This is a genomic window from Vibrio splendidus (genome assembly GCF_001557875.1).
GTDB classification, from domain to species: Bacteria; Pseudomonadota; Gammaproteobacteria; order Enterobacterales; family Vibrionaceae; genus Vibrio; species Vibrio splendidus_F.
Map to the genome: position 1 here is coordinate 115,344 of NZ_LNRF01000011.1, position 43,933 is coordinate 159,276.

Below are 43,933 nucleotides of genomic sequence, written 5' to 3' on the forward strand. Positions count from 1 at the left end.
ATGCGACTTCCAACTCATGAGTTGGTTGCTGACAGCAAAGAAAATCACTACCATTAAGCCAGTGTGCCTGCTTGTATAGCGGGCGTTTATTATTTCAGCAACCAGAGTTATGACTCTCGTTGCAATGAATACCAATCGTACCTTTCCTTAATTCCGAACGTTGATGTTTGATTCGTTAACGAGAGTTTGGAAAGCGGCCTAATGAAGTGCATAAGATTATGAACACAGAAAAAATCTCTCTGATCAAAGCAAGCATCAAAAGCATTCCTGATTACCCTAAAGCGGGTATTTTGTTCCGTGACGTAACAAGCTTGATGGAAGATCCAGTAGCTTACAAAGCGACTATCGACCTGCTAACGGAAACATACAAGGACATGGGCTTTACTAAGATCGTTGGTACTGAAGCTCGTGGTTTCCTATTTGGTGCGCCTCTTGCACTTGAGTTAGGTGTTGGCTTCATTCCTGTTCGTAAGCCGGGCAAGCTGCCTCGTCAAACTGTGGCACAATCTTATGAGCTTGAGTACGGCACTGATACACTAGAAATCCATACCGATGCTATCGTTGAAGGCGATAAAGTGCTTATGGTGGATGATTTACTAGCAACGGGCGGTACGATTGAAGCAACAACAAAGTTGATTCGTCAGCTTGGTGGTGTGGTAGAGCACGCCGCATTTGTTATTAACCTTCCAGAAATCGGTGGTGACAAGCGCTTACAAGGCTTAGGTCTAGAAGTGTTTAGCATCTGCGAATTCGACGGTCACTAATCCTTTTCGGAATTATTCATGAGCTATCTTGCGTTAGCGCGAAAATGGCGACCAACCAAATTTAAAGAAGTGGTTGGTCAAGCCCATGTTTTAACAGCATTAGAGAATGCCCTTAGCCAGAATAGATTGCACCATGCATACCTGTTCAGTGGTACACGAGGTGTTGGTAAAACAACCATCGGCCGTTTGTTTGCTAAGGGACTCAACTGTGAAACAGGCATTACCTCAACTCCTTGTGGTGAATGTGCAACCTGTAAAGAGATCGATGAAGGTCGCTTTGTTGACCTACTTGAGATTGATGCGGCCTCACGTACCAAGGTAGAAGATACCCGCGAGCTTCTGGACAATGTTCAGTACAAGCCTGCACGTGGTCGCTTCAAGGTTTACCTAATCGATGAAGTACACATGCTTTCTAGGCACAGCTTTAATGCGCTTCTAAAGACCTTAGAAGAGCCGCCTGAGTATGTGAAATTCTTGCTCGCAACAACGGATCCACAGAAGCTTCCAGTGACTATCTTGTCGCGTTGTTTGCAGTTCCACCTTAAGCCGATCAGCGTTGATAATATTCATGAGCAGCTCGATCATATTCTTGAACAAGAAAATGTGACGTCTGAATCTCGTGCGCTTGGCATGATTGCTCATGCTGCTGATGGCAGTATGCGTGATGCGCTAAGTCTTACTGACCAAGCTATCGCATTAGGTAACGGCAATGTCGTGACTGATACGGTTGCGCACATGCTTGGTACATTGGATACAGATCAAGCTATCCATTTACTTGAAGCGATTAGCAGTAAGCAGCCGCAACAAGCAATGGCGTGTATTCAAAGTCTTGCTGAGAATGGCGTAGAGTGGGATGGTTTGCTGAATCAGCTTGCGGCCCAACTTCATCGTCTTGCGATGTTCCAAGCTTTGCCATCTACATTAGATAAGGCACAGCCTGACGCAGAGAAGCTTGAACTACTGAGCAAAGCGCTTAGCCCACAAGACATTCAACTCTACTACCAGATCGTGTTGAAAGGTCGTGAAGACTTACCATTGTCGCCAACCGCTCGCGTTGGTATTGAGATGGTGGTTCTGCGTATGTTGGCATTTAGACCTGCTGAACAAGCGGTTGCAACGGCAATCTCGACTCAGTCGACAAGCCCAGCGCCAGCAGATCAAGCTCAGAGCGTTGCTCAGTCAGTGAGTCAACCTGCGCCAATGGCAGTTCCGAGACAGCCTCAGATGCAACAACAGGCGCCTCAACAGCAAGCTATGCAGCAGCAACCCGTGCAACAGGCTCCGCAGCAGAATCCAGCACAGTATTCAGACTCGCAAGGTTACGCTGATCACGCAGGCAACCAAGGTTATCCAGAACAGGATTACCCGCATAGCCAGTATGATGCACCACCTGCTTATGATGAGCGTCCAAGCTACGGTGCAGAGCAGCCTCAGCAGCAACAAACGAATTATCAGAGCCAGAGTCCGGTTCAACAGCCAAGCGCTGCACCGTCTGCTCCTCCTGTTTCGCAAGAGCAGCCAGTGCGTGCAACTTCGCCTGTGAGTGGTTTACGCCACCAATTACGTTCTCAACGCAGAGGCAGCGCGACAACAGAAAACAAAGGCTCGGCGCCAAAAAAGGCTAAAGCGACACCAGCTAAAACATCAGTTCTTGATCGAGTTGCTCAGCAACACGGTGGTTCTGAGCGGGTGTCGCCAGCTTCTTTATCAGCCTCTTCGACAGAAAATGTGACCAATGATAATGAACCTTATCGCTGGAAACCGTCTAAACCTGTAGTGAAAGAGGTGAGTAAAGAGCTTACACCTACTCAGATCAAGCGTGCGTTAGAGCATATTAAGACACCAGAAATGGTCGATAAATTGCTTCAAGAGTCGATTGCTCAAGATGAATGGTCCGCCACGATTCAAAAGCTAGAGACAGCCAAGCTTGTTGAACAGTTAGCATTAAACTCAGTGTTTGCTAAAAACGACACATCAATCACTTTAACGTTAAGAGCGAGCCAAGCTCACTTGAATACGGATCGAGCGCAGAGCGAGCTATTGCAGTCTCTCAATACTGTGCTTGGAGAAGAGTGTCATTTGAGTGTTGAAATCGGTGATGGTGGAGAAACGCCGCTAGAACTGCGAGAAAGATTGTATCAAGGTAAGTTGAAAGACGCGTTTACCGCTTTAGAAAACGATGCCAACGTACAGTTTATCGAAAGACGTTTTGCTGCAGAACTCGACAGAGACAGCGTTCGTCCTATCTAGAACATTTTCTCGTTTAGTGACTTGCATATCATCCCAGATAAGCAAATCTGAGAACTGAACATCGAGGGGTTGAATCGCACTGGCTTAACCCCCATTTAAGCACGTATAGCTTAATTAATTTTAATAAACCAATTAGACCAGAGAGTATTAACATGTTTGGTAAAGGCGGTATGGGCAACATGATGAAGCAAGCCCAGCAAATGCAAGAGCGCATGCAAAAGCTTCAAGAAGAAATCGCAAATATGGAAGTTACAGGTGAGTCAGGTGCTGGCCTTGTAAAAGTAACGATCACTGGTAGCCACAGCGTTCGCCGTGTTGATATCGATGAAAGCCTAATGGAAGACGATAAAGAGATGCTTGAAGATCTTATCGCTGCTGCTTTCAACGATGCGGCTCGTCGCGTTGAAGAAACTCAAAAAGAGAAAATGGCTAGCGTAACTGGTGGAATGCAACTTCCACCAGGTATGAAGATGCCTTTCTAAGTAACTTATTCTTAAAGGTTAATTCAAGTGGCGGCTTATGTTGAATAGGTTGTCACTTGGAAATTAGAACGGTTAACTATGCGTACCAGTCACATGCTGGAGCATTTGATGGAGGCCTTACGTTGTCTACCTGGGGTTGGCCCCAAGTCGGCGCAGCGTATGGCCTTTCATTTGTTACAGCGCGATAGAAAAGGCGGCCTACAATTGGCTGAAGCTCTTAGCCAAGCAATGACCGAAATTGGTCACTGTAATGAGTGCCGTACTTTTACTGAAGAAGATACTTGCCACATTTGTACCAATCCTAAACGTCAGGAAAATGGTCAAATCTGTGTAGTAGAGAGCCCTGCAGACATTGCAGCAATAGAAGCGACAGGCCAATATTCAGGTCGTTACTTTGTATTGATGGGTCACCTTTCACCACTGGATGGTATTGGTCCAAGTGACATCGGTCTCGATGTTTTGGACTACCGCCTGCGTCGTGGTGATATCTCTGAAGTAATCCTAGCGACTAACCCAACAGTTGAAGGGGAAGCGACAGCGCATTACATTGCTGAGCTATGTAATGCCCATGAAGTGAACGCTAGCCGTATCGCCCATGGTGTTCCCGTTGGTGGTGAGCTAGAGCTGGTGGATGGCACCACGCTTTCGCACTCCTTACTCGGTCGTCATAAGATCTAAAAAAGCCGCTTGGTGAATCATCACTAAGCGGCTTTTTCTTTATCAAGGCAGTTTGAATATCTTCCCTATATTCACTTCAACTGATTATTACTACTCCAGTTAGAATCGGTAGTCGACAGATACGGTAAATTCGCTGTTGTTTGGCACAGAGAGTTCAATGAAGTTGCCTTCAGAATAAGATTCGAACATATGGCGGTATTGGAAATCAGCAGAAACGTTTTTCATGATCTTGTATTGAACACCTGCTTGAAGGCCGAAAACGAAGTCTGTTTCGCTGCCTTTGTCTTCGCCATATATAGTGTTATCTAATGTTGCTTTGTTTGTGACAAAGCCTGTTGATGCACCACCGAAAACTGAGAAGTCATTGTTCAATGCGTGAACGTAATCGTACGAGATCAGGAATTCAGTTTGACGTAGATCTAGAGTAGTAACATCGCCTTCTGCAAATTCGTAGTCAATTAGTTCATTGTCACCAGTAAAGTTAATCGTACCAGTAATACGATGGTTTTCTTGAATGTAAGCACCGCCACGAATATGAAAAGCAGCGCCTTTGGCTGTTTTACTTTCTTTAAAGCCAGGTCCAGAGATTTGAGCTTTAGCAGAGTGGTAGCCTAAACCACCACCTACAAAAAACTCGGTTTTAATTGGTTCTGGCATTAATTCAGGAGTTGGTGCTGATTCACTAGCGAAAACTGTTGTTGCCGTTACAGAAGAGATTGCTAGTACAAGTAATGTTTTTTTCATTGTTATGTCCATCGGTATAGGGAATTGGGTGCATTATGCGTAGCCCTGACCCCTGCGGCTAATGAATCAATGGAATAGTCTTGTTAACCAAAAGTTATCAAGCTAGAGGCGACAGATATGATAGGAAGATACAGATAGAGCTTTATAAGTAACTAAACGACATAAAACACAAAGCCGCTAATTTAGCGGCTTTGTGTTTATTTAATGTGGGCTTTCGTTGAGTTAGAGAACTTAATCTGATCCCCTCACTGCTTTGTATATCATCGCGCCAATCACAGCACCAACAATCGGTGCAACCCAGAATAGCCATAATTGCGATACAGCCCAATCACCGACAAACACAGCTACGCCAGTACTTCGAGCGGGATTCACTGAGGTGTTGGTTACAGGGATACTGATAAGGTGAATTAGGGTCAAACAAAGACCGATAGCGATAGGTGCGAACCCCGCTGGTGCTTTAGAGTCGGTTGCGCCCATGATCACGAACAGGAACACCATGGTCATGACGACCTCACAGACCAATGCAGCGGTAAGTGAATAACCACCAGGAGAATGTTCACCATAACCATTTGAAGCAAAGCCTGATGAGACAGCATCAAAACCTGCTTGGCCGGAAGCTATAACAAATAGCACGCCACCCGCGATAATACCGCCAATCACTTGGGCAATAATATAAGGTGCAACATCTTTGCCATCAAAGCGACCACCACTCCATAGACCTATGGTGACAGCTGGGTTGAGGTGACAACCTGATATATGCCCAATAGCAAAGGCCATGGTGAGTACGGTTAAACCAAAGGCGAGGGAAACTCCGAGTAGACCAATTCCCACATCGGGGAAAGCGGCGGCCAAGACTGCACTACCACAACCACCTAACACCAACCAAAATGTACCGAACATTTCTGCGATATACTTATTCATAACTATCCTTATTAATCTTTACCAGTATCAATAAGATAGTTTAAATTTATCAAAGTTGTGAAATCTTGGGCATATATAAAAAGAAAAGTATTCTTAGGTTATTGCTTCGAGCTCAATAAGGTTATCAAGTGCTTCTTGATCTGTTTTTCCACAGATGACAGGACAAGCTTTAAATTGGTGGCACACCTTAGGGCGTGAAGACAGACCAAATAGCTTACAGAGGTTTTGCTCATTTAATTGAATGCAACGCACGCCAGCAGGCTTACCATTCGGCATTCCAGGAATAGCAGATGTAATACTTGGAGCGACACAGCATGCTCCACAACCTAGGCGACATTCCATCAAATCAAACTCACTAAATAACAGGGTGCGCGATAGTAGCAAAAAATGATGAGAGTGACAGCTGTTGATTGAATCAAAGAATGAACAATTATTATCCTTGAACTTTTTATGGGCTAGCGGTATAACACGCACCCCAGTAAAAGAGTAAGAAGTAATCCTATGACGAATCCATTTTGGCAAGAAAAGACACTAGAACAGATGACCGAGAATGAGTGGGAATCTCTGTGTGACGGTTGTGGTAAGTGTTGCCTACATAAGCTTATGGATGAAGATAGCGATGAAGTTTACTACACCAATGTGGCGTGTAGCTGGCTGAACGACAAAACATGTTCGTGTAAAGATTACCCGAACCGCTTCACATCAGGTGAAGAGTGTTTGAAGCTGACTCGTGACAAGATTCATGAATTCCATTGGCTACCAGACACTTGTGCTTATCGCCTTTTATCCGAATCTAAGCCGATTCCTGAATGGCACCCATTGATTACGGGCTCTAAATCAGAGATGCATGCTGCTGGTGAAAGCGTTCGTAACAAAGTGGTATACGAAATCGATGTTGTCGATTGGGAAGATCACATTTTGAACCACCCGAATCGCTAGTTGACGATTACTAGTCAATTACCCGAATAAAAAAAGGCTCACATTTCTGTGAGCCTTTGTCGTATTTAGGAGGGTCCAAATCAATGGACTGTGTCATGGCTAATGTCAAGCAAGCGGTAAGTCTGCAACCACCTGGTTGAACGTGATACGAGCATTCTGAGCTTGCTCAGATAACTCGATCTTTTTCGCTTGTGCGGCACTAAGATTACTCTCGGCCTGCTCAAGTGCTTGTTGTAGGTTCTCTGGTAACTCGTGAGTTTCCATTTGTGAACCTTGCTCTAACACATAAGCGCGAATTTCTTTCTTCACTGCGGCAAGTTCTGTGTAAGCAACACGCTCAAGTTCTGCAGCTTCTTGCGCAGCATCTTTTTCTTTCTCAAATTGAGCCAGTGCCATACCTTCAGCAGACCAAGGGTCCATGTCTGGCAGTTCTTCGATGTTGATCGTTGGCTCGATGTACGCATCTTGATGACGTAGGTCGAGGTTAGTCGCACGAACCGCTGAAATCATCAACATTACAGAGATAGCCAGCAGCGGTAAGCCACCAACAATCGCCGCTGTTTGTAGAGTGCTTAGACCGCCCAAGAACATCAGAATCGTTGGTAAGAACGATAGAGTAAATGCCCAGAACATACGGTTCCAACGCATTGGCTCTTCGGTCACATTGTTTTGAACCACAGACGCAAGAATGTATGAGATAGAGTCAAAGGTTGTTGCTGTAAAGATGATACAAAGCAAAGTGAATACTGCGATAACTAGAGTACTCATTGGCAACTGCGCTAGCATCGAGAAGATAGCCTTAGTTGCGCCTTCTGCATTCAAAATAGCAACCACATCTAGCTCACCAGAAAGCTGCAGTGATAAGCCGTAGTTACCTAGAATCATGAAGAATAAGAAACAACCTAGAGAACCGAAGAAGATAGAACCTGACACCATTTGTTTGATGGTTCTGCCGCGAGAGATACGCGCAACAAACAGACCCATACTCGGTGCAAATACTAGCCACCATGCCCAGTAGAAAATCGTCCAGTCTTGTGGGAAGTGAGTGTTTTCGAATGTACCGTAGCCACCAAATGGTTCAGCCCACGTTGCCATCACGAAGAAGTTAGACAGTAGACGACCAATTGAGTCTAACCCCGTTTCTAACATGAAGATTGTTGGACCTGCAATCAGAACGAAAGCCAGTAGGCCCATCGCACCCCAGAAGTTGATGTTACTTAGGATCTTGATGCCTTTTTCCAATCCAGCATAAGATGAGTAAGCAAAAATCGCAGTACACACTAAAAGCACCATCACTTGCGTTAGGTTATTTTTAGGTAGACCAAATAGGTGATTCAGACCTTCAGTGATTAGAGGTGCAGCTAAACCTAGCGTTGTTGCAGCGCCGCCTAATAGACCGAAAATGAAAAGGATATCGACGATTTTTCCAGGTACGCCTTTACTGCGGTGTTCACCAAGAACAGGCATTAACGCACTAGAGATCTTTAGAACTGGCTGTTTACGTACATAGAAGAAGTAAGCGATAGGAATCGCAGGGATCAGGTAGATAGACCACGCGATTGGTCCCCAGTGGAACAAACCATAAGTTGCAGCCCAACGAACCGCTTCTTCGCTGCCTGGTTCTAGTTGGAAAGGCGGTGATTGGTAGTAGTAAGCCCACTCAATACAGCCCCAGTACAAAATACTTGCACCGATACCGCCACAAAATAGCATTGCAGCCCATGATGCTGTTTTGAATTCAGGCTCTTCATCAGCTTCGCCCAGTTTAATTTGTCCCATATCACTGAACACAACGTAAACCATAAATGCACAGGCAGCGAGACCTAGCGCAAGATATAGAAATCCTAGTTGATCCGTCATGAATGTTTTCGCAACCGCAATCCAGTCTGCGCCCTGAGCTGGGAACAAAATGAGCGGGAAAACTATCGTGAGTAGGAGTGCAATCGCACCAAAGAAGGTAGGCTTATCAATAAGCTCAAAAGTGTTTTTCACGAGTATTATTCCATTAAAATGAGAGCGGAATTATGGAATGAACTCGTTTTTTAGACCTAATCGGGTCTGTTGTCGTGACGACAAATCGCTTTAATGCAGAGAGGAAGGTGCAGTAACAGAGGGGAAAGTTAGATTAAGGCAAGTAGAATGCCACCAACGGTTGCCGCTGCGGATAAGTATTGCCCAGCTGAATAAGAACCATCGTCCTCTTCTTCAATCTTATCTGGGTGATCCATACCTAAAGCGCCATGAGCAAATGACTCAACCTTATCGGTAACGGTCGCGTTTTCAGCTTCGATTTTCTTGGCTTCTTTATCTATTTCTTTAAGAGCAGATAATAAGGCTTTACCCTCATCAGAGAGCTTAACGGTATTTTGCTCAACCTTAAGAGGGGCGGGCTTTTCAGCTTCTGCACTCTTGGTTTGTGTGTTCATTTGCGAAGGTGAATACAGCTGAGTATTACTCGTTCCTACTGGCGTCATATCGCTCTCCTTACTTATCCTTAAATATAGTATCGGCAGAGGTGTGAAAAACTTGTGCAATTAATCATCGATAGTGATGTTTTTTATTCGCACATTATATTTTCATCTGCTTTGTTAAATCGCCTATTTACTAAGCAAGTCTTGTGCCGATAAGAATGTTTAATTTTAGATAGAGTTAGGATGAATGATGGGAACGTGAGCAAGTTGTGACGATGGACCAATTATCTAGGATTAGCCCATCGACTCTTTAGGTTAAAAGGATGGTTTAGTCACACTCTAGGCTAGCGCTACGTTTTGATAGGTGTTGGTATGCTTTCATTTGATTCTCTTTTTTTACAAAGCGAGCCGGTGGCGAAAGCACTTCAAGTTGATAATCACTGCTATCCGATGAGATCTCTTTAACTGGGCTGATGATGGCAATTTTCAAATCAGGGTTACGACGTAGAATCGATGCCGCCGTTCCTAATCCTCCCTCTGTGTGGAATTTACCTGCTACATGAATCACTTGTTTACCTGGGTTTGATGCTAGGTAATTCACAATCGACTCTGCCATGGTTTCGTCCCAGGTGATCTGAGCGGCAAACTGCTTTTCTGTTTGCTCTGGCGTACCATGATGCATAGAAGCCATGAACTTTTCTTTGTATGGGCTATCGCCAGTATCCACTTCTGCAGCAATCCATAGGCGTTGCTCGGTCGATAATTGGTCTAGGTAAGGCAATCCTTTACGGCCAATACACTGCACAAATGGCTTTGGTGCATTTGCTGCAAGAACATCGACGTCGTTAGCTTTTGCGAACTCAACTAACGCACGGTAATCACTTTCGTAATTTGGCCACGCCGCCGCTTGAGACATGAGAATTTGTTCACCAATTTCACCGTTTAAGTATTGGTCGAGTGTGGTTTGGTGCTCTCGAGTGAACTGTTCCATTGAAAGTGTAATGTTTGATGTTGAATTGCGGCGCGCTTTTAAGAAATCGGTTTGGAAGCGGTGAATAGCAGAGTGAGTGTGCCATTCCCCAATAAGAATCACATCAGCATCAATCAGTTGCTTGGGTAAAGCATTGAGATCAAGTGCTTTACCTTGTGGAGAAGCGAACTGGTAGTCATAGAATGTGGAAACGGATTCCGCTTGAGCCACTGTTTGAGAAGTGTCTTTTGAAGGTTGGCTAGCACAAGCTGTGAGAAGAGTGGCTAATCCGATAAGAATAATACGTTGCATGAAGTGCCTCCTTGAAGAATACGCATACTAAAGGAGGCAAGATAATAACTCAATGCAAACGATAATCAATATCAATTAAATTTGTTTGCGGTACACTCGCAGCATAAAGTCAGCCTCACAGTTAAATTGCTCTGCCTCGGTGAGTTGTTGTTTAAACTCTTCACTCGCTTTCCAAGCAAACGGCGTCATCTGTAGCAGGTCGAATGCATCTGACCCCGATAGTTCCATCATATAGTTTAATTGCTCTTGATGTTCAAGCGTAAAACCTTCGATCACTTCTGGATCTTCATCATGCAAGCGAACGCCATCATAAATTGCATCACGCAGTTGATACAGGTGTCGGCTAGCTGGCGTCACGGTGATCACCACGCCATTATCTTTGATGGTGCGCTGTAACTCTTCAGCCTTGCAAGGCGCGTAAATGCGTAAAATGCCGTCTAAGCTGTTTTCAGCAAAGGGTAGACGATGGCTTGATGCAACTGAGAAGTCGACAGCAGGGTAGCGTTTAGCGGCATATTTGATAGCGATCTTAGAAATGTCTAGGCCAAAAATCGCGCCGTTTTTGTTTTGAAAATTCAATGCGATTTCGTTGGTGTAATACCCTTCGCCACAGCCAATATCCAACAGGCTAGGAGTAGTGTCTGGCAGGTAGTTTGAGCATAAGCCGACTACCGCTTGGCGCATTGGATCGTAGTGCTTGCCTTCAAGGAAGCGACGACGTGCCTGCATCATCTCTTTATTGTCACCTGGATCTTTTGAGCGTTTGTGGTGCGCAGGCATCAAATTGACATAGCCTTCTTTCGCTAGGTCGAACTGATGGTTCTTTTCACACTTAAACGTACGATCGTTTTGAGATAAAGGTTGGTGACACAAAGGGCATTGGTAAGTCATTGCGAACTCGAGATAGAAATTTCAAGCCCAAAATTTTAACAGGAAGCATAGTGGGGCGCTAGAATAAACGCAGCTGTGTTGGTTAACGGCAATCCGTAGATAGATAGAGCCAACGCATGGTTGGCTCTATTGGTTATGTGCAAATCACTGATAAAACAGTGAGTTCAGCTTCTAGCTAAAGAAGTTAACTTGATTCTTCAACGATTCCGCTTGTCTTTGAAGTTCATCAGCACTGTGAGAGGTCTTAGCGCTGGTTTCACGGCTCTGCTGGTTCAAATCACTGATCGCATGCGCGTTAGCTGCTATCTCTTGAGAAACCTGAGCTTGCTCTTCGGATGTTGCCGCAATGGTTTCAGCTTGAGAAGCAATAGATTCAACTTGAGAGGCAATCGACTCTAGCGCGGTGCCCGCTTCTTGCGCTTTATCGAGTACTTGGTTGGCATTCGATTGGCTTTGCGTCATCAGGTTTACGGCATTGTGGGTCGACGATTTCAGCTTCTCGATGATGCTTACTACGTCTTGGACTGATGTTTGAGTTCGATGAGCCAATGTTCTTACTTCGTCGGCTACCACTGCAAAGCCACGGCCTTGCTCACCCGCACGTGCCGCTTCTATTGCAGCGTTCAACGCAAGTAAGTTGGTTTGCTCTGCGATATCATCAATCATCTTAGTAACAGTTTGAATACTTTCGCTATCAGAGCTTACTTGCTCTATGGCCGATGCGGATTTGTCTAATTGATCGTTCAGTTGGGCAACATCAATACACACACCTTCAACGACTTCTAAACCTTTCTGGCTGTCTTCATTGGCAAGGCGAACATTTTCAGCAATGCTGTTTACTTGCTGTGCCACTGATTCAGCAGAGGTGGCCATCTCTTCTATGGCTGTAACGACTTGCTCAACCTGTGCTTGCTGGCGGTCAGATTGGCTTAAGTTGTGGCTTGCATCTTGCGACACACTACTCGAGCTATTCTGGACTTGATCACTGGTCGCACGAATCTCGCCCACGAGTGTATTCAACTGTGCTGCCATGTTGGCAACGCCGGTATTTAGGTTGCTGATTTCGTTCTTAGTCTGCTGACCATTGTTTGGAATATGTAGGCTTACTTCGCCTTTTCCTAAACGCAGCATGTACTCGTTTAACGTGGTTAGTGGTGTCAGTGTGCGGTTTAACACGAAGGTTAACGCGACGATGGTAGCCGCAGCTATTAGGGTGGCAATAATGGCGATGAGCTTCAGCAAATCGTCACTGCCTTTGGTCACTTCTTTAATGAATGTACCGCCAAGCAGCTTCCAATCCCAACCTGGAACTTCGGTGTATACCAGGTACTTCTCACCAACCGTTTCTTGATACTGATATGGGTATAGAATCAGCCCCGATGGCTGTTCAAAGATTTGATAGAAAGGTTTGTTACCGTCGTAGTCAGCAACATCAACAATCGATTTACCACCACCAACGTTCGTGGGGTGCAGTAAGTACTGACCCTGATGCTCTTTCTCGTTATCGACAATAATGGTATAGCCCGTATCACCCCAAGAAACCGAGCGTAAAGATTCAAACAGACTTTGAGTCGCGTCTTCTACTGGCAAACCAATGAAAGAAACACCGTTTACTTTGCCTTGAGTATTGATCAAAGGCGCATAGTAGGTAATGTAACGTTGGCCGAAGAGTTTAACTTGAGAGTAATAAGGTTGGCCACTTTTGAGCTTGTTATAGCCCGGATGGTCTTTCCCTAGTGTAGTCGCAACAACTCGTTCACCTGAAGGTTTCTTGAGAGAAGTCGACACACGAATAAAATCATCGCCAAATGGGGCAAATAGGGTCGCTACGGCGCCGGTATCGCGGGTAAAGCTATCGACTAGTTTAGTATCGTTGATTAGGCTCTCACCATATTGAGTTATGTTGGGAATTGAATGGCCGTTGAATTCAACGTCATAATTTTCAACATAAACACCTGCTAGGTAACCGTTACGAAAAGTGGATTCTAAAACTTTGGCGGTGTGCAGGTAGGCGTCGAATTGACCAGAGATGGTTTTGGCCATCGCTTCGACTTTTGATTGGTGCTCCCTTAACGTGTTGTCTAATAATACCTGTGAGGCATTACGGTACACGAGTGTTGCAATGGAACTAAAGGCGATAAGCAAGCACAGCAAAATGACCAACTTAAGTTGGAAGCCAACACTTTGATTTTTGTATTTCTCGAGCATGAATTCACTATCCTGTCTTCATTGAGGTGTTGTTAAGTAGTTTTCATTAAGTTTGTTATTGAGCGTTCTATCATAGGAACTTATTTATCAGCAGTAATTGATAATAATTAATGAATTGACGGTTATATTTATAAATTGGAGTAATGAGAATAAATGTGGCGTGGATTTAAACGGAGAGGAAATAGGTTTGTATTAGGTCGTTGCTCACTGGATGAGGTGAGTGAGGCTAAAGCCAATAAAAAATGCAGCTCAATGAGCTGCATTTTCTTAAATTAAATTTGCGATAGGCTTAGTGTGAAGAGATCACTGTAATAAGCTGGTGGCTTTCGCCAGGCTGCAATGTTTTGCCTGCTTCTAGGCTTGGTGCGTGCAGTGTTGATTCAACACATAGCATGGTTAGGTAACCGTCGTCTTGCATGTCGCCCATACCAGCAGCACCTTCGGCCCACGGGTTCCACAGTACTGCAGAGTTATGACCGTGGTTTTCAACTGTTAGCTTGCGATCCAGCTTCTTGTCAGCAACAAAAATTTGCGCTTCTGGTTGAGTGTAAACACGGTCAATCGTGTCGGTTAGCACAAGCTCAGCACCGCCTTGGCAGATCTTGCCACCTTGTAGGCTATCGATGTACTCAGCCCCCATACCAGTGGTCGTTGTGCTGTGGATATCGCCAACGTTTAGGTAAGTGTGCAGCGCGCCAGAGAAAGTCCATGGTTGCGAATCTGTGTTCTTCACATCTAAGGTCACTTTCAGCTCATCGCCAATCTCAACATTCAAACGTGCATCGAACTGATGGGGCCATACTGCTAGCGTCTCTTCACTTGGCTTCAGGCCTAAGCTTACAATCACGCCAGCTTCGCTTTCACGGTGCTCAACCAATTGCCATTCACTTGAACGTGCAAAACCATGCGCAGGTGCTGCGATGCGACCAAACCAAGGCCAACATACTGGAATACCACCACGCAGAGCTGTTTTGCCATCAAACTTAGCTTGTTGGCTCATCCAAATTAGGTCTTCTTGGCCTTGCGGTTGGAATGACACGACATGGCCGCCAAACAGTGAAATCGCTGCGTTTGCTTTATCGTGGATAACACGAACCAGTTTCACACCTTCGTGCTCAACGATAGTCACGTTATCAGAAAGTACAGTCAGTGCAGGTAGAGTAGATAAATCCATTACATGATCCTTCTAAGGAAATTGAATTCGAATGCTGACTAGAGTGGTGCTTGTGCTTTCACGAGTAACAAGCAGAGTCAGTATTGGAATTAAATTTTGCGTTACCTTGATCAACTGAGATAGACGCGGTTTAAAAGATAGCAGGTATTAAAAAGGCGACACTAAGGTCGCCTTTTTCAAAGTCTGCTCAAAACAGTCTTCGCTAATGCTTATCTAAAGCTATTTCTAAAAAGAAATTACTTAGAGATGTGAGCGATTAGGTCTAGAACTTTGTTTGAGTAACCGATTTCGTTGTCGTACCAAGATACAACTTTAACGAATTTGTCAGTTAGAGCAACACCAGCTTTAGCATCGAATACTGAAGTTTGAACTTCACCGATGAAATCTTGTGATACTACTTGGTCTTCAGTGTAACCAAGAACGCCAGCCATTTCGCCTTCAGAAGCTTCTTTCATTGCAGCACAAATTTCTTCGTAAGATGCAGCTTCTTTTAGGTTAACTGTTAGGTCAACTACAGATACGTTAGCAGTTGGTACACGGAAAGCCATACCAGTTAGAAGGCCGTTTAGTTCTGGAAGAACAACGCCTACAGCTTTAGCAGCACCAGTTGAAGATGGGATGATGTTTTGAGAAGCACCACGGCCACCGCGCCAGTCTTTAGCAGAAGGGCCATCTACAGTTTTTTGAGTTGCTGTAGTAGCGTGAACTGTAGTCATAAGACCAGACTCAATGCCCCACTTATCGTTAAGTACTTTAGCGATAGGTGCAAGACAGTTAGTAGTACAAGAAGCGTTAGAAACGATGTCTTGACCAGCGTAAGATGCTTGGTTAACGCCCATTACGAACATTGGAGTTGCATCTTTAGAAGGACCTGTAAGAACAACTTTCTTAGCACCAGCAGTGATGTGCTTACGTGCAGTCTCGTCAGTTAGGAAAAGACCAGTTGCTTCAGCAACTACGTCTACTTCGATAGCATCCCACTTAAGGTCTTCTGGGTTACGCTCAGCTGTAACACGTACAGTTTTACCGTTAACGATTAGGTTACCGCCTTCAACTTCAACAGTACCGTTGAAACGGCCGTGAGTTGAGTCGTACTTAAGCATGTATGCCATGTACTCTACGTCGATTAGATCGTTAATACCTACTACTTCGATGTCTGCACGCTCTTGAGCTGCGCGGAATACGAAACGGCCGATACGGCCAAAACCGTTAATACCTACTTTGATAGTCATTGTAGTTGCTCCACAACTTAATTTCTGATTAAAGATAACTGGTAGTAAAATTACAGAATCCAGTATACATCTGCAATAGATAATCCGACTTAACTTGTTTAATGTCAAAAAAAAGCGACGCTTTTCTTAACAATTGGGTGTAAGTGGTTGAAAATTGACCATTGCAAGTGGCTCTGTACCCTTCCAGTTGGGTAAAATACCCCTAAATGATGATTCACTTATGAGTGTATATGTACAATGTTTCCTGGTGAGAAAGTATGTGCTACAAAACGACTCATATGCAAGCCTTTATAGAAAAAAGTAAATATAATAACTGAGAATGTGGAGAGATATTAACGTGATTCAAAAGGGAGGAAATATGATAAAGCCTGATGAATACTGGCGTGAGCGCCTAACGGACGACGAATTTGCAGTGTGTCGTGAGCGTGGTACTGAAGCCCCATATAGCGGCAAGTTACTGCACAACCATAAGACTGGCGTCTATAGCTGCACATGCTGTGAAAGCCCTTTGTTTCTGTCGGATAACAAATATGACTCTGGGTGTGGTTGGCCAAGCTTTGATGCCCCAGTGAATGATGAAGCAGTACGCTATATAGAAGATCTAAGTCACGGAATGAAGCGTGTAGAGATCCGTTGTACCGCCTGTGATAGCCATTTAGGTCACGTTTTTCCTGATGGTCCGAAGACCACAGGTGAACGATTCTGTGTTAATTCGGTGTCGTTAATTTTCAACAAAAATGACGAAAGTGCGAAATAACTTGTAACTATTGTCTAATCCTTACAGGTCGCATTTGTCGATTTAGGAATACTGAACGCCCCAAGATTTCAGAATTAACTCTAGTACAAATAAAAACAGCTACCAGAAAGGTAGCTGTTTTTTTTTGAAAGCGGATGAATGAACCGGAAGCTTAGGTTAGAACACACTAAATGGTGCGATCAGTAACTCGGGACGATTGAAGGGCTGTAAATTCCATCCTCAATAGCGTCAACGATGTTGTCTGCGTCTTTATTTAGCTTCTTATAGGTTGCCTTGTCGAAACGGTACAACACAGTGAGCTCTGCTTCAGAAGCAATCGGCACGTCAAAGTCTTTGGCAACCATTGCCCACACGTACGCTTTTTCCATATGACCAAGGCTGTGGTTGATACTGGCCATGGACTTGAAGATTTCAGTATTGGCGACTGAGCCATTAGAAAGCGTTAACGCATTATTGAGTAGTTTAAGTGTCTTTGCATGATCGCGGGTGGTGTAGAAAGTAGCCAAGGCATATTGCATTTCTGCTGTATTTAATGCTTCTTTTCCTTCTAGCTGTAGGAAACTGCGTCTGGCGTTGGTGTCCCCAGTTTGCGACCACAGGAAGTAAAGCGTTTCTGGAGTATCGGATTTCGATAGCTCATCAACAATACGCTCAGACTCTTCGATGCTGTGCATTAAAGAAGTAAAGCGGCGCTCTTGCAGTTTAGATTGATCAATAGTCTCAATTTGTGCTGCAAGCTCTAAGCACTTTTTGTAAGCAGTGACTAATTCGAACTCTTTAATCTTATTGATTTCGGAGGGGTGTTTCTGAACTTCAAATCGATGCCAGATAAGATCGGTACGTGCGACACGACATTGCCCATCGTTCATGTTCAATTGTTCACACTGAAGGCCCGGGTTGCTTTGGCACAGTTGATCGGTATTTTTGTTCCCTTCAAGACACCCAACCAGAGTGAAAGGCAATAGGCTAATCGCCAACCATTTCATAATTTTCATATTCCTTCACTTGTGATCAAATGCACTTATTATCGGTCAGGTTCTTGACTCAATTCTGTTACGGGTTATTTTCTGGTGAAAATTGTTAAAACTAAGGCTTTACCATGGATGCAGAACAACTTCTTAGCGCAATGACACCCGAGGTCTACGAACGTTTAACTTACGCAGTTGAAACGGGTAAATGGCCAGAAGGTACGGCGCTCTCAAAAGAGCAGCGCGACTCGTGTATGCAAGCGGTTATGTTATATCAATCTAAACATAACTCTGAAGCTCAACATATGACAATTGCAGCTGGTGGTGAGATTAGCTTTAAATCTAAGTCTGAACTAAAGAAACAGTTTAAATCAGATCAAGAAGATATTGTTAGGGTTAACCCGAATCATTAAGCTTAAATTACAACAAAGGGGTGGCAATGTGCCACCCCTTTTACTTTAAGCCGTTTATTTATAAGCAATAAAACGATTTAGTTCACGTTAATTGGCTAACAGGCTTATAAGCTCATCTCGCCACGCAACACTTGCTGCATTTGAGTTTTCACTTCTTCGTAGCTTAGATTTTGGCTTAATAGGTAGTGAAGTTTCGCTAGCGCGGCTTCTGGTGTCATATCGTAACCACTGACTACCCCTGCTTCTGCTAGTGCACACCCTGTCGCGTAGCCACCCATGTTCACCTTGCCGGCCAAACATTGAGTTAGGTTCACTACGATAACACCACGCTCTGATGCGTCTTTTAGGTGCTGAAGTAGTTCAGGGTTTTGTGGTGCGTTACCCACACCAAAAGTAAGTAGAATCATTGCGTTAACAGGCTGCAATAGTGTGTTGCGGATCACTTCGTGTGATATGCCAGGGTACATAGTGATTACGCCGATAGGTTGCGGAGTAATATTATGAACCTTGAAAGCACCTTCAGGCTGTTCGTTTACCTTTACGTTATTGCTGATTTGGATATTGATACCCGCTTCTAGCAATGGGTTCAGATTTGGAGAAGTAAACGCATTGAAGCCATCAGCGTGTGATTTTGTGCTGCGGTTACCACGCATCAACTTGTTGTTAAAGAACAGCGTCACTTCGTTTATTGGGTAGTTTGCAGCAATGTGTAGCGCATTCAGTAGGTTTGCTTGTCCGTCTGAACGAAGCTCTGCTAATGGGATCTGAGAGCCCGTTACAATCACAGGTTTGCCGAGGTTTTCAAGCATGAAAGACAGTGCAGAGGCGGTGTATGCCATAGTGTCTGTACCATGCAGGATAACGAAACCATCGTACTTATCGTAGTTCGCGCGGATGTCATCAGCGATAGTCTGCCAATCAAGTGGCGTCATATCTGAAGAGTCCATTAATGGAGAGTATTCGTGAATGGTGTACTCAGGCATCTCTGGGCGATGGAATTCAGGCATGCCAGCTAGCTGCTTATCCATGAAACCTGCGACTGGAACATAGCCGTGGTCAATAGACTTCTGCATGCCAATTGTGCCGCCGGTGTACGCGATATAGATGTGTTTTCTTTCCATGGCGAATAATACTTAGTGTGATATAGGGAACAGGGGGGCGATTATAGCGAATTATCATGCAATAAAAAGAGGCACCTAACACAGAGGCGCCTCTTGATAATAAAGCGTTGAACTTATCTTATTGAACTTGGCAATTTAAGCAGAAAGCGTAGCGGCCTTGTGGGTCGTTAAAGTTGCCTAACAGCTGGCTATCTTGAGCTAACTGTTGAGTAACAGGCTGTAAACTGCTTGGTATCATCGATTGAATATCAAGGCCTATCGACATCTGAACTTGGTTCATAAATTCTTGAATAAATTGTTCAGTGGCCGAAAGAGGTTCCTCTACCCAGTAGATGTTGTAGGTTTCAAGTTCTGCAAGCGAAGCCGCAGCTGCAACTGCATCATCAAAATCACCAATCTCATCGACTAAGCCTTTCTGGATTGCATCTTGACCTGTCCATACTCGGCCTTGAGCGATCTTGTCTACAGCATCGACTTCCATGTCGCGATTTTCTCCAACTAGGCTGATGAATCGGCGGTAACCGTTTTCAATGCCCATTTGAAAAGCGTCTTTCGCGCCATCGCTAAGTCCTGTCGTAATACCGATACCAGAGAAAGGTGACGTACCAACGCCGTCAGTGTAAACACCAATATCGTTTAATCCTTTTTCGAAGGTTGTGATAACACTGAAGATACCAATCGAACCGGTGAGCGTAGTTGGCTGCGCTAGGATCTTATCCGCACCCATCGAGATCCAGTAACCACCTGAAGCAGCAAGGCTCGACATCGACACAACAACCGGTTTACCTGCTTGCTTGATCGCTTCTATTTCATTGCGGATCACTTCTGAAGCAAATGCGCTACCACCTGGGCTATCTACACGAAGTACAACGGCTTTCACTTTATCGTCGTTACGCGCTTGGCGAAGTAGGGCTGCAGTAGTATCACCACCAACCGTACCACGCGGCTGTTTACCATCCATAATTGCGCCGCTAGCAACAATCACGGCGACATCGTGTGACTCACTGGTCATGTCTGGAAGCATGGTTGCACGGTATTCGTAGTAACCAAACGCGTTGTAGCTGTCTTGACCGTCACTGCCGAAAACATCAGCAAGCTCTAGTCGAACTTGTTGGCGTGTCGCTAACTCATCCACTAAACCAAGTTTTTCAGCCAGTTTTGCAATGTCACCGTCCACAGACTCAAGTTCTTTCAAGAACGTGTCCATGCTTGGGTTCAGTGTTTTAGCATCGATCTGACGGTTGTTGCTGACATCATCAACGTACGCACCCCACAGTTGGCTTAACCAACGAGAAGCAGACTCTTTCGCTGCATCTGACATGTCGTCACGAATGAAAGGCTCGATAGCTGATTTATAGGTACCAACACGAAATACGTGCGTATTGACGTCTAGCTTCTCTAATAAGGTTTTGTAGTAAAGCGAATAGGCGCTGTAACCTTTGAGAAGCACACCACCGTCAGGGGACATGTACACCTTAGTGGCGTAACTTGCCAGGTAGTATTGGCTCTGGTTGTAGAAGTCACCTACCGCATAAATAGGCTTACCCGACGCTTTAAATTCATTTAAGGCTTTAGCAATGTAACGCAGTTTAGTTAGATTGGTCTCTGGCAGCTCTTTAAGTGCTAAAACAATACCCGTTACATTATCGTCGTCTTTGGCGTAGCGAATTGTTTCAACGATATCAAACAGGATGTTTTCTTTTGGAAGGTCTTTGCCCAGCAGCGAACCCGTGACCGAATCCATCGGGTTAATATAGCGGCTTTGCTCTACGATAGGGCCAGACAGGTTAAGTACTAACGCTGATTCTTGTGGAACAGTCGGCTGGGCCGTATCTGAATGGAAGTACACAAAGTAGATGATGGCGATACTGAGTAAAAAGAAAAGGTTTACCAGCGCAAGACGCACAAACGTGATGAGCTTCCAAATCCCTTTAAAGATCATGCCTATAAATTTGAATATTTTTTTCATTCTGTCTCCGCAGTGAGATCACGTCGCTTTAACAAGCCGTAGTACCATTAATCTCAATAATATGAACTGCTTAGTATCCTACGATAATTCCCAAGCTCAAACTACACCAAGAATTGTTAATCGATATATATTCTCATTAAGTGTAGTCAAATTAAGGGGTTCTGAACGATTAATACCTTCAGCATTATGATCGGTGTTACAAAAATGTAAACGGTTGTTTGAACTTTTGGTGATTGAACTATACTGTGGTCAGACCACAAGGATAAAATAATAGAAGTGATGTCTGCCATGTACCCACATTTACTTGAACCACTCGATCTTGGATTTACTCAGTTACGTAACCGTGTATTGATGGGATCAATGCACACAGGTTTAGAAGAAAATAAAGAAGGCCTACACAAACTTGCCGCGTTTTATGAAGAGCGAGCAAAAGGAGGCGTTGGTCTTATTGTTACCGGTGGTTTCTCTCCTAATTTACGTGGCAGATTAACCCCATTTAGTGCTGAATTCAGTAAAGTAAAGCACGCCAAAGCGCACCAAGTTGTTACCGAAGCCGTCCACAAGCACGGCGGTAAAATTGCGCTTCAACTATTGCATGCCGGTCGTTATGCGATGCACCCATTCGCGCAAAGTGCTTCTGGCATTAAAGCGCCAATCGCTAAGTTCGCACCCAGTGAGATGAGCCCTCGTCAGATAAAAAAGACCATCGGTGCCTTTGCCAATAGTGCAGAGCTCGCTCAGGTTGCTGGTTATGACGGCATTGAGATCATGGGCTCGGAAGGTTACTTGATTAACCAATTCATTTGTAAGCGTACCAACATGCGTTACGACGAGTGGGGCGGTTCTTACGAGAAGCGTATGCGTTTCCCGCTAGAGATCGTCAAATCGATTCGCGAAGCGGTGGGTAAAGATTTCATTATTATTTTCCGACTGTCGATGCTGGATTTGGTTGAGCAAGGCAGCACCTTTGAAGATGTTGTTCTTTTGGCTCAGAAGCTAGAAGAAGCGGGTGTGACTATCATCAATACCGGTATTGGTTGGCATGAAGCTCGTGTTCCGACTATCGCGACGCAAGTACCACGAGGCGCATTCTCTTGGGTAACCGAGAAAGTGAAACCATACGTGTCGATCCCAGTGGTGACTTGTAACCGAATCAACACACCAGAAGAGGCCGAACGTATCCTCAGTTCAGGACAGGCCGACATGGTATCAATGGCGCGTCCATTCTTGGCAGATCCGGACTTTGTTAATAAAGCCGCTCAAGACCAAGCGCAGTTCATCAATACCTGTATCGGCTGTAACCAAGCTTGTCTTGATAACGTGTTTAAGGGTAAGCGAGCGAGCTGTTTGGTGAACCCACGAGCGTGTTACGAGACTGAAATTGTTGTTCAGCCAGCGCAAGCGACTAAGACCATTGCGGTTGTCGGCGCAGGCCCAGCCGGTTTAGCCTGTGCAACGACTTTAGCGCAGCGTGGACACAAGGTTGACTTGATTGAGAAAAATGACCGTATCGGCGGCCAGTTTAGATTAGCAATGCAGATACCGGGCAAAGAAGAGTTCAGAGAAACGATTCGTTATTTTGCTAACCAAATCGATGCATCCGGCGTGAATCTGAAACTGGATACCGAAGCAACGTTTGAGATGTTGTTGAAGTACGATGAAGTGGTGATGGCTGCTGGCGTAGAGCCAAGAAAGCTCGATATTGAGGGCATTGACCAAGAAAACGTGGTCGATTACCAAACCTTGATTCGCGAAAAGACACCAGTAGGCGAAAAGGTCGCGATTGTTGGTGCTGGTGGTATCGGTGTCGATGTGGCAACCATGCTGACAGAGCCGACTTCACACAGCTTAGACGATTGGCTGCATGAGTGGGGTATTGATAAGAACATGGAACACCCAGGTGGTTTGTATCCTTACCCGGATTCATTCAGCGACAAAACGGTTTGGGTGATGCAGCGTAAAGCGGGGCGCGTTGGTAAAGGTCCGGGCAAAACTACAGGCTGGATTCACAAACGCACGCTAGAGAAACGAGGTGTGAATCTACTGGGCGGTGTAAGCTACAACAAGATTGATGACCAAGGTCTGCATATCAGTATTGGCAAGAAAGAACAGGTCCTCGATGCCGATTCCGTTATCGTGTGTGCAGGTCAGGTGTCAGTTCGTCCATTTGAAGATATGTGGCAAGAGTTTGGTGGCAAACTGCACGTGATAGGCGGTGCCGATTATGCCGGTGAGCTGGATGCAGTACGTGCTATCCGTCAAGGTGTTGAACTGGCTATTAAGTTATAGAATCAGCCATCAAACTGTAATCTTACCGGTAGATATTGTTACTTAATTTGCTGAGCTAGATTTTTAACAAGGCTCCTAAGTCATAGATTTAGGAGCCTTTATTGTTTCTAATTTAGGCCAAATGGCTAGTCGTTGAGATTTATTATCGTTTGTATTCTGTGCTAAAGTTCAAGTATACAAATAATAAAGAAATAGTAAGGACTTCAAATGGATGCTTTGGATCTATTGCTCAACAGACGCTCAATCGCAAAACTCTCTGATCCAGCACCTGAAGGTGTGGCGTTAGAAAACATCATTAAAGCAGGGCTGCGCGCTCCAGACCACGGTGCACTAACACCTTGGCGCTTTGTTATCGCGCAAGGTTCTGGTCTACAAAAGCTTTCAGACATCTTGGTGCGTGCCGCTGAAGCGGATGAAAGCGAAGAAGCGGTTATCGAGAAAGTAAAAAAAGCGCCGTTCCGAGCTCCGATGGTGATCACCGTGATTGCTAAAGTAACCGAGCATGAAAAAGTACCAGCGATTGAACAACATCTTTCTGCAGGTTGCGCTGCTCAAGCGATGCAAATGGCTGCAGTCGCACAAGGTTTCCAAGGCTTTTGGCGCTCAGGTAAATGGATGTTCCACCCAGAAGTACACCAAGCATTTGGCCTAGAAGGCGACGACGAAATTGTTGGCTTCCTATACCTAGGTACTCCGGGCTGTACACCAATGAAAGTACCAGAGCGCGACTTCTCTAAGTTTGTTGAGTTCTTATAAAGAGCACTACGTTGAAAATGACTTAGATCTGTGGGGAATTGTGAACTTGTTGGTTATGAATTCTATTGAATTGAATATTCAGTGCAGCACATCATTTTTAGAAAGAACCTTGCTAGACAGGACTTCATGAAAGCAAGCAGTGATACAGCCCACTAGGGGCTGATTCGATCACTAGACTGTTAGCGTACTTGTTAAGTCCAACATGGTAAGTGGTATAAGCACAAGATAGTAGATTGTTCTTACCACGTTGAGTAAAACAGTTGTTAACTCAATCAACTTCATAAACACCGCCTTCGTTATACGATTGTCGAATGTTGTCTTTAGCGTGAACTTTGATATGATTATTAATGTAATACGTCATCGTACTCTCAGTTCAGAAGACTGCAATCTTCTTGCTAAAAACGTGTATGTGACTGATAAATCAGCCCGCCTTTGTGTGGGCTTTTTTATTGCTTAGACTCTTGCATCTTACCTCCCGTAATTCGATTTGTCCTTAGTACAACATGTTGTGTTCGTTTGGTTTTTTTGTCCTTTATTTTGTGTTACTTATCTGCTTTCTTGTGTCGTATTTAACGAGAACCACCAACTTTTAGTTTTGATTCAGATCAATAAAAAGAGAACGCTGAATAAGATCAATTCAATATTATTACGCTAGTTCTCGCTTTAGAAAAAATAAATAAAACCAATAATATAGTGTAAAAATCGTTGCTTTTTCTAGAGTCATTGCAGGCTGTGGCCGCATAGTTATTGGTAGATTCAAAACAAGGCAGTTGGTTACTAAAGTTTGTATAAGGCATGTTTTAATTAGTGAATATTTAGTAGTCAGTAGTTTTTTGAATGCTAACTGTATAAACAACCAGTTTTTCTTGATTTATTAGGGTCACATTAGATAATGTGGCCCTAATTGTTTGTAGCATCTGGAAAAACATGTCTCGCCTTATTATTGCTGAAAAACCAAGCCTCGGCCGCGCGATTGCCGCCGCACTACCTAATCCACAGAAGAAAGACCAAGGGTTTATCAAATGTGGTAATGGAGATGTGGTGACTTGGTGTATTGGACATTTATTGGAGCAGGTTGAGCCAGATGCTTATGATGATCGTTATAAGAAGTGGAATTTAGCCGATCTTCCTATTGTGCCAGAGCAATGGCAACTAAGACCGCGTAAGACGTCGAGCAAACAGCTCACGGTGATCCGAAAGCTATTGAAGGACGCAACCCAAATTGTCCATGCGGGAGACCCAGATAGAGAAGGACAGTTGCTGGTGGATGAAGTGATCGATTACTGCAAAGTGTCCAAGGCCAAAAAAGAGTCGATGGACAGGCTATTGATCAGCGACTTGAACTTACCTGCTGTGAAGCGTGCGCTTTCTCAAATGCGCAGTAACCGTGACTTTATTCCACTGTCTATTTCTGCATTGGCACGCTCTAGAGCCGATTGGCTGTATGGCATGAACATGACCCGAGCTTATACCTTGCTTGGTCAAAAGGCTGGTTACCAAGGCGTGTTGTCGGTAGGGCGAGTACAAACACCTGTACTTGGTTTGGTCGTAAGGCGTGATGAAGAGATCGAAAACTTCATTCCAAAAGATTACTTCACTTTGCATGCTTTGATCCCTTACCAAAACAACGGTCAGAGTTTTGATATTCGTGCTCGTTGGAAACCAAGTGAAGCGTGTAAGCCGTGGCAAGATGAAGAAGGGCGTGTGCTCAATCGCAAGTTGGTTGAGAACGTGGCTAACCGAATTGCGAATCAACCCGCGACGGTAACGGAATCAGAGCAAAAGCAAAGTAAACAAGCTGCGCCACTGCCTTACTCGCTGTCAGCACTGCAGATTGATGCGTCTAAGCGTTTCGGTATGAGTGCTCAGCAGGTTCTCGACACGTGTCAGTCGTTGTATGAGAAACACAAACTCATCACTTACCCTCGTTCTGATAGTCGTTATTTACCTAAAGATCACTACTCACAAAGAGAGTCGGTAGTAGATGCTATCGCTAACAATGCGAAAGAGCTGCAAAGTGGCGCTCAAGGCGCGGATCTTTCCCTTAAATCCAAAGCATGGAACGACAGTAAGGTCGATGCTCACCACGCGATTATTCCTACTCCGAAGAAGTCATCAGTGAATGGCTTATCTGCTAATGAGATGAAGATCTATCAGCAAATCGCTCGTCAGTATCTAATGCAGTTCTACCCACCTGCCGTTTTTGCTGATGCTAAGCTGGTCTTTGATATCGCTGGTGGCGTGTTCATTGCGAAAGGACGTCAGCTTATCAACCCTGGTTGGAAAGTGTTGATGGGTAAAACCGACACCGAAGAGAAAGGTGATGGCACGGATACGGTTCCACCGCTAGATAAAGGAACTGTGTTGACCTGTCGTGAAGGCGTGATTGGTGATAAGAAAACGGAACCACCAAAGCACTTCACGGAAGCGACATTGCTTCAAGCGATGACAGGTATCGCGCGTTTTGTTGCGAACAAAGACCTTAAAGCCATTTTGAAAGAGACCGATGGTCTTGGCACAGAAGCAACCCGTGCGGGTATTCTCGATACTCTATTCAAAAGGCAACTGCTAACGCGCCAAGGTAAGAGTATTCACAGTAGCCCTGCGGGCAGAGGCTTGATTCATGCCTTACCTGAGGATTCTACCTTCCCAGATATGACGGCCCATTGGGAACACCAGCTGCAAGGTATGGCAGAACGAAATCAAGCGTATCAGCCTTTCATGCAAGCGTTAGAAAGCAAGATTGATGGTTTGATGGGCAAGGTAAAAACCGGCGAAGTTCCTGAGTCTCTGCGCCATCTTCCTAAAGTCGAGAGACCTGCCTTCAAACGCCGTAAAGGCGGTGGTGCTAAGAAGTCTTATGCCAAGAACGGTTCGTATGCCAACAAAGGTGCGTATGCTAAGAAAGGTACTTCCGCTAAAAAGAGCACCAAAAGCTAAGACTTATTGAAGTTAGGATTAACGCCCGACTTTGCGGCCACAGCGCTTAAACAGCTGCTGCCAATAGTCGACATGGCGACGAGTGGATGCTCGAAAGGCTTGATGTGCATCTTGGATGGGAAAGTAATAACTGTGCAGTTCAGGTTGCGCGTCAAACATCCCTAGTTGCGGGGCTAACTGCTGATAATAGCCATCCAGCTGCGCCATGTAGGGCTGAACCTTACCTATGTATTGTTGCTCGAACACATTGTTGAGATAACGAAACTTGGTTGTGTCTCGCTGTTTACCACAGATGATGTTGTTATCAAAAGTTGTCAGCTGTTTGGTGATGGTATCCAGCTCAACTGAGGCTCGAGCGAGCGAGTAGTACAAATCCCCAAGGGTCGAACTTTTATCTAGTACTTCCTGAACCTCAGTGGTTTTGCCGGAAACGAGCGATGTGTTTAACGCTTGATTGATATGTTCTAAGGCATCACTGGTTTGCCTTACCTGATCGCCGATATCAGCGCGTAACCACTGACTACCGCGCATCTGAGACTGCATCGCATCGCTGGCATAGATTAGATTCCATTGGTGCAGCGGAAACTGTGCGAGTTTCTGCTGTTCGATTTCTTTCAGTAGCTCTACGATCTCTGGGTCTAGTTCGCTAGCGGATAAACATTTTCCAACACCTGCAAGTAGGGCGACTTGATAATCGTAATTACGAAACTCATCCGCAACCTTGCCCAGAACTGAATTTCTTTCTGCAATCAGATTGAACAATCCACATTGACGAAGCTGGTAACTGTCGATGAGACCGATAGAAAGCGAGGGCACGTCAAGCAGCAGTTCTCGTTTTCTCGGTAGGCTTTCAAACTCCCAGTCCTCTTTTATCTCATCAGCATCTTGTACTCTGGCAACCTTGGTTTGATAGTCGTCGAACAAATCGCCGGGGCCTTCCCCAAAACATCCGCCGAGCACCAATACAATTAAAAGCGTTGGTGAGCGTCGTACTAAGTTTGTAAGAAGGCGATGATTCATAGGGAGCTTACCAGTCTATTTCAGTGCCATCAAAATTGAAGAAGTGACCACTTACTTCAGTATTCGCGGACTCGATGACTTCAATAAGACCAGAAGCCGAAGTGTCTGTGTCGATGAGAGCGTTTGGCCCACCCATTTTAGTCTGTACCCAACCTGGATGCAGTGCTAACACCGTAAAGCCATTCTCGGTTAAGTCGTTGCTTAGGCTCTTCACCACGGAGTTTAGAGCGGCTTTAGAAGAGCGATAGATATAACCGCCGCCTGAGGTGTTCTCAGTCATACTGCCGACTCTAGAGGATAAACAAGCGACCTTTTTGATGTCGCTGTCTTCTAATAAAGGTAATAGCGTTTCGACAAGTTTCAGCGGAGCAATAGTGTTGACTTCAAAAACACGACGCCACTCTTCAACATCGGTATTACCCAGTCCGTAGCCTTTTGGGCCATAGTAGCCAGCGTTGTTAATCAAGATATCAATCGACTGAATCTGAGAGAGAAGCTGGCTCACCGCTTGGTAATCGGTTATTTCTAACTGAATGCAGATAAGGTTGCTGTTGTGCTCTGCGAGTGAGAGCAGTTCTTTTGCTGAATTGGCATCACGATAAGTCGCGTACACCTTGTGGTTACCTTTCAAGTATTGCTGAGTCAGGCTTAAGCCAATACCGCGGTTCGCTCCAGTAATAAAAATAACGCTCATGGTGATTCCTTGTCAGTTCAATTAGTTAAGTTTGATGGCTTAACACGAGAAAATCAACGCTCCACCAACTGGCCATTAGCATTCCTACAAAAATCATTACTGCTGCCGCTGAGCCGCAGATCACCTCAAAGATGAGTATTAAGGTTGTCGCTAAGTCTGAGACTGTTATGATTTTGAGAAAGATACGCAATTAACCTGATTATGATTCCTTTAATTTACCACCCAATCTATTCGCAGTTACCTTTACCAGAAGGTCATCGTTACCCAATCAACAAATATCAGTTGTTATATAGTGCTGTTGAGAAACGAATGGATAGCGAACCTCGATGGAAGAGCAAGTTTGAAGTGTTTCAACCAACGCCGGTTTCGGTTGAGCAAGTAAAACAGGTACACGATAGTGAATATGTCGATTTGCTTGTGTCTGGTCATTTGCCAGAGGCCAAAATGAGACGCATCGGGTTCCCGTGGAGCGAGCAACTGATCGAAAGGACACTTTACTCAAGTGGAGGAACTTGTTTAGCGGCTGAAATGGCAATAGAGAGTGGTTTAGCAATTCATTTGAGTGGTGGTTATCATCACGCACACCATGATTTTGGTAGTGGATTTTGTTTGTTGAACGATCTGGTTTTAGCGGCAAAACATGCGCTGACCTTTGAACATATCGATAAAGTGCTTATCGTCGACAGCGATGTTCATCATGGTGATGGCACCGCGACTCTTTGCCAAGAGGATGACGATATCATTACTTTGTCGTTCCACTGTGACAAAAACTTTCCCGCACGAAAACCGTTGTCTGATTTAGATGTGCCGTTAAGTCGTGAAACAGAAGATGAAGAATTTTTTCGTTGTTTTGAACAAGTCACTAAGTTAGCGATTGCTCACCATCAACCTGATCTCATTATTTATGATGCGGGGATCGATATCCACCAAGACGATGAACTGGGTTATTTGAATGTTTCGACACAAGGGATATTTGAACGCGATTGCTTCATGATTAACTTAGCAAAATCAGAGTCTATTCCGATGGCGTGTGTCGTTGGGGGAGGCTATCGAACTCAGCACCAAGATTTGGTACCGATTCACATGCAGCTTTTGAAAGCGGCCCTAGCCGTGAATAGTTGACCTGCTTAACGAGGTTTTCTCCAGATACAAAAAAGCCGCTGATTTCTCAGCGGCTTTCTTTAATGTGGTGGAGGGATAGGGATTTGAACCCTAGAACCGCTATTAACGGTTGCCGGTTTTCAAGACCGGTGCTTTCGACCACTCAGCCATCCCTCCGATGCCGCGTATAATATAAGGGGGGCTTTCGCTTGTAAATACCCTTATTAACTGACTGCTTTTTTTATGAACGCTTTTCGATGTTTTTGTGTTGAATGGCTATTTATTATGCTTTTTTTGATGGTTTTCTTATTGATGTTCGCTAAATCGGGCTAAAGCGAGCAGTGCGAACGTCTTGGGCTAGCGACATAACGGTGTAATGGTTGAAATGCTGGTGTGGATTTGTGACTGAGTGACAAAGAAAGTGGAAGTTTGATGGTGGTGCTATTGGGCCAGTTCTTTTGGATGATTAAGTTTGGTGATGAAGTACAAAGAGAAGTGATAAATCCCAAATGCAAAAAAGCCGCTGATTTCTCAGCGGCTTTCTTTAATGTGGTGGAGGGATAGGGATTTGAACCCTAGAACCGCTATTAACGGTTGCCGGTTTTCAAGACCGGTGCTTTCGACCACTCAGCCATCCCTCCAGTGGCGTGAATAATATAAGGGGCAGAGGATCTTGTAAACCCCTAATTTTCATAATTTTGTTCTGTTGCTTGTTTTCTAGTCATTAACGGCAATAAAAAAGGGAAGCCACTGGCTTCCCTTTTATTTTTGGTGATCATTTAATCATTTTTTGTGTAGAAACGCTGTAGCTCGGTGAGGCCTTGCATCAACACCGGTAAGCGAGGGCTTACGTTTTTCAGGCGCTTGTAATTCTGGTCGTACAGTTTGTAGTTACCAAATTTATCTAACACAGTAGTTTGCTTGTCAGTAATCAGAGCAAGTTCACGAGAGTCACCCGCGAGAATCCACTTTCTCTTACGCTCATTAAACAGGCTGCGACCACTACTGAAATCAGTCGGGCTTGAAGATACACCCAATAGCTCTTGCATCAGAGTTACAGATACGTCTAGATGACTAGAACGGTGAGTGTACTCAGAAGCAGACTTACCAGGCCAGCTGATAAACAGTGGTACTTGTAACTGATAACGACTGTAGTTGGAGTTTGCACCCCAGCTATTCGTTTTGGTTTCGTTAAACTCAGTACCGTGGTTAGAGGTAATGATTACAACCGTGTTGTCGGTTAGATCTAAGCGCTCTAGCTCCGCATAGATTGTTGCTAGCTGAGCATCGGCGGCTTGAGCTGATTTTTGATAGTCTGCAGCAAACCGTTCCGCTGTGGTTAACGCTGAGTTTGATTCAGAGCTTGAATCGTAGCTGGCGAAGTTATCCAGTGTGGTCAGTTCAATAAAGTTAAACCAAGGGCGCTTCGCTTGCGGTGACTGAATCCAGTCAGACCAAGCTTGTATTGCACTCTGGTCATCATAAGTTGCCTGTTCTGGCATCACATCACGGCCTCTGAAGATGATATCCGAGTAAAGAGAATCGCTAAAGTTGTCGCCACTGAACGCAGCAAACTTGTACTTGTGATTATCTAAAACATCGAGTAATACCGCGCTAGAGCCTTGGGCTTCGATGCTGCTCGCGTAGCTGCTCGGAAGACCATAGAACAAACCGAAAATACCAAACATGTCGTTACTAGAACTGTAGTGGTTGGTGAAGTTGATCGACTGTTGTGCGAATGCATAGCTGTTTGGCATCGCTGTGGCATTTAGTGCGTCAGAGCGAAGGTTGTTCACACTCACCATCAGGATATTCAGATCATCACTGCGACGGTTGTACTGAATTTCTTCTAGCGGGTAGCTAACAAGGTTTACATTGCCTTTGTTCGCTTCCAAACGCTCTAGATACTCTTCACGGTCTAATAGACCATGCTTTTCCATAAAGCTTTTCGCTGTCATTGGATAAGACAGTGGGAAGTTCGCTTTCTGGCTCGTAATTGGGTTATAGAAGTACGCATCAGCCCACATGTAAGTCAGGTGGCTACTGATGAAACACAAGAAAAAGACGGCGGTAATTGGGCGGCCGATGTGTTTATGAGACAGTTTACGCTGCTTACGCCAAACCCATTCAGATAGGCCAAGCTGCAATAAGAAAATAAGCGGCATAACAATGAAGAGGTGCTGCAAATCAGACGTAAATGCAGACTCCTCTCCACTGAATAAAACCTCCCACACGACAGGCGTCAGGTGGAGGTTTATATTTTGATACGTTTGAGTATCAATCAACAGGACAGTTAAACCTATGGTCGCAAAGCAAACGGCAACCAAACGCAATAACTTCCTCGACGGAAGAATAAATGTGAGCGGGAACAGCACTAATAGATAGAGCGCAAATACCAAAAAGCCGAAATGACCAACCCATGAAGCAGCCAAGTAGAATTGACCCAGCAGGGTTTCTGGCCAAGCAGATTGAGTGATATAACGAGTACCAATCAACATCGCAGCAATGATGTTGAAAAATGCAAACCAGTGACCCCAACCAACCAGTCGAGATACACGATCGCTATATGAGTTTGCGCTGTCTACCATTTATAATTCTTTTATCCGTCAATCAAATTTAGTGAGACTTTTTATCTTCAAGAGAAGAAATTAAAGCCTCGGCAAATTTTTCAGCAATTCCTTTGCGTTGTGAAGCAGCAACATTCTGATTTAAGACATTGGTTGCGATATTTCCAGCGATCATCAGTGAAAGTTCTGGTGAAGCTTTGTGCTTAGATAGTACAGCACCTACTTCAGCTAGGATTTTTTCAACTTGATCATCTGTGTATTTAGATATAATCGGCATAAGGACTCTAATAATGATAGTAAAAGCGGCTTATGATAACCTACTATGCACGACAACTGAAACCTGAACGGTAATATTTTCACTATGAGCCTTCACCTTTCCAACGTAATTTTACACCAGCTGAGCAAGAACGATCAGGATGAACTGATTGTTAACTATCGTGCTGAATCTCTAGAAAACGATGCTTCATCTGAAAGTCTGGTTGCTGAACTTCACCGTGTTTTTAACTCAAAAGCAGGCAAAGGGTTTGGTTCTTTCAAATCTGACAGCGAATTCCAACAGTGGTTGCATCAACTTCGTGCTGGTGAGACAAACTTTTACGATTTTTCTCAAAAGAGTGCGCAACGTCTAAAAGATGAGCTTTCAAAATACCCATTTGCTGATGAAGGCATCTTGGTAATGGCTGAATATCAGTCACTTGCAACAGATTACCTATTCATTGGTTTGCTACCTTCAAACCAAAGCCTAAAGGTAACTGAAGGGCTCGATATTAGTGCGACTGACTACCTTGATATCTCAAAAATGGATATCGCGGCTCGCCTAGACCTTTCTACTTATGAGACTGATAAAGAGTCAAACCGTTACTTAACTTACATTAAAGGACGCGTTGGCCGTAAAGTCGCGGATTTCTTCTTAGATTTCTTACAAGCTGAAGTGGGTCTGGATGCGAAACAACAAAACCAAGTACTGATGCAAGCGGTAGAAGATTTCGTTTCTGACTCTAAATTAGAAAAAGAAGAAGCGATCAGCTACAAAAAGCAGGTTGCGGATTACTGTAACGAGCAGCTTAAAGCGGGCGATGAAGTACAAGTTCGTGAACTTTCTGGAGAGTTACCAGCAAGCACAGATGGCACAAGTTTCTTTGACTATACTAGTGAGCAAGGTTACGAGTTAGAAGACAGCTTCCCAGCCGATCGTGCAACTATGCGTAAACTAACAAAATTTGTTGGTGCTGGTGGCGGTTTGAATGTTAGTTTTGATAGTCTGCTTCTAGGCGAACGTATCTTTTACGATCCGGAGACAGACACGCTAACGATTAAAGGCACACCACCGAACTTACGTGACCAATTGACTCGCAATAAGTCATAGTCCGAAGTTAACGGATAAAAGCGGCAGCAGGATGTTGTCGCTTATTTTGTGCTTAATCTTTTAGCTACTGTCATGGCTTCAAGTTAACACGCACAAGGAATATAGATGGAACAATCAGTAGCAAAGCCCAAACGCTTTAAAAAACCAGCCACCTTCTTGGTTGTGCTCTTGGCTCTGTGGCTACTTCCTTCATTGGCTCTTCTTAATTTAAGCCGTTCCTACACCAATTCTCTTGCTCAAATCGAAGAGCTCGGTATTCGAGTCAACGAGTTGAGGCAATCACTTTATTTCTCAGAACCACTTCGAGTCTCTCGTATCAATGATCTAGCACTCGATGCTCAGTTGGTTTATTCGATCCGACTGCAGATTGAATCTGATTTCCAACACGCCTTGTTTCGCCCTGATGTGAACCAACTGTTGTACGTAGCCGATCAGTTCCTAGAAAAGTTCGATGAGTTCATCCCGATCGAAAGCCAAGTTCAAGACATCGTTGATAACATTAAGATCTTGCGTGCGGATAAAGGCCTTTCCCCTAAGTTAAAACCACTCCTCAACGAATTCGGCGTAGTGGTCTTTGAAGCGATGTATTCTGACAGTCAAAGCTCGTCTGCCACTTATCGTGCCTTTGATTCTGTTCTAAAAAAATCTTATTCATTAAAAACCAAAGAGCAAGATGCACTCCAGCAGTTATTGGCTGATGCGTCAGCATTGTTGAGTGATTATGCTCAGCTTAACTATTTGGTCGATAAGATTAAGAAAAACTCAGTGAATGAGCAGATCATTAAACTTGAAGCTGAGTTTCATGAGCGTCAGTTTAACCTTTTACTTGTGATGTTAGGCTTGAGCTTAGTGGCGATGAGCGCTTTGGTTGTGTGGAGTGTTAGTGTGAGAAAAACGGCTCTGCAGCCCAAAGAAGAAAAGGGTATAGCCCCTGAACCGATCAAAGAAAAGGTTGTTAATCTTTTCGATAAGGAAGATGAATTGTTTTCTGAAAGTAGCGTTGATTCGACTCCCTCGGCAACTAACCAGTTTGAGAACGAGCCTGAGGTACCTGAAACCGTATTGAATCAGCAACCAGAATATCAACCTCAACAAAATATGAGCCCTGCAAGTCAACCTGATACGATAGACGAGCCAATGTCGGAGAAACACATTGCCAGTGTGACGGACTCTAAGCCTGCGATTGATATTGAAGACATGTTGGAGACGCTCGATGGTGATGCTGAGTCTGTCGAATTGTTGCTTGGCGTCTTTGTACAAGATCACGCAGGTGACTACGAAAAGTTTAAGTCTTTGCTGATCAAAGATGAAACCTCCGCAGCTCGCATTGTACATAGTTTAAAAGGCGTAGCTGGTAGCATTAAAGCGTCTCGATTAGCGATTATTGCCGCGAGTATTGAAATGACAATGAAGCAGTCCAGAGCCATCAGCGAACACGACCTAGAAGAACTAGAGCAGGCAATAAAAGCCTCTGTGGATTCTGCTTATGAATATTTAGATAGTCAGGGTTAACTTTTGCAGGGATTTTGACAATACTCTGACGGAGTACTCATACAATCCGCGCCCTTAGTCTTTGTCAGAGGTTTATATGTTGCGAGTTTCGATTCGAAGTTGGATGGTGTTGGTGCTTAGCATTGTGCTAAGTGGTTGTTCTCTCTTAGAAGTTAAGTTAGATAGTCAAACGACGCCTCTTACTCAACAAGAGCTGAATGCTCGGCTTATGACGCGTGAATACGCCAAGATGTTTTTTACAAAAGTCGAAGACTCAGCTGATTTAATCGCACAATCTTACCCTGCTGATGACACCTTACATCAATCTTATGTTTTGCTTTGGAAGATCCATGCAGAGCAGGGCTTACAACAAGCGGCTTACCAAACATCTCCTATGTCTGCACTCATTGATACTTGGGTATTTACTGCGCAAATGAATCAATTCTATGCTCAAGGTGAAGGGGCTGACCTGTTCGAGACAAATGATGCGGTAGATACTGCTCGTTTTTTGGACCAAGAAGCAGAGAAGCTAGCAAAGGGCGTTCTGAGCTCTAGTGACTTTAAGAAGAGCAAAGCATTCGTTGCCGAGTTTGTAGCGAGCAACTCATTTAACGATCTTACCTTCAGAACTACGCCTGCCTATCGAGAATGGCTAGCTTACCTTGGTAAAGATGAATCACAGATCGTTCAGAGCCTAGGTACCATGCCAGAAGCCATGAGCGATGCATCAGACCGCTTAAGCCTAATGGCGGACCAAACGCCAAAACTGATGTCTTGGAAAGCCGAATTGGTGGCGATGAACAGCTCACTGACGGGTGAAGATTTGTCGATGACTCTAGAAAGCCTTCGTCAAACATCAGCAAGCATGCAAGACTTCATTGAGAACAATCCGGAATACATGCAAACACTGGCTTCTATTATGTCGACAGAAATGCAGCCATTGCTCAATGATCTTAGTGACAAAACAGACCAAAAACTGGCGATGCTGAGTGATGAACGTGTGGCGTTAGAAAAAATGGTTACACGAGAGAGAGAAGCATTAGTAGAGATGATTGCGAAAGAGCGTATCGAGATTGCTGGTATCGTCACATCAGAAAGAGAGCTGTTCACTCAAGATTTAGACCGAGTATCTCAAGAAGTGGTTGTGCTTGCGATTGATAAGCTGATGGAGCTAATCAAAGGTGTAATTATCTACTTCATCCTGTTTATCTTAGTAGTGTTCTTTGCACCGTTAGGTATCGGTTACTGGTTGGGTAAACGAACCGCCAATAAATAAGTAAATCAGCAGATCAAAAAAAGAGCGCTCTAGGGCGCTCTTTTTGCATTTATCCATTAACGTTGTGAGTTACGTTCGAAAGCGTTAGCTCATGAACTTAAGCTTGTTGCTTGCTTAACTCGGTCGCTTCTTCAGCTTCAAACGCTGGTGCTGTTGGTTCACACTTATCAACGAACCAACCCATGTAAGACGTTACGATAGTCACGATGATACAGATGAAGCTTAACCACATGAAGGGTGCGTAAGACAGCGTTGCAACACCAAGAATACTCGCCATGTAGATGCCGTTATCACTCCACGGAACCATACCCGACGTTAACGTGCCACCAAACTCAGCATTACGCGATAGGTTCTTACGTTTGTAGCCTAAACGGTCGTAGTTTTTCGCACAGATTTTTGGCGTAAGGATTAACGATACGTACATTGCAGAACCGAAGACGTTACCCATGAAAGCCGTACCAATGGTGCTAGTCGCTAGTGAGCCTGCGCTGTTTACGCGGCGCTCAAACACTTTAGCGATTGTCTCTAGTACACCCACTTTATCCAGTAAGCCACCGAAACCTAGACCAAATACGATAACCGCAACCGACCCCAGCATTGAAGACATGCCGCCACGGTTAAGAATCGAATCAATAAACTCTACGCCAGATGAGATTGAGAACGGTGCCCAAGCAGTGTTGAATGCCGTTAGGAAGTCGATATCTTGGATCATGACTGCCCAGATAATACCCAGAAGAGAACCAAAGCTGATTACCGGGAATGAAGGCATACGGAAAGCCAACAAACCAAGCACGATAAGTACTGGAACGAATGAGTAAGGCGTGATGTAGAACTGAACTTCCATTGCTTTGATGACAGAGTCAACTTGGCTCATGTCAACGTTGCCCGCGTAGTGGAAACCAAACGCAGTAAACATGATGCCTGTAATCACGTAGCTGATTAACGCAACTGGCAACATGCCCTTGATGTGTTCAACCACTTCAACACCAGACATTGAAGAAGCCAGAATCACTGAATCAGAAAGCGGAGACATCTTGTCACCGAAGTAACAGCCTGACAGCACTGCACCTGCAGTAATCGGCGCTGGAACACCTAGACCTTGGCCGATACCCATCATCGCGATACCTGCTGTACCCGCAGCGCCCCAAGAAGTACCAGTTGCCAACGCGGTTAGAGAACAGATGATCATGGTCGCTAAAAGGAAAATAGAAGGGTGGATAGCTTTCAGACCATAGTAAATGATAGTAGGTACGATCCCGCCAGAGATCCAAGTACCAACAAGAGCGCCAACGGCTAAAAGTATTAAAACCGCGCCTAAGCCATTGGATATTCCTTTGAGTGCTGCTTTTTCTAAGTCTTTGTATTGGTGTCCAAGACGAATACCAAGAACCATGATAATGAACCAGCCAATATACAAGGCAAGTTGAATTGGAAGGTCAAGCTTTGCTGTAAAGGAAAAAGCAAGGGATAGAAATAGTCCTAACGCGATGAATACCTGCAATAGGTTCGGTAGGCGAGTTTTACTCTGCTTCATAAAAGCCTCTTGTGATTTCGAGCATTTATAGTGCTTCGTTATAGTGTGTGGTGCAAAACGGACACTACAGTAATTGGTTTATTATATCGAAAAAATACGTCCAAGTTGTGATATTTGACTGCTAACCCAATCAATTGTGGTTTCATAATCTAAAATTTTGTTAAATTCATGATTGTTACATGTTGAAACCTGTCGCACGTTGTTTTCGTTTTGTAAAATAAAATTCTGATTAATCTTGGTTTGGAAGAGGGATTTACTGTTTTTGATGAGCGTTGATACAAGCGGTTTTGGCGACGTAAATGTCTGAATTTGACGATAATGGGCGCTTAATCAATGAGGTGGAGATGGAATGTCGATACAGAGATAACTGCACGATTCATTACGTTCACTTAAAAGAAACGAAAAAGTTACACTTTTTGACAAAAAGCACTTGAGTTCTGTTTCTGAAAAACTTATAGATGGGGGAGAGCAATTTTTAATTTATACATGGAGAGTGAGCGATGAGAGTAGGTCTAGTTGGTTGGCGCGGTATGGTTGGTTCTGTACTGATGCAACGTATGGTTGAAGAGAAAGACTTCGACTTGATTGAGCCTGTTTATTACAGCACATCTCAGATTGGTATTCCTGCCCCTGTTTTAGGTGGTAAAGATGCGGGTCTACTTCAAGACGCTTTTGATATTGATAGCCTAAAACAGCTTGATGCTGTGATTACCTGTCAAGGCGGCGATTACACATCAAAAGTATACCCAGCACTGCGTCAAGCCGGCTGGAAAGGTTACTGGATTGATGCAGCTTCTACTCTGCGTATGGACGCTGATTCAATCATCACTCTTGATCCTGTTAACTTGGCTCAAATCCAGCAAGGCATTCACAGCGGCACCAACACTTTCGTTGGCGGTAACTGTACTGTGAGCTTAATGCTTATGGCTCTAGGTGGTCTATACGAGAAAGGCATGGTTGAGTGGATGAGTGCCATGACTTACCAGGCTGCTTCTGGTGCGGGTGCTAAGAACATGCGTGAGTTGATCTCACAAATGGGTGTGATTAACGACAGCGTAAGTTCTGAGTTAGCGAATCCTTCTAGTTCAATTCTTGATATCGATAAGAAAGTGGCTGATACGATTCGTTCATCTTCATTCCCAACAGACCAATTTGGTGCTCCGCTTGCGGGCTCACTGATTCCCTGGATCGATGTGAAGCGTGAAAACGGTCAGAGTAAAGAAGAGTGGAAAGCGGGTGTTGAAGCGAACAAAATCCTAGGCCTAGACGGTCAACCGATTCCTATCGATGGTACGTGTGTACGTATCGGTGCAATGCGCTGTCACGCTCAAGCACTAACGATCAAGCTTAAGCAAGACGTGCCAATGGACGAGATCGAAGAGATCATCGCGACACACAATGATTGGGTTAAAGTGATTCCTAATGACCGCGACATCACAGCACAGGAGCTAACACCAGCGAAAGTAACAGGCACTATGTCTGTACCAGTCGGTCGTCTGCGTAAGATGTCGATGGGTAACGACTTCCTAAACGCATTCACTGTTGGTGACCAACTACTTTGGGGTGCTGCAGAACCACTACGCCGTACTCTGCGTATTATCCTTGCTGAGAAAGCGTAACTGCCTCATTTTTGAGAATAATTAACGAAGAAGCGCCTTAGGGCGCTTTTTTTGTTTCTGATGACATAAGCCTGACTTTAAAACCTTACCTTTCGTGTGTCTTAAAGTTGGAGCTAGAAAATGAAAGCAAACCTTAAAGGTTTTACTCTTATCGAGTTGATTGTTGTTATCGTCATTATTGGTGTTTTAGCGGTTGTTGCAGCACCTAGGTTTTTAAACATACAACATGATGCTAGGGCTTCGGTTATGGAAGGGTTAGGGGCATCAGTCCATACCGCAGCGGATTTAGCATTCGAAAAAGCCGCTGTGGCAGGAATGGAAGACCAAGAACGTTACCTCGTACCAAACTACGGAAGCGTACAGTTTGGCTACCCTGCTGTTGAAAAAGGGGGAATGGAAAACTTTTTGGCGATTGATTCTGGGTACCATGATTTAACGAAAGAGTGGACTTGGGCTGCACATAATAATGGGTCCGTTGGCGACTCTGATTTGTGGCTGATTACCCGATCGGAATATTTGTCGGACGTTCTTCCTAATGACTTCAATACCGCTATCGAGAATACTCAATGCTATGTGAAATACACGGCTGCGATGGAAGCAAATGATGACTACCAAGTGGAAGTTTTCACCGATGGCTGTTAGTTAGATAGTTAAGAAAACAAAAAGAGCTCTTAGGAGCTCTTTTTTGGTTTTATTCTGTCTCGTCGGTAACGACACGCTTGTCTGGATCTGCCAATTCGCTTGCACAGTGTTTGCAATACATGGCGTCAGAATCATGACCCGCTCGGTTGCAGTTAGGACACTTAACCAACTCTTTGTGTGAGTTCATTTCATTACTGAGTTCTGCAGTAATAATCCCTGTCGGCACCGCCAAAATTGAGTAACCCAATAGCATGGTCAGTGATGCTATGGCTTTGCCAAGCGCGGTCTGCGGCACCATGTCACCATACCCCACTGTCGTGATAGTTACGATTGCCCAATAGATGCTGTGAGGAATACTAGTGAAGCCATTTTCTGGGCCTTCAATAACAAAGATCAGAGCACCAAAGATAACGACTAAGATCCCAACGGTGCTGAAGAAGATCAGTATCTTTCGTCTTGCCATTAACAGTGAGCGCAACAGAATATTGGAATCTTGCAGGTAGCGAACCAGTTTTAGGATTCGGAAGATACGCATCACACGAAGCAGCCTCACCACACCCATAAACGAAGCACCAGGGAAGATGATCGCTAAGTAGGTTGGAAGAATCGCTAATAGGTCAACGACACCGTAAAAGCTGGTGGCGTAGGATTTTGGTTTTGGAGAGCAATAAAGCCTTAACAAATACTCAAGAGTGAAGAGTGCAGTAAAGGTGTATTCGATATAACGCAGCTGTTGTGACCATTCGCTCATTACATTAGGGATGGACTCTAAAATCAGAACTAACAGCGAAGCCAAGATTGCAACGATCAGAGAGATATCAAATGCACGTCCGGCAGGCGTGTGAGTACCAAAGATAATGACGTACAAATGATGCTTGAGTGGCTTGCGTGACATAAGGAGAGATTCATCTTCTGTTAAATGCATTAACAGTCATTATACTAGCTTCATAATAACGAGGCGAGTGAAAGCCCAATTGCTTTACTCGCCTCATCTATATTTCAATATTGTTGCCCTTTATAGAGCAACCGAAATGCCGTTAAACGTTATGCCAAACCTGGGAACAAATTACGTAAGCCATTGGCGATGAACTCGATGCCCAATGCGCCAAGAATCAAACCCATGATACGAGTGATCACGTTGATACCCGTTTGACCTAGGAAACGAACGATAACTGGCGCTGAACGGAACAAAAGCCAAGAGCATGTTGCGAATGCGATGATGCTAATGCCGATTCCTAACGTATCAATAGCAGCAGGGTAGCGAGACCCGTAAACAATGGTCGAGCTGATTGCACCCGGACCAGCCATTAGCGGCATAGCAAGTGGAACAACACCGATTTGCTCTTTGCTGATGTATTCAGATTTTTCTTGTTTGTTCTGCTTATCTTCACCGAGCTTACCGCTCATCATCGAAAATGCGATGCTCAGTAATAGTAAACCACCTGCAACACGAAATGAGTCCAGCGAGATACTAAACATATCAAGCAGCATTTGCCCCGCAACAAGAGAGACAATGAGGATCACGGCAACAGCAATGTTTGCTTGTAAGGCTGTCCTGTTCCTCTCTTCTGGCGGCATATGAGCAGTAAGAGAAACAAAAACAGGCATGATGCCGATTGGGTTTACGGCAGCAACAAGCCCAAGGAAGAATTGCATAAAAATTGCGAGTTCTAAGCCTTGCATGAGAGCGATCTCCAGTTAGCGTACTTAAGGTTGAAGGTTTGATCTGTGAATAGTCTAGGCGCGTAATGTAAGGGACAAACTCAATTTACACGAATGAAAAAAACTAACTTGAAATGGGTGTTTTTTTGTAGAAAAACTAATTGAATCTCACTTTTGTATCTTCCTTGTTGCAAGCTCGCTGCTGTTGTTTCATTTTGTAATTTTTTATTGAGTAACTGTTAACTGTCGCACGAATTTAATAAAAATTATGTCAGAATCTAGCCCGTGCAACGGTATGGATATACTCTCAGTAGCACGAATATAGCTGTATACATGTAATTTAACGGACTAAAAATGAAACTTTTTTACAGTTTATGACGCAATGTAGAAAAAAGCTGTCTGTTTGCTTGTTTTTTGTGCTGATGTAAAATGTGATTTTAATCTATTTAAATCAGCCTCTTAGGTTCATTTTTGCGATTGCCTTACTACTTTTTGGTTAATTCTTTTTGGGTAACTGATCTGGGTCAATTTTTTTCATACAGTGAAATAATATACTCAGTCCTGAAAGCAATTTACTAAGAACGTTGTTGTTTGAGGTTAAAAGCAAGCAGCGAAATTAATAAAAAGTTTTTAATATTTATTATTTTAGGAGATCCACCATGCCTGTAACTAACTTAGCGGAACTTGATGCTCTAGTAGCTCGCGTTAAAGCAGCACAAGAAGAGTTTGCAACATTCTCTCAAGAGAAAGTAGACGCAATCTTCCGTGCAGCTTCTCTTGCTGCTAACCACGCTCGTATTCCACTAGCACAACAAGCAGTTGCTGAATCTGGAATGGGTATTGTTGAAGATAAGGTTATCAAAAACCACTTTGCATCTGAATTTATCTACAACAAATACAAAGACGAAAAAACATGTGGCATCTTAGAAGAAGATGACAACCTAGGCACAATGACTATCGCTGAGCCTGTAGGTATCATTTGTGGTATCGTTCCAACAACGAACCCAACTTCTACAGCAATCTTCAAATCTCTAATCTCTCTTAAAACACGTAACGGCATCATCTTCTCGCCACACCCACGTGCAAAGAACTCAACTAACGACGCAGCGAAACTAGTTCTAGACGCAGCTGTTGCAGCAGGTGCTCCAAAAGACATCATCGGTTGGATCGACCAACCATCTGTAGAGCTTTCTAACGCGCTTATGAAGCACGACGGTATCGCACTTATCCTTGCTACTGGTGGTCCAGGCATGGTTAAAGCAGCATACTCTTCTGGTAAGCCTGCTATCGGTGTTGGTGCTGGTAACGTTCCAGTAGTTATCGATGAAACAGCTGACATCAAACGTGCTGTAGCTTCTATCCTTATGTCTAAAACATTCGATAACGGCGTTGTATGTGCTTCTGAGCAAGCTGCAATCGTTGTTGGCGAAGTATATGACGAAGTTAAAGAGCGTTTCGCTTCTCACAAAGCTCACGTTTTATCTAAAGCTGACGCTGATAAAGTACGTAAAGTACTGCTTATCGACGGCAACCTAAACGCTAAAATCGTAGGTCAGCCTGCTCCAGCAATCGCTGAAATGGCTGGTGTTAAAGTGCCTGCTGATACAAAAGTACTTGTAGGTGAAGGTCTTGGTAAAGTTTCTTACGATGACGAATTCGCTCACGAGAAACTATCTCCAACTCTAGGTCTATTCCGTGCAGACGACTTCGAAGATGCTGTTGCTCAAGCGGTAACTATGGTTGAAATCGGTGGTATCGGTCACACATCTGGT

The 43,933-nt window shown here is 44.4% G+C and carries 37 protein-coding genes, 2 tRNA genes and 2 pseudogenes (1 of these 41 running past the window's edge); 19 read left to right on the forward strand and 22 right to left on the reverse strand.

The window, feature by feature from the left end; genetic code table 11:
• The 5 genes from ATB74_RS20245 to recR form a co-directional block, all read left to right on the forward strand.
• Positions 1-57, forward strand: the end of a protein-coding gene (locus ATB74_RS20245; protein ID WP_060982250.1) for a YbaN family protein. It extends 315 nt beyond the left edge of the window; only the last 57 of its 372 coding nucleotides appear in the window; its start codon lies beyond the left edge, outside the window; it ends in the stop codon at positions 55-57.
• Between the two features lie 161 nt (positions 58-218).
• Positions 219-764 (forward strand): adenine phosphoribosyltransferase, encoded by a 546-nt coding sequence (apt, locus tag ATB74_RS20250; protein ID WP_060982251.1) that lies wholly within the window; start codon positions 219-221, stop codon positions 762-764.
• An 18-nt stretch (positions 765-782) separates the two neighbouring features.
• Complete coding sequence (dnaX, locus tag ATB74_RS20255; protein WP_061019552.1) at positions 783-3,014, forward strand: DNA polymerase III subunit gamma/tau; 2,232 nt, start codon at positions 783-785, stop codon at positions 3,012-3,014.
• A gap of 152 nt (positions 3,015-3,166) precedes the next feature.
• Positions 3,167-3,496 carry a YbaB/EbfC family nucleoid-associated protein gene (locus tag ATB74_RS20260; protein ID WP_017062338.1) on the forward strand — a complete coding sequence of 110 codons (330 nt, stop codon included), beginning with the start codon at positions 3,167-3,169 and terminating at the stop codon, positions 3,494-3,496.
• Between the two features lie 78 nt (positions 3,497-3,574).
• Entirely contained in the window at positions 3,575-4,174 is a 600-nt protein-coding gene (gene recR / locus ATB74_RS20265) for a recombination mediator RecR (RefSeq protein ID WP_019823189.1), read from the forward strand.
• A gap of 99 nt (positions 4,175-4,273) precedes the next feature.
• Here recR and ATB74_RS20270 read toward each other — a convergent pair whose 3' ends face one another.
• From ATB74_RS20270 to ATB74_RS20280, 3 genes are all read right to left on the reverse strand, one after another.
• Positions 4,274-4,918 carry a porin family protein gene (locus tag ATB74_RS20270; RefSeq protein WP_060982253.1) on the reverse strand — a complete coding sequence of 215 codons (645 nt, stop codon included), beginning with the start codon at positions 4,916-4,918 and terminating at the stop codon, positions 4,274-4,276.
• Positions 4,919-5,149: 231 nt separating this feature from the next.
• Positions 5,150-5,839, reverse strand: a complete 690-nt coding sequence (gene aqpZ, locus ATB74_RS20275) for an aquaporin Z (protein WP_060982254.1) — start codon at positions 5,837-5,839, stop codon at positions 5,150-5,152.
• Positions 5,840-5,932: 93 nt separating this feature from the next.
• Positions 5,933-6,181 (reverse strand): YkgJ family cysteine cluster protein, encoded by a 249-nt coding sequence (locus ATB74_RS20280; protein ID WP_010436940.1) that lies wholly within the window; start codon positions 6,179-6,181, stop codon positions 5,933-5,935.
• Positions 6,182-6,340: 159 nt separating this feature from the next.
• Between ATB74_RS20280 and ATB74_RS20285 the strand changes: the two genes are divergently transcribed.
• Positions 6,341-6,778: a YcgN family cysteine cluster protein gene (locus ATB74_RS20285; protein ID WP_017067609.1), complete on the forward strand. Its 438-nt coding sequence runs from the start codon at positions 6,341-6,343 to the stop codon at positions 6,776-6,778.
• 105 nt (positions 6,779-6,883) lie between these two features.
• On the opposite strand, the gene ATB74_RS20290 is transcribed toward ATB74_RS20285, so the two are convergent.
• From ATB74_RS20290 to gap, 7 genes are all read right to left on the reverse strand, one after another.
• The gene (locus ATB74_RS20290; RefSeq protein WP_060982255.1) at positions 6,884-8,770 is read right to left on the reverse strand and encodes a BCCT family transporter; all 1,887 of its coding nucleotides are present in this window, start codon (positions 8,768-8,770) and stop codon (positions 6,884-6,886) included.
• A gap of 128 nt (positions 8,771-8,898) precedes the next feature.
• Positions 8,899-9,252 (reverse strand): hypothetical protein, encoded by a 354-nt coding sequence (locus ATB74_RS20295; protein WP_060982256.1) that lies wholly within the window; start codon positions 9,250-9,252, stop codon positions 8,899-8,901.
• A gap of 265 nt (positions 9,253-9,517) precedes the next feature.
• On the reverse strand, positions 9,518-10,471 hold the full coding sequence (locus ATB74_RS20300) for a ChaN family lipoprotein (RefSeq protein ID WP_060982257.1): 954 nt from the start codon (positions 10,469-10,471) through the stop codon (positions 9,518-9,520).
• Positions 10,472-10,546: 75 nt separating this feature from the next.
• Positions 10,547-11,362, reverse strand: coding sequence for a 23S rRNA (guanine(745)-N(1))-methyltransferase (rlmA, locus tag ATB74_RS20305; protein ID WP_060982258.1), 816 nt, complete (start codon positions 11,360-11,362; stop codon positions 10,547-10,549).
• A 171-nt stretch (positions 11,363-11,533) separates the two neighbouring features.
• Positions 11,534-13,570 carry a methyl-accepting chemotaxis protein gene (locus ATB74_RS20310; RefSeq protein ID WP_061019553.1) on the reverse strand — a complete coding sequence of 679 codons (2,037 nt, stop codon included), beginning with the start codon at positions 13,568-13,570 and terminating at the stop codon, positions 11,534-11,536.
• A 289-nt stretch (positions 13,571-13,859) separates the two neighbouring features.
• Positions 13,860-14,744: a D-hexose-6-phosphate mutarotase gene (locus ATB74_RS20315; RefSeq protein ID WP_060982260.1), complete on the reverse strand. Its 885-nt coding sequence runs from the start codon at positions 14,742-14,744 to the stop codon at positions 13,860-13,862.
• Positions 14,745-14,980: 236 nt separating this feature from the next.
• A complete protein-coding gene (gap, locus tag ATB74_RS20320) occupies positions 14,981-15,976 on the reverse strand; it encodes a type I glyceraldehyde-3-phosphate dehydrogenase (protein ID WP_009848658.1) in 996 nt (331 codons plus the stop codon).
• A 319-nt stretch (positions 15,977-16,295) separates the two neighbouring features.
• Between gap and msrB the strand changes: the two genes are divergently transcribed.
• Positions 16,296-16,733, forward strand: coding sequence for a peptide-methionine (R)-S-oxide reductase MsrB (gene msrB / locus ATB74_RS20325; RefSeq protein ID WP_081090153.1), 438 nt, complete (start codon positions 16,296-16,298; stop codon positions 16,731-16,733).
• A 179-nt stretch (positions 16,734-16,912) separates the two neighbouring features.
• Here msrB and ATB74_RS20330 read toward each other — a convergent pair whose 3' ends face one another.
• Complete coding sequence (locus tag ATB74_RS20330; RefSeq protein WP_061019555.1) at positions 16,913-17,719, reverse strand: DUF2989 domain-containing protein; 807 nt, start codon at positions 17,717-17,719, stop codon at positions 16,913-16,915.
• Positions 17,720-17,832: 113 nt separating this feature from the next.
• On the opposite strand from ATB74_RS20330, the gene ATB74_RS20335 reads away from it, so the two are divergent.
• Positions 17,833-18,114 (forward strand): YeaC family protein, encoded by a 282-nt coding sequence (locus tag ATB74_RS20335; protein ID WP_010437067.1) that lies wholly within the window; start codon positions 17,833-17,835, stop codon positions 18,112-18,114.
• A 104-nt stretch (positions 18,115-18,218) separates the two neighbouring features.
• Here ATB74_RS20335 and ansA read toward each other — a convergent pair whose 3' ends face one another.
• On the reverse strand, positions 18,219-19,235 hold the full coding sequence (ansA, locus tag ATB74_RS20340) for an asparaginase (RefSeq protein WP_060982262.1): 1,017 nt from the start codon (positions 19,233-19,235) through the stop codon (positions 18,219-18,221).
• A gap of 118 nt (positions 19,236-19,353) precedes the next feature.
• A complete protein-coding gene (gene sppA / locus ATB74_RS20345; protein WP_061019556.1) occupies positions 19,354-21,204 on the reverse strand; it encodes a signal peptide peptidase SppA in 1,851 nt (616 codons plus the stop codon).
• Between the two features lie 279 nt (positions 21,205-21,483).
• Between sppA and ATB74_RS20350 the strand changes: the two genes are divergently transcribed.
• The 3 genes from ATB74_RS20350 (at position 21,484) to ATB74_RS20360 (ending at position 27,189) form a co-directional block, all read left to right on the forward strand.
• The gene (locus ATB74_RS20350) at positions 21,484-23,493 is read left to right on the forward strand and encodes an NADPH-dependent 2,4-dienoyl-CoA reductase (RefSeq protein WP_048660802.1); all 2,010 of its coding nucleotides are present in this window, start codon (positions 21,484-21,486) and stop codon (positions 23,491-23,493) included.
• Between the two features lie 207 nt (positions 23,494-23,700).
• Positions 23,701-24,249, forward strand: coding sequence for an NAD(P)H nitroreductase (locus tag ATB74_RS20355; RefSeq protein WP_017070328.1), 549 nt, complete (start codon positions 23,701-23,703; stop codon positions 24,247-24,249).
• A 927-nt stretch (positions 24,250-25,176) separates the two neighbouring features.
• On the forward strand, positions 25,177-27,189 hold the full coding sequence (locus tag ATB74_RS20360) for a DNA topoisomerase III (protein ID WP_061019557.1): 2,013 nt from the start codon (positions 25,177-25,179) through the stop codon (positions 27,187-27,189).
• Between the two features lie 18 nt (positions 27,190-27,207).
• Here ATB74_RS20360 and ATB74_RS20365 read toward each other — a convergent pair whose 3' ends face one another.
• Together ATB74_RS20365 and ATB74_RS20370 are read right to left on the reverse strand one after the other, a co-directional pair.
• The gene (locus tag ATB74_RS20365) at positions 27,208-28,209 is read right to left on the reverse strand and encodes a DUF3080 domain-containing protein (protein WP_061019558.1); all 1,002 of its coding nucleotides are present in this window, start codon (positions 28,207-28,209) and stop codon (positions 27,208-27,210) included.
• Between the two features lie 7 nt (positions 28,210-28,216).
• Complete coding sequence (locus ATB74_RS20370) at positions 28,217-28,903, reverse strand: SDR family oxidoreductase (protein WP_061019559.1); 687 nt, start codon at positions 28,901-28,903, stop codon at positions 28,217-28,219.
• Between the two features lie 201 nt (positions 28,904-29,104).
• Between ATB74_RS20370 and ATB74_RS20375 the strand changes: the two genes are divergently transcribed.
• The gene (locus ATB74_RS20375) at positions 29,105-30,025 is read left to right on the forward strand and encodes a histone deacetylase family protein (protein ID WP_061019560.1); all 921 of its coding nucleotides are present in this window, start codon (positions 29,105-29,107) and stop codon (positions 30,023-30,025) included.
• A gap of 65 nt (positions 30,026-30,090) precedes the next feature.
• Here the strand turns inward: ATB74_RS20375 and ATB74_RS20380 are convergent.
• The 4 genes from ATB74_RS20380 to ATB74_RS20395 form a co-directional block, all read right to left on the reverse strand.
• A tRNA-Ser gene (locus tag ATB74_RS20380) sits at positions 30,091-30,181 on the reverse strand.
• A 373-nt stretch (positions 30,182-30,554) separates the two neighbouring features.
• Positions 30,555-30,645, reverse strand: a tRNA-Ser gene (locus ATB74_RS20385).
• A 138-nt stretch (positions 30,646-30,783) separates the two neighbouring features.
• Positions 30,784-32,592: a DUF3413 domain-containing protein gene (locus ATB74_RS20390; RefSeq protein WP_061019561.1), complete on the reverse strand. Its 1,809-nt coding sequence runs from the start codon at positions 32,590-32,592 to the stop codon at positions 30,784-30,786.
• 28 nt (positions 32,593-32,620) lie between these two features.
• Complete coding sequence (locus ATB74_RS20395; RefSeq protein WP_017068253.1) at positions 32,621-32,848, reverse strand: YejL family protein; 228 nt, start codon at positions 32,846-32,848, stop codon at positions 32,621-32,623.
• A gap of 84 nt (positions 32,849-32,932) precedes the next feature.
• Here ATB74_RS20395 and yejK point away from each other — a divergent pair, with 84 nt between their 5' ends.
• From yejK to ATB74_RS20410, 4 genes and pseudogenes are all read left to right on the forward strand, one after another.
• A complete protein-coding gene (gene yejK / locus ATB74_RS20400) occupies positions 32,933-33,937 on the forward strand; it encodes a nucleoid-associated protein YejK (RefSeq protein ID WP_017061190.1) in 1,005 nt (334 codons plus the stop codon).
• A 105-nt stretch (positions 33,938-34,042) separates the two neighbouring features.
• Positions 34,043-34,820: pseudogene (locus ATB74_RS24565) on the forward strand (Hpt domain-containing protein); the annotation flags it as partial.
• 254 nt (positions 34,821-35,074) lie between these two features.
• Positions 35,075-35,449 (forward strand): annotated as a pseudogene (locus tag ATB74_RS24570) (Hpt domain-containing protein); the annotation flags it as partial.
• A gap of 76 nt (positions 35,450-35,525) precedes the next feature.
• Complete coding sequence (locus tag ATB74_RS20410; RefSeq protein WP_061019563.1) at positions 35,526-36,704, forward strand: hypothetical protein; 1,179 nt, start codon at positions 35,526-35,528, stop codon at positions 36,702-36,704.
• A gap of 97 nt (positions 36,705-36,801) precedes the next feature.
• Here the strand turns inward: ATB74_RS20410 and nhaC are convergent, their stop codons facing one another.
• The gene (nhaC, locus tag ATB74_RS20415; protein ID WP_017063453.1) at positions 36,802-38,238 is read right to left on the reverse strand and encodes a Na+/H+ antiporter NhaC; all 1,437 of its coding nucleotides are present in this window, start codon (positions 38,236-38,238) and stop codon (positions 36,802-36,804) included.
• Positions 38,239-38,738: 500 nt separating this feature from the next.
• On the opposite strand from nhaC, the gene asd reads away from it, so the two are divergent.
• The gene (gene asd / locus ATB74_RS20420; RefSeq protein ID WP_017629874.1) at positions 38,739-39,857 is read left to right on the forward strand and encodes an aspartate-semialdehyde dehydrogenase; all 1,119 of its coding nucleotides are present in this window, start codon (positions 38,739-38,741) and stop codon (positions 39,855-39,857) included.
• 120 nt (positions 39,858-39,977) lie between these two features.
• Positions 39,978-40,499 carry a prepilin-type N-terminal cleavage/methylation domain-containing protein gene (locus tag ATB74_RS20425; RefSeq protein WP_061019564.1) on the forward strand — a complete coding sequence of 174 codons (522 nt, stop codon included), beginning with the start codon at positions 39,978-39,980 and terminating at the stop codon, positions 40,497-40,499.
• Between the two features lie 49 nt (positions 40,500-40,548).
• Here the strand turns inward: ATB74_RS20425 and ATB74_RS20430 are convergent, their stop codons facing one another.
• Together ATB74_RS20430 and ATB74_RS20435 are read right to left on the reverse strand one after the other, a co-directional pair.
• Positions 40,549-41,394 carry an ion transporter gene (locus ATB74_RS20430; RefSeq protein WP_060982491.1) on the reverse strand — a complete coding sequence of 282 codons (846 nt, stop codon included), beginning with the start codon at positions 41,392-41,394 and terminating at the stop codon, positions 40,549-40,551.
• Between the two features lie 149 nt (positions 41,395-41,543).
• Positions 41,544-42,182: a YchE family NAAT transporter gene (locus ATB74_RS20435; protein WP_061019565.1), complete on the reverse strand. Its 639-nt coding sequence runs from the start codon at positions 42,180-42,182 to the stop codon at positions 41,544-41,546.
• A 638-nt stretch (positions 42,183-42,820) separates the two neighbouring features.
• Here ATB74_RS20435 and ATB74_RS20440 point away from each other — a divergent pair.
• Positions 42,821-43,933, forward strand: a 1,113-nt coding sequence (locus ATB74_RS20440; protein WP_155645161.1) for an aldehyde dehydrogenase family protein, incomplete at its 3' end; no start/stop codon positions are given.

Excerpts from the sequence above, each read along its gene's own strand:
- ATB74_RS20375 (WP_061019560.1), top strand. The coding sequence starts at position 29,105 with ATGATTCCTTTAATTTACCACCCAATCTATTCGCAGTTACCTTTACCA.
- ATB74_RS20270 (WP_060982253.1), bottom strand. The coding sequence starts at position 4,918 with ATGAAAAAAACATTACTTGTACTAGCAATCTCTTCTGTAACGGCAACA.
- sppA (WP_061019556.1), bottom strand. The coding sequence starts at position 21,204 with ATGAAAAAAATATTCAAATTTATAGGCATGATCTTTAAAGGGATTTGG.
- ATB74_RS20295 (WP_060982256.1), bottom strand. The coding sequence starts at position 9,252 with ATGACGCCAGTAGGAACGAGTAATACTCAGCTGTATTCACCTTCGCAA.
- apt (WP_060982251.1), top strand. The coding sequence starts at position 219 with ATGAACACAGAAAAAATCTCTCTGATCAAAGCAAGCATCAAAAGCATT.
- ATB74_RS20260 (WP_017062338.1), top strand. The coding sequence starts at position 3,167 with ATGTTTGGTAAAGGCGGTATGGGCAACATGATGAAGCAAGCCCAGCAA.
- ATB74_RS20395 (WP_017068253.1), bottom strand. The coding sequence starts at position 32,848 with ATGCCGATTATATCTAAATACACAGATGATCAAGTTGAAAAAATCCTA.
- ATB74_RS20335 (WP_010437067.1), top strand. The coding sequence starts at position 17,833 with ATGGATGCAGAACAACTTCTTAGCGCAATGACACCCGAGGTCTACGAA.
- dnaX (WP_061019552.1), top strand. The coding sequence starts at position 783 with ATGAGCTATCTTGCGTTAGCGCGAAAATGGCGACCAACCAAATTTAAA.
- ATB74_RS20355 (WP_017070328.1), top strand. The coding sequence starts at position 23,701 with ATGGATGCTTTGGATCTATTGCTCAACAGACGCTCAATCGCAAAACTC.
- ATB74_RS20390 (WP_061019561.1), bottom strand. The coding sequence starts at position 32,592 with ATGGTAGACAGCGCAAACTCATATAGCGATCGTGTATCTCGACTGGTT.
- ATB74_RS20425 (WP_061019564.1), top strand. The coding sequence starts at position 39,978 with ATGAAAGCAAACCTTAAAGGTTTTACTCTTATCGAGTTGATTGTTGTT.
- asd (WP_017629874.1), top strand. The coding sequence starts at position 38,739 with ATGAGAGTAGGTCTAGTTGGTTGGCGCGGTATGGTTGGTTCTGTACTG.
- rlmA (WP_060982258.1), bottom strand. The coding sequence starts at position 11,362 with ATGACTTACCAATGCCCTTTGTGTCACCAACCTTTATCTCAAAACGAT.
- ATB74_RS20410 (WP_061019563.1), top strand. The coding sequence starts at position 35,526 with ATGTTGCGAGTTTCGATTCGAAGTTGGATGGTGTTGGTGCTTAGCATT.
- yejK (WP_017061190.1), top strand. The coding sequence starts at position 32,933 with ATGAGCCTTCACCTTTCCAACGTAATTTTACACCAGCTGAGCAAGAAC.
- recR (WP_019823189.1), top strand. The coding sequence starts at position 3,575 with ATGCGTACCAGTCACATGCTGGAGCATTTGATGGAGGCCTTACGTTGT.
- ATB74_RS20315 (WP_060982260.1), bottom strand. The coding sequence starts at position 14,744 with ATGGATTTATCTACTCTACCTGCACTGACTGTACTTTCTGATAACGTG.
- ATB74_RS20300 (WP_060982257.1), bottom strand. The coding sequence starts at position 10,471 with ATGCAACGTATTATTCTTATCGGATTAGCCACTCTTCTCACAGCTTGT.
- msrB (WP_081090153.1), top strand. The coding sequence starts at position 16,296 with ATGTGGAGAGATATTAACGTGATTCAAAAGGGAGGAAATATGATAAAG.
- ATB74_RS20365 (WP_061019558.1), bottom strand. The coding sequence starts at position 28,209 with ATGAATCATCGCCTTCTTACAAACTTAGTACGACGCTCACCAACGCTT.
- nhaC (WP_017063453.1), bottom strand. The coding sequence starts at position 38,238 with ATGAAGCAGAGTAAAACTCGCCTACCGAACCTATTGCAGGTATTCATC.
- ATB74_RS20330 (WP_061019555.1), bottom strand. The coding sequence starts at position 17,719 with ATGAAATGGTTGGCGATTAGCCTATTGCCTTTCACTCTGGTTGGGTGT.
- ATB74_RS20285 (WP_017067609.1), top strand. The coding sequence starts at position 6,341 with ATGACGAATCCATTTTGGCAAGAAAAGACACTAGAACAGATGACCGAG.
- ATB74_RS20360 (WP_061019557.1), top strand. The coding sequence starts at position 25,177 with ATGTCTCGCCTTATTATTGCTGAAAAACCAAGCCTCGGCCGCGCGATT.
- ATB74_RS20430 (WP_060982491.1), bottom strand. The coding sequence starts at position 41,394 with ATGTCACGCAAGCCACTCAAGCATCATTTGTACGTCATTATCTTTGGT.
- ansA (WP_060982262.1), bottom strand. The coding sequence starts at position 19,235 with ATGGAAAGAAAACACATCTATATCGCGTACACCGGCGGCACAATTGGC.
- gap (WP_009848658.1), bottom strand. The coding sequence starts at position 15,976 with ATGACTATCAAAGTAGGTATTAACGGTTTTGGCCGTATCGGCCGTTTC.
- ATB74_RS20280 (WP_010436940.1), bottom strand. The coding sequence starts at position 6,181 with ATGGAATGTCGCCTAGGTTGTGGAGCATGCTGTGTCGCTCCAAGTATT.
- ATB74_RS20435 (WP_061019565.1), bottom strand. The coding sequence starts at position 42,182 with ATGCAAGGCTTAGAACTCGCAATTTTTATGCAATTCTTCCTTGGGCTT.
- ATB74_RS20310 (WP_061019553.1), bottom strand. The coding sequence starts at position 13,570 with ATGCTCGAGAAATACAAAAATCAAAGTGTTGGCTTCCAACTTAAGTTG.
- ATB74_RS20370 (WP_061019559.1), bottom strand. The coding sequence starts at position 28,903 with ATGAGCGTTATTTTTATTACTGGAGCGAACCGCGGTATTGGCTTAAGC.
- aqpZ (WP_060982254.1), bottom strand. The coding sequence starts at position 5,839 with ATGAATAAGTATATCGCAGAAATGTTCGGTACATTTTGGTTGGTGTTA.
- ATB74_RS20350 (WP_048660802.1), top strand. The coding sequence starts at position 21,484 with ATGTCTGCCATGTACCCACATTTACTTGAACCACTCGATCTTGGATTT.